Source organism: Corallococcus sp. AB030 (assembly GCF_003668965.1).
GTDB classification, from domain to species: Bacteria; Myxococcota; Myxococcia; order Myxococcales; family Myxococcaceae; genus Corallococcus; species Corallococcus exiguus.
Genome location: NZ_RAWQ01000024.1, coordinates 1 through 57,671 on the forward strand (window position 1 = coordinate 1; position 57,671 = coordinate 57,671).

46 protein-coding genes (1 of these 46 running past the window's edge) are annotated in these 57,671 nt (G+C 69.9%); 26 read left to right on the plus strand and 20 right to left on the minus strand.

The annotated features are described in order from the left end of the window. Positions 1 to 122: 122 nt before the first annotated feature. From D7Y15_RS08780 to ligA, 6 genes are all read right to left on the minus strand, one after another. A complete protein-coding gene (locus tag D7Y15_RS08780; RefSeq protein WP_043321998.1) occupies positions 123 to 473 on the minus strand; it encodes an HU family DNA-binding protein in 351 nt (116 codons plus the stop codon). Between the two features lie 125 nt (positions 474 to 598). Next, positions 599 to 1,987 (minus strand): YhjD/YihY/BrkB family envelope integrity protein, encoded by a 1,389-nt coding sequence (locus D7Y15_RS08785; protein ID WP_121752287.1) that lies wholly within the window; start codon positions 1,985 to 1,987, stop codon positions 599 to 601. 365 nt (positions 1,988 to 2,352) lie between these two features. Next, positions 2,353 to 5,052, minus strand: coding sequence for an Rne/Rng family ribonuclease (locus D7Y15_RS08790; protein WP_121752271.1), 2,700 nt, complete (start codon positions 5,050 to 5,052; stop codon positions 2,353 to 2,355). Between the two features lie 575 nt (positions 5,053 to 5,627). Then, the gene (locus tag D7Y15_RS08795) at positions 5,628 to 6,071 is read right to left on the minus strand and encodes a DUF3052 family protein (RefSeq protein WP_014398919.1); all 444 of its coding nucleotides are present in this window, start codon (positions 6,069 to 6,071) and stop codon (positions 5,628 to 5,630) included. Continuing rightward, positions 6,068 to 6,355 carry an acylphosphatase gene (locus tag D7Y15_RS08800; protein ID WP_121752272.1) on the minus strand — a complete coding sequence of 96 codons (288 nt, stop codon included), beginning with the start codon at positions 6,353 to 6,355 and terminating at the stop codon, positions 6,068 to 6,070. The genes D7Y15_RS08795 and D7Y15_RS08800 overlap by 4 nt, the downstream gene beginning before the upstream one ends. Positions 6,356 to 6,365: 10 nt before the next feature. Then, positions 6,366 to 8,390, minus strand: coding sequence for an NAD-dependent DNA ligase LigA (ligA, locus tag D7Y15_RS08805; protein ID WP_121752273.1), 2,025 nt, complete (start codon positions 8,388 to 8,390; stop codon positions 6,366 to 6,368). Between the two features lie 497 nt (positions 8,391 to 8,887). On the opposite strand from ligA, the gene rho reads away from it, so the two are divergent. Then, complete coding sequence (gene rho, locus D7Y15_RS08810) at positions 8,888 to 10,501, plus strand: transcription termination factor Rho (RefSeq protein WP_120575452.1); 1,614 nt, start codon at positions 8,888 to 8,890, stop codon at positions 10,499 to 10,501. 26 nt (positions 10,502 to 10,527) lie between these two features. Beyond that, a complete protein-coding gene (locus D7Y15_RS08815) occupies positions 10,528 to 10,848 on the plus strand; it encodes a hypothetical protein (RefSeq protein ID WP_120575451.1) in 321 nt (106 codons plus the stop codon). Positions 10,849 to 10,870: 22 nt separating this feature from the next. Here the strand turns inward: D7Y15_RS08815 and D7Y15_RS08820 are convergent, their stop codons facing one another. The 5 genes from D7Y15_RS08820 to D7Y15_RS08840 all read right to left on the minus strand — a co-directional run bounded on the left by D7Y15_RS08820 (position 10,871) and on the right by D7Y15_RS08840 (position 17,066). Then, positions 10,871 to 13,438, minus strand: coding sequence for an ATP-binding protein (locus tag D7Y15_RS08820; protein WP_121752274.1), 2,568 nt, complete (start codon positions 13,436 to 13,438; stop codon positions 10,871 to 10,873). Between the two features lie 120 nt (positions 13,439 to 13,558). Next, positions 13,559 to 14,779 (minus strand): AI-2E family transporter, encoded by a 1,221-nt coding sequence (locus tag D7Y15_RS08825; RefSeq protein WP_120575449.1) that lies wholly within the window; start codon positions 14,777 to 14,779, stop codon positions 13,559 to 13,561. Positions 14,780 to 14,933: 154 nt separating this feature from the next. After that, a complete protein-coding gene (locus tag D7Y15_RS08830; RefSeq protein WP_120575448.1) occupies positions 14,934 to 15,395 on the minus strand; it encodes a hypothetical protein in 462 nt (153 codons plus the stop codon). Positions 15,396 to 15,398: 3 nt separating this feature from the next. Beyond that, complete coding sequence (locus D7Y15_RS08835; protein WP_120575447.1) at positions 15,399 to 16,229, minus strand: triacylglycerol lipase; 831 nt, start codon at positions 16,227 to 16,229, stop codon at positions 15,399 to 15,401. A gap of 78 nt (positions 16,230 to 16,307) precedes the next feature. Next, positions 16,308 to 17,066: a glutamine amidotransferase gene (locus D7Y15_RS08840; protein WP_172808344.1), complete on the minus strand. Its 759-nt coding sequence runs from the start codon at positions 17,064 to 17,066 to the stop codon at positions 16,308 to 16,310. A gap of 88 nt (positions 17,067 to 17,154) precedes the next feature. Here D7Y15_RS08840 and D7Y15_RS08845 point away from each other — a divergent pair, with 88 nt between their 5' ends. From D7Y15_RS08845 to D7Y15_RS08860, 4 genes are all read left to right on the plus strand, one after another. After that, positions 17,155 to 18,642, plus strand: a complete 1,488-nt coding sequence (locus D7Y15_RS08845; protein WP_120575445.1) for an aldehyde dehydrogenase family protein — start codon at positions 17,155 to 17,157, stop codon at positions 18,640 to 18,642. A gap of 67 nt (positions 18,643 to 18,709) precedes the next feature. Then, positions 18,710 to 20,173 (plus strand): glutamine synthetase family protein, encoded by a 1,464-nt coding sequence (locus tag D7Y15_RS08850; protein WP_169824918.1) that lies wholly within the window; start codon positions 18,710 to 18,712, stop codon positions 20,171 to 20,173. 13 nt (positions 20,174 to 20,186) lie between these two features. Then, positions 20,187 to 21,371 (plus strand): iron-containing alcohol dehydrogenase, encoded by a 1,185-nt coding sequence (locus D7Y15_RS08855; protein ID WP_121752275.1) that lies wholly within the window; start codon positions 20,187 to 20,189, stop codon positions 21,369 to 21,371. Between the two features lie 160 nt (positions 21,372 to 21,531). After that, positions 21,532 to 21,951 carry an ATP-dependent DNA helicase gene (locus D7Y15_RS08860; RefSeq protein ID WP_121752276.1) on the plus strand — a complete coding sequence of 140 codons (420 nt, stop codon included), beginning with the start codon at positions 21,532 to 21,534 and terminating at the stop codon, positions 21,949 to 21,951. A gap of 80 nt (positions 21,952 to 22,031) precedes the next feature. Here the strand turns inward: D7Y15_RS08860 and D7Y15_RS08865 are convergent, their stop codons facing one another. Then, positions 22,032 to 22,514 carry a hypothetical protein gene (locus tag D7Y15_RS08865; RefSeq protein WP_233604865.1) on the minus strand — a complete coding sequence of 161 codons (483 nt, stop codon included), beginning with the start codon at positions 22,512 to 22,514 and terminating at the stop codon, positions 22,032 to 22,034. A 188-nt stretch (positions 22,515 to 22,702) separates the two neighbouring features. Here D7Y15_RS08865 and D7Y15_RS08870 point away from each other — a divergent pair, with 188 nt between their 5' ends. Further along, positions 22,703 to 23,053, plus strand: a complete 351-nt coding sequence (locus D7Y15_RS08870; protein WP_121752277.1) for an ATP-dependent DNA helicase — start codon at positions 22,703 to 22,705, stop codon at positions 23,051 to 23,053. Positions 23,054 to 23,133: 80 nt separating this feature from the next. Here D7Y15_RS08870 and D7Y15_RS08875 read toward each other — a convergent pair whose 3' ends face one another. From D7Y15_RS08875 to D7Y15_RS08905, 7 genes are all read right to left on the minus strand, one after another. After that, positions 23,134 to 23,700, minus strand: a complete 567-nt coding sequence (locus D7Y15_RS08875) for a hypothetical protein (RefSeq protein WP_121752278.1) — start codon at positions 23,698 to 23,700, stop codon at positions 23,134 to 23,136. 148 nt (positions 23,701 to 23,848) lie between these two features. After that, a complete protein-coding gene (locus tag D7Y15_RS08880; protein WP_121752290.1) occupies positions 23,849 to 25,687 on the minus strand; it encodes a glycosyltransferase family 39 protein in 1,839 nt (612 codons plus the stop codon). A gap of 20 nt (positions 25,688 to 25,707) precedes the next feature. After that, positions 25,708 to 26,658, minus strand: a complete 951-nt coding sequence (locus tag D7Y15_RS08885; protein WP_120575439.1) for a hypothetical protein — start codon at positions 26,656 to 26,658, stop codon at positions 25,708 to 25,710. Beyond that, complete coding sequence (locus D7Y15_RS08890; protein ID WP_121752279.1) at positions 26,645 to 27,157, minus strand: hypothetical protein; 513 nt, start codon at positions 27,155 to 27,157, stop codon at positions 26,645 to 26,647. The genes D7Y15_RS08885 and D7Y15_RS08890 overlap by 14 nt, the downstream gene beginning before the upstream one ends. Before the next feature lie 83 nt (positions 27,158 to 27,240). Then, entirely contained in the window at positions 27,241 to 28,200 is a 960-nt protein-coding gene (locus D7Y15_RS08895; protein WP_121752280.1) for a CarD family transcriptional regulator, read from the minus strand. Positions 28,201 to 28,278: 78 nt separating this feature from the next. Continuing rightward, entirely contained in the window at positions 28,279 to 28,494 is a 216-nt protein-coding gene (locus D7Y15_RS08900; RefSeq protein WP_120575436.1) for a hypothetical protein, read from the minus strand. A gap of 95 nt (positions 28,495 to 28,589) precedes the next feature. Then, positions 28,590 to 30,803: a serine/threonine-protein kinase gene (locus D7Y15_RS08905; protein WP_120575435.1), complete on the minus strand. Its 2,214-nt coding sequence runs from the start codon at positions 30,801 to 30,803 to the stop codon at positions 28,590 to 28,592. 223 nt (positions 30,804 to 31,026) lie between these two features. Between D7Y15_RS08905 and D7Y15_RS08910 the strand changes: the two genes are divergently transcribed. Both D7Y15_RS08910 and D7Y15_RS08915 read left to right on the plus strand, forming a co-directional pair. Beyond that, positions 31,027 to 31,749, plus strand: coding sequence for a hypothetical protein (locus D7Y15_RS08910; RefSeq protein WP_120575434.1), 723 nt, complete (start codon positions 31,027 to 31,029; stop codon positions 31,747 to 31,749). A gap of 181 nt (positions 31,750 to 31,930) precedes the next feature. After that, positions 31,931 to 33,739: an acyl-CoA dehydrogenase family protein gene (locus D7Y15_RS08915; protein WP_120575433.1), complete on the plus strand. Its 1,809-nt coding sequence runs from the start codon at positions 31,931 to 31,933 to the stop codon at positions 33,737 to 33,739. Between the two features lie 33 nt (positions 33,740 to 33,772). On the opposite strand, the gene D7Y15_RS08920 is transcribed toward D7Y15_RS08915, so the two are convergent. Beyond that, on the minus strand, positions 33,773 to 34,483 hold the full coding sequence (locus D7Y15_RS08920; RefSeq protein WP_120575432.1) for a PilZ domain-containing protein: 711 nt from the start codon (positions 34,481 to 34,483) through the stop codon (positions 33,773 to 33,775). Between the two features lie 238 nt (positions 34,484 to 34,721). Between D7Y15_RS08920 and mraZ the strand changes: the two genes are divergently transcribed. The 17 genes from mraZ to D7Y15_RS09005 form a co-directional block, all read left to right on the plus strand. Further along, complete coding sequence (gene mraZ, locus D7Y15_RS08925; RefSeq protein WP_120566798.1) at positions 34,722 to 35,174, plus strand: division/cell wall cluster transcriptional repressor MraZ; 453 nt, start codon at positions 34,722 to 34,724, stop codon at positions 35,172 to 35,174. A 48-nt stretch (positions 35,175 to 35,222) separates the two neighbouring features. Then, on the plus strand, positions 35,223 to 35,606 hold the full coding sequence (locus tag D7Y15_RS08930) for an STAS domain-containing protein (RefSeq protein WP_120575456.1): 384 nt from the start codon (positions 35,223 to 35,225) through the stop codon (positions 35,604 to 35,606). A 23-nt stretch (positions 35,607 to 35,629) separates the two neighbouring features. Then, a complete protein-coding gene (gene rsmH / locus D7Y15_RS08935; protein WP_120594391.1) occupies positions 35,630 to 36,535 on the plus strand; it encodes a 16S rRNA (cytosine(1402)-N(4))-methyltransferase RsmH in 906 nt (301 codons plus the stop codon). Beyond that, a complete protein-coding gene (locus tag D7Y15_RS08940) occupies positions 36,532 to 36,924 on the plus strand; it encodes a cell division protein FtsL (RefSeq protein ID WP_120575430.1) in 393 nt (130 codons plus the stop codon). The genes rsmH and D7Y15_RS08940 overlap by 4 nt, the downstream gene beginning before the upstream one ends. Continuing rightward, positions 36,921 to 38,942: a penicillin-binding protein gene (locus tag D7Y15_RS08945; RefSeq protein ID WP_120575429.1), complete on the plus strand. Its 2,022-nt coding sequence runs from the start codon at positions 36,921 to 36,923 to the stop codon at positions 38,940 to 38,942. Before D7Y15_RS08940 ends, D7Y15_RS08945 begins: the two co-directional genes overlap by 4 nt. 49 nt (positions 38,943 to 38,991) lie before the next feature. Continuing rightward, positions 38,992 to 40,530: a UDP-N-acetylmuramoyl-L-alanyl-D-glutamate--2,6-diaminopimelate ligase gene (locus tag D7Y15_RS08950; protein ID WP_120575428.1), complete on the plus strand. Its 1,539-nt coding sequence runs from the start codon at positions 38,992 to 38,994 to the stop codon at positions 40,528 to 40,530. Between the two features lie 25 nt (positions 40,531 to 40,555). Then, positions 40,556 to 41,956, plus strand: coding sequence for a UDP-N-acetylmuramoyl-tripeptide--D-alanyl-D-alanine ligase (murF, locus tag D7Y15_RS08955; protein ID WP_121752281.1), 1,401 nt, complete (start codon positions 40,556 to 40,558; stop codon positions 41,954 to 41,956). Next, a complete protein-coding gene (gene mraY / locus D7Y15_RS08960; RefSeq protein ID WP_120575426.1) occupies positions 41,956 to 43,134 on the plus strand; it encodes a phospho-N-acetylmuramoyl-pentapeptide-transferase in 1,179 nt (392 codons plus the stop codon). The genes murF and mraY overlap by 1 nt, the downstream gene beginning before the upstream one ends. Positions 43,135 to 43,166: 32 nt before the next feature. After that, positions 43,167 to 44,537, plus strand: coding sequence for a UDP-N-acetylmuramoyl-L-alanine--D-glutamate ligase (gene murD / locus D7Y15_RS08965; protein ID WP_120575425.1), 1,371 nt, complete (start codon positions 43,167 to 43,169; stop codon positions 44,535 to 44,537). Between the two features lie 5 nt (positions 44,538 to 44,542). Beyond that, the gene (gene ftsW / locus D7Y15_RS08970) at positions 44,543 to 45,706 is read left to right on the plus strand and encodes a putative lipid II flippase FtsW (protein WP_120575424.1); all 1,164 of its coding nucleotides are present in this window, start codon (positions 44,543 to 44,545) and stop codon (positions 45,704 to 45,706) included. Continuing rightward, entirely contained in the window at positions 45,703 to 46,854 is a 1,152-nt protein-coding gene (gene murG / locus D7Y15_RS08975) for an undecaprenyldiphospho-muramoylpentapeptide beta-N-acetylglucosaminyltransferase (RefSeq protein WP_120575423.1), read from the plus strand. Before ftsW ends, murG begins: the two co-directional genes overlap by 4 nt. Then, positions 46,851 to 48,275, plus strand: coding sequence for a UDP-N-acetylmuramate--L-alanine ligase (gene murC, locus D7Y15_RS08980; protein WP_120575422.1), 1,425 nt, complete (start codon positions 46,851 to 46,853; stop codon positions 48,273 to 48,275). The genes murG and murC overlap by 4 nt, the downstream gene beginning before the upstream one ends. 3 nt (positions 48,276 to 48,278) lie before the next feature. Beyond that, positions 48,279 to 49,211, plus strand: coding sequence for a UDP-N-acetylmuramate dehydrogenase (gene murB / locus D7Y15_RS08985; protein ID WP_121752282.1), 933 nt, complete (start codon positions 48,279 to 48,281; stop codon positions 49,209 to 49,211). Continuing rightward, the gene (locus tag D7Y15_RS08990) at positions 49,208 to 50,164 is read left to right on the plus strand and encodes a D-alanine--D-alanine ligase (RefSeq protein ID WP_121752283.1); all 957 of its coding nucleotides are present in this window, start codon (positions 49,208 to 49,210) and stop codon (positions 50,162 to 50,164) included. The genes murB and D7Y15_RS08990 overlap by 4 nt, the downstream gene beginning before the upstream one ends. A 134-nt stretch (positions 50,165 to 50,298) precedes the next feature. Beyond that, a complete protein-coding gene (locus tag D7Y15_RS08995) occupies positions 50,299 to 51,156 on the plus strand; it encodes a cell division protein FtsQ/DivIB (protein WP_120575419.1) in 858 nt (285 codons plus the stop codon). Positions 51,157 to 51,197: 41 nt separating this feature from the next. Beyond that, on the plus strand, positions 51,198 to 52,433 hold the full coding sequence (gene ftsA / locus D7Y15_RS09000; protein WP_120566811.1) for a cell division protein FtsA: 1,236 nt from the start codon (positions 51,198 to 51,200) through the stop codon (positions 52,431 to 52,433). Positions 52,434 to 52,773: 340 nt separating this feature from the next. Beyond that, on the plus strand, positions 52,774 to 57,671 hold the 5' portion of the coding sequence (locus tag D7Y15_RS09005) for an Ig-like domain-containing protein (RefSeq protein ID WP_368667328.1). The gene runs 2,473 nt beyond the window's last position; the window shows 4,898 of its 7,371 coding nt (coding positions 1–4,898); the start codon lies at positions 52,774 to 52,776; the stop codon falls past the right edge of the window.

The window sequence follows — 57,671 nt, forward strand, 5'->3', positions numbered from 1 at the left end:
CCCGCTCCAGCTTCCGCATGTCGTATGCTGTCAGCCCCAGCTCGGCAGGGCTCCTTGCCGGTCGCATGCTCCAGAAACTGCGCATGCGACCCGGATTTGTCTCGGAACTTCTGGCGACCTACTTAGAGGGTGCCGGTGCCGCTGCTGCCCTTGAACTCGGAGGAGGGCGGCAGGTCCGACTGGGCCTGCAGCGGCGCGGGGCGGTTGACCCGGTCGCGCAGCTCCTTGCCCGTGCGGAAGAGCAGGCCGCGCTTGGGCTTCACCGGGATGACCTGGCCCGTCTTCGGGTTGCGGCCCTGGTAGCCCTGGTAGTTCTTCACGTGGAAGGCGCCAAGCCCGCGGATCTCGATGTTCTCCCCGCGGCAGAGGGCGTCCTTCATCGACTCGAAGATCGTCTCGATGGTCGCCTCCGCCTGCTTCTGGGTCACGCCTCGTTTGGCAACGAGGATGTTGATCAGATCAGACTTGAGCATCGGACGCTCCCGCAAACCCCGTGACCCCTTGGTGACAGGGCTCTCTGGCCCGTTGTCGAGACCTGAATACATAACAGAACACCTCCTCCTTGCAAGCCGGGTGGGCTTCCAACCCTCTAAAAACGTTACGGATTTCCGCCGCTGGCCGCTGCCTTGGGGGCCTCGGGGGCGGGCGGGGCGACCAGCCCCGGGCGCAGCGGCGTGACCAGGTCCAGCCACCGGGTGCGGCGCAGCAGGTCGACCCCGGCACAGTCGGCCGCTTGAAACAGGGGTTCGAACTGTTCGAAGCCGGGGGCCTTGGGGCTCGTCCAGGTATCGGGGCCGCCGTTGATCATCACTCCGTGCACTGCGAGCGTGGTGTCGGCGAGCGTGATTTCCGCGGGGTCCCGCGTGGGGCGCAGGCCACCCCGCCGGCCCCGCTCCAGCAGGCGGGCATCCACCATGCGGTCCACCACCTCATGCACCAGTGACTCCGGCACGCGCAGCCGCGTGGCCAGCTCCCGGGGCAGGGGCGGGGTGGCGCCATCCACCCAGCACAGGGTGACGTCCTGGGCGACGCGCGCGGCCACCAGCTCGTGCGCGCGCGGGTGGGTGCCGAAGGCGAAGAGCGAGTCGCGGAAGGCGACGTGCTCCACCGCGTAGGACAGCCGGGCGCCGAACAGCATCACCAGCCAGCTGACGTACACCCAGGCGAGGAACAGGGGCAGGGCGCCCAGCGACGCGTAGAGGGGGTTGTAGAGGAAGCTGCGCGCGGCGAACTCGGCGTACACCTGCTTCGCCAGCATCCAGCCCAGGCCCGAAACCAGCCCGCCCGCAAGCGCCGAGCGCACGCGCACGTGGGCGTAGGGCGTCCACAGGTACAGCAGCGTCAGGCTGCCCATGGCGATGAGCATGGTGCCCACCCCGATGAAGAACGGCGCGGAGGGGGCGTAGGTCTGCAGCAGCACGCGGACCCGGCCGGTGCCGGAGAACGAGATGGCCATGAAGATGGGGCCCAGGAGCAGCAGGCCCGCGTAGATGGACAGGCGCGTCAGCCACGGGCGCTGGCGCCGGATCCCCCACAGCTCGTTCACCGCGCCGTCGATGTGGCGCAGCAGCGAGCCCGCAGACAAAAGCACCGCGAGGAAGCCCACGCTGCCCACCGCGATGGAGTCGCCCGGGTGCAGGAACCGGTCGAGCAGGGTGGCGGACTCCTCGCTGACCCCCGGCGCGAGCACCTCGGAGATGACGAAGCGCAGCTTCCGCTGGAACTGGTCCTGGTGGAGCGTGCGCAACAGCACGATGCCCACGGTCAGCAGCGGCACCAGCGAGAACATGCTGATGTACGTGAGCGCGGCGGCGCGCAGGCGCAGGTTCTCGCCCATGAAGCCGCGCGCCACGGTGCGCCCCGCGAAGAAGATGTCCGCCGCGAAGCGGCCCGCTGACGTGGCCCCGATGGGTGCCCACACGCGGGCCGCTGTCTGGACCGCCCAGGCCCGTGCACGCACCAGCGCGCGCCGCGCGCGCCAGGACAGCTTCCGGAGCCTCACGACTCCCTCCCGGTGTGCTTCCAGCCCGGTGCGGCCGGGGCGCGGGAGTCCAGGAGCGTGCGAAGGCGCGAAGGCGAGCGGTTCATCCCAGGCGATTCAGATGGGCCAGGGACTCGACGACACCCCCGGCGTGGAAGTGCCACCGTAGCCAAACCCCGCCCCGCTGAACCAGCCCTCCCACCCCAACAGAGCGGACGTTGTCAGCACCTGCACGGGCCTCGGCCGCCTGGTCGGTCACCATGAGGGAGGCCGTATTCCAGCTCCAATGCAGAAGGCCCGGTGGGATGTACCCACCGGGCCTTCGCGGTCACTTACGGTCCGGACTCAAGGGTCCGGCGTCACTCGAGCGCTCAGCCTTCGCTGCTCCCACTGGACGGATCGGACGAGCCCCCGCCGGACGCCGCGGGAGGCGCGCCGCCGCCATTGCCACCGTTGTGGCCTCCGCCGGAGCCGCCTCCGGACCGCTCGCCGCGCTCCCCGCCACGGCCCTCGCCACCGCCGCGACGCTCACGGTCGCCACCCCGGTTGCGGTCACCGCCGCGCTCGCCGCGCTCGGGACGGCGGCCCTCGCGACGGTCACCGCCGCCGCGCTCGCCTCCGCGTTCCCCGCCACGGCTCTCTGTGCCACGGCTCTCTGCGCCACGGCTCTCTGCGCCGCCACGGCTCTCTCCGCCGCCGCGCTCACCACGGTCGCGGTCCCGGCCACCGCCACGGCGGCCCTGGTCCTGACGGCCGCCGCCGTAGTTGCCCTCCGGACGGCGCTGCTGCATCGCCAGCTCGCCGTCACCGGAGCCCGGCGACGAGGCCACCTTGTGCTCGGGGCCCGTGGCCGACCGGCCGTAGATGTCGTACTGCTCGCGGTGGTAGTTCTGCTGCGCCTTCACCTGGATGGACTTGTTGTAGCGGTCCATCAGGTGCCGCAGCTCGTTGCGCTCCTCGCCCTGCAGCAGCCGCGCGACCTCCGCGTTGCAGTTGATGACGAGCGTGGAGTCCTTGTAGCCCGGCGCCTCGCGACGGATCTCCCGGAAGATTTCGTACGCGACCGTGGTGGCCGTCTTCACGAAGCCCTTGCCGTCGCAGTACGGGCAGTCCTCGTGCAGCACGCGGCCAATGGACTCGCGCACGCGCTTGCGCGTCATCTCCACCAGGCCCAGCTCGGAGATGCGCAGCACGTTCGTCTTGGCCTTGTCCCGGCCCAGCGCCTCCTGCAGCGACTTGAAGACCTTGTCGCGGTTCTGCGCCTTCTCCATGTCGATGAAGTCGCAGATGATGATGCCGCCGATGTTGCGCAGCCGGAGCTGGTAGACGATCTCCTTGGCCGCCTCGACGTTGATCTTGGTGATGGTCTCCTCGAGGCTCTTCTTGCCGACGTAGCGTCCCGAGTTGACGTCGATGGCGGTGAGCGCCTCCGCCTGGTCGATGATCAGGTAGCCGCCGCTCTTCAGCCACACCTTGCGCTGGGTGGCGCGCTGCAGCTCCTGCTCGATGCCGTAGGCGTCGAAGACGGGCTCGTCCGTCTCGTGCAGCACCACGCGGTCGCGCAGCGCCGGGTCCTGCGCGGTGACGAAGCCCTGGATGCGCTCGTACTCCTCCGCGTCGTCCACGACCAGCTTCTCCACGTCGTGGGCGAACAGGTCGCGCGTGGCGCGCAGGATGAGGTCCAGGTCCGGGTGCAGCAGGCCCGGTCCGCCGCGCTTCTCGTTGCGGCGCACCACCTGGTTCCACACCTCGATGAGGAACCGGATGTCGCTCTCCAGCTTCTCCTGGGGAACGTTCTCCGCCACGGTGCGCACGATGAAGCCCGTGCCGGGCGGCCGCAGCCGGTCCACGATTTCACGCAGCCGGCGGCGCTCCTTCTCGTTGGAGATGCGGCGGCTGATGCCCACGTGGTCCACCGTGGGCATGAACACCAGGTGACGGCCGGGGATGGAGATGTGCGAGGTGAGCCGCGCGCCCTTCGTGCCGATGGGGTCCTTGGAAATCTGGACCACCACCTCCTGGCCCACCTTCAGCAGGTCTTCAATCTTGTCCGTCTTGCGCTGCTTGGGCTTCTCCTTCTCCTCGTCGCGCTTCTCGCGGCGGGGCGGCTCCTGGCGGCGCTTGTCCTTGTCCTTGTCCTTGTCCTTCTCGCGGCCTTCCCGGTTGCGCGGCTCACGGGCCTCGCGCGCCTCACGCGGCGTGCGGCGCTCGCCGGAGACCTCGGCGGGACGGGCGTCGGCGGCGGGGATGAGCTCGCCCAGGACGGCCGCGTGCGGCGGCGGCTCGGCGGCGCTGCCTTCCGTCGCGGGCGCCACGCCGGACTCGGCGACGGCGGCGACGGCGGCGCTCTCCGCGGGCGTCTCCTGCACCACCGCGGGGGCTTCCACCGAAGGCGTGCTGTTCTCCGTCAGCGGCACCGCCACGGCGGCGGTGGACACCTCGACCGGGGACTCCTGCGTGGCACCTTCGGCCGGGGTCTCCACGATGACGGCCACGGATGACGCGGGCTCGGCCGGCTCGGACGAAGCCTGGGCCTCCACCGGGGCAGGAGTGGCCTCCGGCGCCGGATTCACGGCCTCGGGCGTCGCGTCATGCGACGCTTCAGGGGACTCCACCTGGGGGGCGGCCTGGGTCTGGACGTCCAGCGCCAGCGCGCCGTCGTGCGCCAGCACCGGCTCCGGAGCGCCCGTGGGGGCTTCCGTGCCAGCGGGCAGCGCGTGCGTGGCGTCCGGGACGTTGGCGGCCGCGAACTCCACGGCGTCGGCCTCGGACTCGGTGGGGACGTCCGGGGCGTCCTCGTGCTCGCCCTCGGTCAACTCGAACTGCGCGCGAGCGAAGTCCGGGTCGTAGACGACGTCGCTGACGTACAGGAAGGCGGCCTTCTCCAACCCGATGTCCACGAAGGCCGCCTGCATGCCCGGGAGCACCCGGACGACGCGACCCTTGTAGATGTTTCCGACGACGCCCTTGTCCTTCTTACGCTCGAGGTAGAACTCCGCGATATGGCCGCCCTCGACGAGGGCGACCCGGGTCTCCCGACCCGCGGCATTGATGACGAGCACACTGCTCATGGATGAATCCTGGTAGCGCGCGCGGTAGGGGGGACCTCACCGGACGGGAGGCGGCGAGACGCCACACCTCCGAGCACGCCGCGAGGGGAGAGGCGGCCAGCAGCCCCCCGGCGTGTGGACGCCTTCCGGTAGACCCGGAGGGAGAACGCAACACCTGGGTGGGGGCCGAGGACATCGCCGCCTGCTCCTCCGAGTTCATGTCGCCCCGCATTGCGACCGGCACCGTGCCGGGCGGGGCTGCTTCTCTTCACGCGCTCGAGGCTTCCACCACGCCCGTGCCGTCCGCCCCCTCTTCCGCACCCGGTCGGTGCCCGTCATGTGGGCCACCTTGGGGGGGTGTCTGGGGGCCCCGGAGCAGCAGGGGCATCCGGAGGAAACCGGAAGCGCAACCCGTCGAAATTCCTGCCTGGGCCTGATGTCCCGCCAACGCGGGGCGTCACACAACCACCCAGAAACACGGAGAGTTTTCCACGCCCCTCCAGGTGTGTAAAGGCCCGATGCACCCGTTCATCCACTGTCGGGCAGATGGAGGGCGGGCCCGCCCGCCGGGTGCACGGGCGCTCGGAAACGGACGTTCAGGCCTGGGCGGGGGCCTGCTTGCGCCCTTCCGGCTTGTCCAGCTTCCCTCGCGGACGCCGCACCAGCCGCAGGCCGGTCCAGGTCTCGTCGATGATGCAGATCTTGTTGTCGACGAGGCCGATGTCGAGCGCCGCCTGGCGCACGAAGTCCTCGGACAGGCGCGTCTTCACGCCCTCTCCGGCGGGCCAGCAGACCCAGATGCCGCCGTTGAGGGTGGTGGCGCGCGACAGCGCGGGCAGCCGCTGCACCAGCTCCGTGGCGTCGGAGGTGAAGAAGAGGATGACGTCCAGCCCCGTCTGGGCCGTGACGAGGAACTCCACCCCGTCCGGCAGCGGGTTGAGCTTCTGCACGAAGCCCCGCGGGGGGTTGATGACGGAAACCTTGGTGCCGGACCGGATGCCCAGCATGGCCGGCAGGGAAGCCAGCGCGTAGGGCGTCATGATGTGCGCTCCACGGTGAAGGTGCGGAATTCGCCAGAGGCCTGACCGTCCGTGCGCGCCACGTCCGTGACGCGCGCCATGCGGGGACCCGAGTGACACCAGCGGATGAAGTCTTCCAGCGCGCCCGGTTCGCCTTCCACCGTGGCCTCCACGGAGCTGTCGCTCCGGTTTCGCACCCAGCCAGACAGGCCGAGGCGCAGCGCCTCCTGGCGGGCGCTCTCCCGATAGGAGACGCCCTGGACCGTGCCCTGGATGCGCAGGGTCACCCGGCGCTGCGTGCTCATGCCTCTGGCCTCATGCTCTGGCATCCCCTTCTAGCAGCTTCAGGAACGCCTGCTCATCCAGGATTCTTACGCCCAATTCCTGCGCCTTCTTCAGCTTGGTACCCGCGTCCTCGCCGGCGACGACGAAATCGGTCTTGCGCGAGACACTTCCGGAGACCTTACCGCCGCGCCGTTCGATTTCCTCCTTGGCCTGCTCGCGCGCAAGCCGCTCCATGGTGCCGGTGAGCACCACCGTCTTGCCCACGAAGGGGCCGCCCGTGGCGACCGCCGGGGGGGCAGGGTGGACTCCCGCGTCCAGGAGGGCCTGGATGGCGGCCTGGTTCTGGGGCTCCTGGAAGAAGGTGTGGATGACCTGCGCCATCACCGGGCCCACGTCCTTCACCCGGCTGATGTCCTCCAGGCTGGCCGTGAAGAGCGACCTCACCTCCGGGAAGGACTCCGCCAGGGCGCGCGCCGTGGAGTCGCCCACGTGGCGGATGCCCAGCGAATACAGGAAGCGGCGCTGGGTGGTGTCCTTGCTGCCCGCGATGGAGGCCAGCAGGTTGTCCGCGCTCTTTTCCCCCATGCGCTCCAGCTTGAGCAGCGAGTCCCGGGTGAGCGCGAACAGGTCCGCGAACGCCTTCACCTGCCCGGACGTCACCAACTGCATGGCCAGCTTGTCCCCCAGGCCTTCAATGTCCAGGGCGAGGCGGCTGGCGAAGTGGCGCACCTTCTCCACCAGCTGCGCGGGGCAGGACGCTCCCGTGCAGCGGATGATGGCGCCGTCCTCGTCCTTGGCCGCCACCGCGCCGCACACGGGGCAGTGGGTGGGGAAGGTGAAGGGCTGGGAGTCCTCCGGGCGCTTGGACAGCACCACGGAGACGATCTCCGGAATCACGTCACCCGCGCGGCGCACGAAGACGGTGTCGCCCTTGCGCACGTTCTTGCGGCGCAGCTCGTCCTCGTTGTGCAGCGTGGCGCGCGACACCGTCACGCCGCCCACCTTCACCGGCTTCAGGTGCGCCACCGGCGTGAGCGCGCCCGTGCGGCCCACCTGGATGCCGATGTCCTCCACCGTGGTGGACTCCTCCTCCGGCGGGAACTTGTAGGCCACCGCCCAGCGCGGGCTCTTGGACACCTGGCCCAGGCGGCGGCGCAGGTCCTCGTCGTCCACCTTCACCACCATGCCGTCGACTTCGAAGGGCAGGGCGTGGCGGCCCTTCAGGGACTCGTCGTAGCGCTGGCGCACGCCGTCCGCCCCGTCCGCGTGCTGGTAGCGGTTGATGGGCAGGCCCAGCGTCTTCAGGTACTCCAGCTTCTCCGTGTGCGTCTTGAAGGCGGGCACGCCGTCGCCGGGCACGCATTCGTACAGGTAGACGGACAGGGGCCGGGCGGCGGTCTCCTTGGGGTCCAGCTGGCGCAGGCTGCCCGCGGCGGCGTTGCGCGGGTTGGCGAAGAGCGACTCGCCCGCCTCTTCGCGCTTCTCGTTGAGCTTGCGGAAGTCCTCCTTGCGGATGAAGACCTCGCCGCGGACCTCCAACCGCCTGGGCACCTTCACGCCGTCCTGGGGGAACAGCTCCAGGGGCAGGCTCTTGATGGTGCGCAGGTTGCCCGTGACGTCCTCGCCGGTGGTGCCGTCGCCGCGCGTGGCACCCTGCACGAAGAGGCCGTCCTCGAAGCGCAGGGAGATGGCCAGGCCGTCCAGCTTGGGCTCGCACACGTAGCCCACCTGCGACAGGCCCGTCAGCTTGCGGATGCGGTCGTCGAACTCCGTCAGCCCGGCGTCATCGAAGATGTTCGCCAGCGACAGCATCTGCGTGGTGTGCACCACCTGCCCGAAGTCGTCCACCGCCGCGCCGCCCACGCGCTGGGTGGGCGAGTCCGGCGTCATCAGCTGGGGGTACTGCTCCTCCAGCCCCTGGAGCTCACGCATCAGCGTGTCGTATTGGGCGTCGCTGATTTCCGGCGCGTCCAGCACGTAGTAGCGGTGGTTGTGGTGGGCCAGCTCCTGACGGAGCGCTCGGGCGCGGGCTTCGGCTTTCGGGAAGGTGTCCACGGGGTGTGTCCTTACCCCAATTCAGGGGCGCGGCCAGTTGCGCACGCCCCGCGTTGGAGGAGGAGCACTCTACCGGCACCACCTGACAGGGCCGCCTCACGCACTCGGGAAGGGGAACCCGGGGACGCGTGTTCACGGCAAGAGAGCGCATCCGCCGCCCCAGTAGGCCCGAATTTCAGCTACATAGCGGATTCCCTGTTCGCAATACCCCCACCCTCCAGTGCAACCCCCTGAAAAACGGGACAGAGCCAGGCACGGATGCCTTGACAGCTCTGGAGTCGGTCAATAGTTTCCAGCGCGGTTCCTGGCGCAGGGGTTCCCCCGGCGCCGTCTCTTCCCAACCACAGGCCCACGCGCCCTCCGGTCCGCTCCCAGGACTTGGGTGGTGCTGCCCCCTGGAAGGTGCTTCCGAGCGCCGCGCGGACGGATCGCCGTCCCGCGTACAGCCTGCCCGAGCCTTCGGGCGCTTCCCCCCCTACTTCCGTACGCAGACCGTCATGGCCAAAGCCCGTTCCCCCCGAGAGAAGGTAGTCCAGCCGGTGTTCACCGAGGAGAAGCCCCGGCGCAAGCGCGCGGCGGCGAAGGAGGCGGAGAAGCCCGCTCCCCGGACGCGTCGTGCGCCGGCTCGTCGTGAAGAGGCTCCCGCCGAGGAGGCCGAGGCCCCCGAGGTCGCCGCGGAAGCGCCCCGTCCGGTGCTCACTCCCATCTCCCGTCCCGTGCGCGACGACGAGCTCCAGGAGCTGCGCGGCACGGAGGAGGAGACGCCCGCCGAGGAGGCCGCTCCGGCCGCCCCGCAGGAGTCCGCGGAAGGCCCCGCCATCACGGAGGTCGAGCGCGACGGCACCCCGATGCAGGTCATCAAGCTCAATGACCTGAAGCGGATGAAGATCGTCGACCTGGCGAAGATGGCCCACGACACGGGCATCGAGGGCTACCAGGGTCTGAAGAAGCAGGACCTCATCTTCGCGCTGCTGGGCGGCATCGCCGACAAGCGCTTCGAGGTCCACGCGGAAGGCGTGCTGGAGCTCTTGAGCGACGGCTTCGGCTTCCTGCGCAGCGCGGACAGCGACTACCAGCCGTCCCCGGACGACATCTACGTGTCGCCGTCGCAGGTGCGCCGCTTCAACCTGCGGCCCGGCGATACCGTGACGGGCCCCATCCGCCAGCCCCGCGAGGGCGAGCGCTTCTTCGCGCTGCAGAAGGTGGACAAGGTCAACTTCGCGGACCCCATGTCGGACGCGGCGCGCGAGCGCATCCTGTTCGACAACCTCACGCCGCTCTATCCGACGCGCAAGCTCAAGCTGGAGCACGAGTCGTCGGAGATGACCACGCGCATCATCGACATGTTCTGCCCCATTGGCCTGGGCCAGCGCTGTCTCATCGTGGCGCCTCCGAAGGCCGGCAAGACGGTGCTGCTGCAGAACATCGCGCACGCCATCAGCCGCAACCACCCGGACGTCTACCTCATCGTGCTGCTCGTGGACGAGCGCCCGGAGGAAGTGACGGACATGGAGCGCAGCGTGCGCGGCGAGGTGGTGTCCTCCACCTTCGACGAGCCCGCCACGCGCCACGTGCAGGTGGCGGAGATGGTCATCGACAAGGCCAAGCGCCTGGTCGAGCAGAAGTACGACGTCTGCATCCTGCTGGACTCCATCACCCGTCTGGCGCGCGCCTACAACACGGTGGTGCCCGCGTCCGGCAAGATCCTCTCCGGCGGCGTGGACGCCAACGCGCTCCACAAGCCCAAGCGCTTCTTCGGCGCGGCCCGCAACATCGAAGAGGGCGGCAGCCTCACCATCATCGGCACGGCGCTCATCGACACCGGCAGCCGCATGGACGAGGTGATTTTCGAGGAGTTCAAGGGCACGGGTAACTCCGAAATCGTCCTGGACCGGAAGTTGATGGAGAAGCGCATCTTCCCAACGCTCGACATCAACAAATCCGGCACCCGCAAGGAGGAGCTCCTCTTGTCTCAGGCGGACCTGGTGCGCATTACGGCGTTGCGCCAGGTGCTCCACCCCTTCACCCCCATCGACGCGATGGAGTTCGTGCTCAAGCACATGCGTCCGACGGCGGCGAACGCGGAGTTCCTGGGCTCGATGAACCGGTAGTTCCCTTCCGGCCCAAGGAGCCCCCCATGCGTCGTGCCCGCCTCCCTCTTCTTGTCGCCCGCGCTGTCGCGGGCCTCACCCTGGGGCTGTTGGCGGGCTGCGACCTGGGGGTAGAGGACCTGCCCATTGGAGACACCCCACCGGTGCTCTCCAGCCAGGTCTGCTACGACGACTCGGACTGCGTCGCGAACGCGTGCTGCGGTGAGGGCACCGCCATCACCCACCGCGACGTGGGACCGGACTGCACGAACGTGCGGTGCGACGGGACGTGTACTCCCAACAGCGTGGACTGCGGCCGGTGCATCCCCACGTGCCGCAACGCGCGCTGCGCCGCCGCCTGCCAGTAGCGGGCGGCCGCACGTCCGGATTTCAGCTGGCCAGCCCGGTGGCCACGTCCACCGGCGGGTCCCTCAAGGGCAGCGTCACGCGGAAGGTGGTGCCGCCGCCCGGCGTGTCCTCCACGTCGATGCGGCCCTGGTGCGCTTCCACCACCTGACGCGACACCCAGAGCCCCAGGCCCAGGCCGCCGTAGTGGTGCGTGGACACGGCGCGCTCGAAGCGGTCGAAGATGCGCTCGCGGTCCTCCGGCTTGATGCCGATGCCGTGGTCCACCACGGACAGGCGCACGACCTCTCCATCCGGCTGCAGCGTCACGTCCACCGGACGGCCCCGGCCGAACTTCAGCGCGTTGGCGACCAGGTTGTGCACCACCTGCGAGATGCGTGACGGGTCGAAGGTTCCCATCACCGGGCCCTTCACGTCCACGGTGAGCGGCGTGCCGTCACGGCGCGCTTCTTCTTCCGCGAAGCGCGTCACCTCCACCAGCAGGTCACCCAGGTCCACGTCCGTGCGGGTGATTTTCAGCCGGCCGCTGGTGATGAGCGACACGTCCATCAGCACGTCCACGAGCATCGCCAGCCGGCGGATGAAGGACCGCGCCTGCTTCAGGCGCTCCAGCGCCTTGGGCGGAGCGTCCTTGCCCAGGCCGCGCTCCACCAGCTCCAGGTGCAGCTGGAAGGCCGCCAGCGGCGTGCGCAGCTCGTGCGCCGCCACGGAGAGGAAGTCGTCGCGGGCGCGCAGGGCTTCCGTCAGGTTCTCCGCGCGGACGCGCTCGTTGGCCATCTCTCCGCGCATCCTCGCGAGCTTCAGGTTGGAGGCGATGCGCGCGAGCAGCTCACCCGCGGAGAAGGGCTTCACCAGGTAGTCGTCCGCGCCGGACGTCAGGCCCTGCACCGTGGCCTCTTCTCCGGCCTTCGCGGACAACAGCAGGATGGGCAGCTCGCGGGTGGTGGGCGCGGCGCGCAGGGCCCTCAACAGGCCCATGCCGTCCAGCTTCGGCATCATCACGTCCGACAGCACCAGGTCCGGTGGCCGGATCAGCGCGGCCTCCAGGCCTCTCTCGCCGTCCGTCGCCACCTCCACGTCGTACTCGGCGGACAGCACGCGCTGGATGTAGTCGCGCATGTCCCGGTTGTCGTCCACCAGCAGGATGCGCGCGCGAGGCGCGGGGGCCACCGCGTGGCCGTCCGCGGACGCCGGGTGCTGGTGGTGCGAGGACTGCGTGCGGTCCTTGGGCTTCGCGCTGCCCCACAGCAGCGCCTCCTCGACGTAGGCGGACGTGGCCTCGCGCGCCGCGGAGCGCTGCCGGGCGGTGGTGCGGATGCGCTCCTGCGGCAGGTGCGCATGGCCCAGGGGCAGCTCCACGCGGAAGGTGCTGCCTTCGCCCTCCGTGCTGCTCGCGGACACGGTGCCGCCGTGCAGCCTGGCGAACTCCTGCACCAACGCGAGCCCGATGCCGCTGCCCTCCACCGTGCGCGACGGCGAGCCCGTCACGCGGTGGAAGCGCTCGAAGAGGCGGGGCAGCTCGTGCGTGGGGATGCCCGAGCCGGTGTCCTCCACCTCCAGCGACACCCGCTGCCCGTGCTCGCGCAGGCGCAGCGTGACGCCGCCCTGGAGCGTGAACTTGAACGCGTTGGAGACCAGGTTGAGGACGATCTGCTCCCACAGGTCCGGCGCCACGTAGACGGGCTGGGACAGGGGAGGGCAGTCCACCGTGAGCTTGAGGCCCGCGCGCTCCATGGCGGAGCGGAAGCTGGACGCCGCGTCCTTCGTCAGCGCGGCCAGGTCCGTGGGCGCGAAGCGCTCCTCCTTTGGGCCCGCCTCCAGCTTCGACAGGTCCAGCAGCGCGTTCACCAGCTTGAGCAGGCGCCCGGCGTTGCGGTGCACCCGCTCCATCTCCTTGCGGACCTCGTCCGACAGCGGGCCCGCACGCCCGGCGAGCAGGTCCTCCGTGGGGCCCAGCATCAGCGTCAGCGGCGTGCGGAACTCGTGGCTGACGTTGGCGAAGAACTCCGACTTGAGCCGGTCCAGCTCGCCCAGCTGCTCGTTCGCCACGCGCAGCTGCTGGTTGGCCTCTTGAATCTGCTGGGCGCGCCGGAAGATTTCGCCCTCCATCTCGTCCGCGCGGGCGCGGAGCTCGGCGTGCTGGCGGCTCTGCTCCTCGTCCAGGTGCTTCAGGCGGATGAAGTCGGTGACGTCCTCCACGCGGTGGATGACGTAGCGCACCGCGCCATCCTCGCCGCACACCGGGGTGTTCAGCGGGCTCCAGTAGCGCAGCTCGAACCCACCGCCTGCCTGCTCGGGCCGGGGAATGTCGTACTTCTGGACCGCCATCGCGTCCGGAGTGCGCGTCTTCACCGCGCGCTCCAGCGACGCGCGCAGGTTGGTCACCCCGCTGGCCCGTGGGTCCCGCGGGTTGTCCGGGAAGACATCGAAGATGTTGCGGCCCAGGATGTCCTCGCGCCGCGTCCGCGTGGCGCGCAGGTACGTGTCCGTCACCGCGATGATGACGAACTCCGGTGTCAGCACCAGGTACGGGTTGGGTGCGGCTTCGAACAGGCTCCGGTAGTCCGGGGCCGGTGAGGGGCTCGGGGGCATCACACGTCCTCAGAGGCGGAGGCGTGCCTGGAATTAGTCATTCGCCCCTGGGATGACCAGGGGGGAAGTGGGAGACAGCCCCAGGTTTTCCACCGGTGGACGCTTGGGGACGCCCGTCGTTCAAGCCGCGGGGGCGGCGTCCGTGGAGGCGACCGCCTGCTGGGTCGTCGCGGCCACCAGCGGAGGCGGCTGCGCCTTGAGGCGCGCGTAGTCGAAGCAGGCCACCGCGATGGAGGCCACCGGCACCGCGAACAGCGCTCCCCAGAGGCCGAAGAGCTTCTCGCCCGCGATGAGGGAGAAGGCCACCACCACGGGGTGGATGCGCGCGGCCTCGCCCATGATTTTCGGGTTGAGGAAGTACGCCTCCAGCGCGTGGATGCCGATGATCCACAGCAGGAGCGCGACGCCCTTCTGGAAGCCGTCCGCCAGCGCGATGAGGACGATGGGCACCGAGCTGATGATGGTGCCGAAGATGGGGATGAGGCTGAAGAGCGTGGCGATGGTGGCCAGCAGGAACGCGAACTTCACGCCGAACAGGAGCAGGCCCACCAGCGTGAGGCCGCCGTTCACCAGGCAGATGGTGACCTGCCCGCGCACCACGCCGGACAGCGACTTGTCGATGCGGGCCACCAGCGTCTTCGCGTCCGGCAGGAACTCCGCGGGGACGAGCGTGCCGAAGTAGCGGCGGATGGCCTGCGCGTCGATGGAGAAGAACGCGGCGACCATCAGGATGAAGAACAGCATGAAGACGCCGGTCAGCACCTCCGTGACGATGTGGCGCGACACGTTGACGATGTCCGCCAGGTTCTCCTTCGCGAGCGACGTCACGCGCGCCACCGTGTCCGTGAGCATCTGCTCCAGGTCCAGCGCCAGGCTGAAGCCGCCGGACGAGCCCGCCGCCGCGCCCTCCATGGCCCGGTCCGACAGGGCCACGGGGATGCCGTAGGTGTTGAGCCACTCCTCCGCGCGCTGCGCGAGCCCCTGCACGTGCTCCGGCGTGAGCGCGCTGGCGAAGGTGGCCATCTCGCGGCTGATGCGCGCCACCTCGCGGTAGAGCTGCGGCACCAGCGCGACGAAGAAGAGATACACCGCGAGGAAGAACCCCGCGTAGATGAGCAGGATGGCCACCCAGCGCGGCACGTAGCGGCCGGCCACCTTCAGCCGGGTGATGCGCGCCACCAGCGGCTGCACCAGGTACGCGATGAGCGCCGCGCCCGCGAAGGGCATCACCACCGAGCGCAGGGCGAAGAGCGTCACCGCGATGGCCACCCACAACCCGGCGAGGAGGAGCAGGCGCTTGCGGCGTTCGTCGGGGGCGGTGGCTTCCACGGGCTGCGACATGCACCCGGGCTTAAGGCAGCGGCCTCCCTCCTGACAAGTTCCCGGCGGAAAGCTTCCGGCGGGCCCGGGCTCCTATGCCCCCCAAGGGTCCGGAACCCCTCTCCGGAACCCCTCTGGGGAAAGGCAGCCAGCCGGCCCGGGGCATGCCCGGGCTTCAGGCCTGGGGCATCCGGGACCGGTCGCCCAGCCGGGGCTCCAGGCGCTCCAAGCACTCGCGCATCAGGGGGCGCTTGATGCGGCCCTGGGTGGCCTCTCCCAGGCCCAGCATCTGTTCGGTGAGCCAGCGGGTGAGGAAGAGCAGGGGGACGCGGTCCTCGGGGACCAGGCCCCGCTCCAGGTAGCGCTTGTTGCGCACGTAGTCGTCGAAGGCGTCGAACTCGCGGGCCAGGTCCCACTTCGCCAGCCGCAGGGCCTCCGTGTAGACGGCCGGGTCGGGGCGCCGGGTGGCCTCCTGGAACAGCGGGGCGAACTCGCCCAGGGTGGCGGGGTCCAGGTCCTGGACGGGTGGGGGCCAGGACTCCAGGTCCTTGGCGAGCAGCCGCGCCACCTCGTTCAGCAGGTGGTCCATGAGGGCGACGGGCTTGAGGTCGAAGAGGTGGTCCCAGCGCGAGGGCATGTGTCAGGGGCTGGCGGCGGCGGGCAGGGCCACCGGAAGGGGAGGGAGCGGAAGCGCGGCGACGGGTGCTGCCACGGGTCTGTCAGCATAGCCCAGGGCCAGCTCGCGCTGGATGACCTCCCACACGGCCCGGCGCGTGAGCAGCTCGCCGTGGGGTACCACGCCCGACAGCTCCACGTTGAAGACGTTGGGCTGGCCGTCCACGTCCAGCACGGAGGACGGGTAGGGCGCGATGACGTCGTCGCGCGAGTAGATGGAGGTGAGCCGCACGTGGCGTGGGAAGGCGCCCACGCCCAGGCCCTTGATGAATCGCGACGTCGGCGTGAGCTGCCACATGCTGCGGCTGAACCAGCCGAGCGTCGCGCAGCCCAGGTAGGCCATGCGCGTGCCCCGGTGCGGCGTGCCCAGGGTGATGAGGCTCTTCACGCGCGTGTCCCCGCCCAGCCGCTTCACGTAGTACGTGCCGATGAGGCCGCCCTTGGAGTGGCCGATGATGGTGAGCGGCCCCATGCCCGGGTGGCGCTCGTAGAGCCGGTCCACCTTGCCCTGGACCTTGCGCGCCAGCTCGTCGATGCGGTGCGTATTGAAGCGGTCCATGGTGCCGCCCAGGTGGATGGACCAGACGCAGTAGCCCTCGCGGCGCAGGCGGTGCTCCAGCACCTCCAGGACGCGGCGCGTGCTGAAGAAGCCGTGCAGCAGGAGCACCGGCCTCTGGCAGCGCTTGAAATCCGTGCGGCGCACGACCTGGTTGCCGCGTGGATCCAGATCCACGTAGCTGGCCAGGTACTTCAGCTGGCACTTCAGCTTCCGGTACTGCATCACGAACGGATTCATCCCAGCGCCCCCGTCCCTCCTGAACGGGAGAAAGCTAGGGAGCGCGTCAGCGCGCGGCCCGGATCAGCGCCCGTCCGGTCAGGTGAAGTGTTCGAGGAAGTTCATCAGCACCCGGTGCGCGTGCGGCGTCGGGGTGATGCCGGACAACAGCCGGGGAACGTACTCGCCCTCGGGAATGCCCTTCTCCCGCCCGAGCGACTCCAGCGTGTCCTCACGAGCGAGGATGACCGCGCGCATGGCGTCCGTGGGCATCTCCGGGTGGAACTGCACGCCGCGCACGTTGGGCCGGAACGCGAGCGCCTGGTTCGCGGTGTTGGCGTTGCCCGCGAGCACCATGGCGCCTTCCGGCAGGCGGGAGACGATGTCCTCGTGGGTCTGCTGCACGGTGAAGCGCTCCGGCAGGCCGGTGAACAGCGGATCCGCGCGGCCCTCGGGTGAGAGCGTCACCTCCACGGTGCCCGTCTCGCGGCCGTTGGGGTTGCGCGACACCTTGCCGCCGTAGGCCTCCGCGAGCAGCTGTTGACCAAAGCACACGCCGAGCACGGGGATGCCCTGCTCGCCCGCTTCCACCATGAAGGCGCCCGCGCGCTCCATCCACGGCTCGCGCTGCGTCACCGACAGGGGCGAGCCCGTCATCATCACCGCGTCGTAGCCCTTCGCGTCCTTGGGCAGGGGGGCGCCCTTGTGCACGGGAAGGATGTCGAAGCGCTGACCGGACAGTCCAATGGTTTGCAGAAACCACCGCTCATAGTCGCCCACGGAGAGCTGGACGGAGGTCGCCGCGTCGCCGGCTTTCAGCAGGAGGACGTTCTTCATGGGGGCAGGTTGCCGCGTCATGTCCTCATTCCTACCGTGTCCAGCCGTCCGTGTCCGGTGCCCGCCACTCCCAGGTCGCTCGCGCGCCGTGCTCACCCGAGGCCTCGCCATGACCGACGCTCGTTCGCTCACTCCCAAGCTCCCTGTGCTCAAGCTGCTCATCGACGGGCAGCAGGTGGACCCCATCGAAGGGGGCACCTTCGCGGTGGTGAATCCCGCCACCGGCCAGAAGATCGCGGACGTGCCCGCGGGCACCGCCGCGGACGTGGACCGCGCGGTGAAGGCCGCGCGCCGCGCCTTCGAATCCGGGCCGTGGGGGAAGATGACTGGCCGCGAGCGCGGCAAGCTCATCCGCAAGCTGGCGGACCTGCTCTACGAGCGCCGCGAGGAGTTCGCGCTCGTCGAGTCGCTGAACAACGGCAAGACGTTCAAGGACGCCATCCGGGGTGACGTGGCGCCGGCCTCCGCGACGCTCGCGAACTTCGCGGACATGGCCAGCACCATCACGGGCGAGGTGCTGCCCGTGGACGGCCCCTTCCACACCTACGCGCTCAAGGAGCCGGTGGGCGTGGTGGGCGCCATCGTGCCGTGGAACTACCCCACGTGCATGCTGGGCTGGAAGCTGGGGCCCGCGCTGGCCGCCGGCTGCACGGTGGTGGTGAAACCGTCCGAGTACACGCCGCTCACCGCGCTGAAGCTGGGCGCGCTGGCGCTGGAGGCGGGCTTCCCGCCCGGCGTCATCAACATCGTCACCGGCCTGGGTGACCCCGCGGGTGAAGCCATCGCCCGGCACCCGGACGTGGACAAGATTTCGTTCACCGGCTCTGGCCGCACCGCGCGCCGGCTGCTCCAGGCGTCCGCCGCGAGCAACCTGAAGAAGCTGACGCTGGAGCTGGGCGGCAAGAGCCCGCAGATCATCTTCCCGGACGCGGACTTCGACCGCGCGGTGGAGGCGTGCTTCTGGGGCATCTTCGGCAACAAGGGGGAGACGTGCAACGCAGGCAGCCGCGTGCTGGTGCACCAGGACGCCTACGAGTCCTTCGTCGCGAAGCTCGCGGAGAAGGCGCGCACGATGAAGGTGGGCGACCCGCTGGACGTGTCCACGGAGATGGGCGCGCTGGTGAGCCAGAAGCAGATGGACGTGGTGCTGGGCTACATCGAGAGCGGCAAGCAGCAGGGCGCGAAGCTGCTCGCGGGCGGTGGCCGCGACACGGAGGGCTTCAAGGCGAAGGGCTGCTTCGTGAAGCCCACCATCTTCGGTGACGTGAAGCCGGACATGAAGATTGCCCAGGAGGAGATTTTCGGCCCGGTGCTCAGTTGCCTGCGCTTCCGCGACGACGCGGAGGCCATCGCGATGGCGAACAGCACGCAGTACGGCCTGGCCGCGTCCATCTGGACGGGCGATGTCGCGAAGGCCCACGCGCTGGCGAAGCAGGTGAAGAGCGGCGTGGTGTGGATCAACTGCTTCAACGAGTTCGACGACGCGGCGCCCTTCGGTGGCTACAAGGAATCCGGTTGGGGCAAGGACCTGGGCCACCACGCGCTGGATGGTTACCTCCAGACCAAGGCCGTGTGGACGAAGTTGCCGTCTCCCTGACTCACCCCGCGCGCTCCACTCCATTCCATCGCTTCACCGCCGCATGACGAAGAAAAGGAAGGTCCGCATGGCGTCGCGTCCCAAGGCCAAGGTGCTCACCCATCCGGCGATGGCCCGCCGGGCTCGCGCGAAGGAGCGGAGCGAGGGAGGGCCGCGAGCGGTGCCCGGACAGCAGGGGGACATGGACTCCCTGCGCCGGTGGATGGACGAGAAGGGCGTCCGCAAGGTGAAGGTGGGCGCCATCGACATGGATGGCGTCTGGCGCGGCAAGTACATCTCGCTGGAGAAGTTCTACAGCGCCGCGAAGAGTGGCCTGGGCTTCTGCGACGTCGTCTTCGGCTGGGACCTGGGCGACGAGCTGTTGGACAACACGAAGGTGACGGGCTGGCACACGGGCTACCCGGACACGCCCGCGAAGGTGGACCTGTCCACCGCGCGCATCATCCCGTGGGAGCCGGACACCGCGGCGTTCCTGCTGGACTTCGTGAACCCGGACGGCACGCCCTTCGAGGCGAGCCCGCGCCAGTTGCTCCAGAAGATGGGCCAGCGCGCGCGCAAGCTGGGCTTCCTGCCCAAGTTCGGCGCGGAGTACGAGTTCTTCCTCTTCAAGGAGGGCCCGCAGAGCCTGCATGAGAAGGGCTTCAAGAACCTCACGCCGCTGACGCCGGGCATGTTCGGCTACTCGTGGCTGCGCACGTCCATGAACGCGCCGCTGGTGCACGCGCTCATCGACGGGTGCAACGCGTACGGGCTCAACATCGAGGGCTTCCACACGGAGACGGGCCCCGGCGTCTTCGAGGCCGCCATCCGCTACGACACGCTGGAGCTGGCGGCGGACCGCGCGGCGCTCTTCAAGACGGTGGTGAAGGAGATCTGCGCGAAGCACGGCGTGTCCGCGTGCTTCATGGCGAAGGTGGATCCGAAGCTGCCGGGCTGCTCCGGCCACGTGCACCAGTCGCTGTGGAACCTGAAGGAGGAGGAGAACCTCTTCCACGACCCGTCGCAGAAGCACGGGATGAGCAAGCTGATGCGGCACTACATCGGCGGGCAGGTGGCGCTGATGCCGGAGCTGACGGCGCTCTACTGGCCCACCATCAACAGCTACAAGCGCAGCGTGGAGAACACCTGGGCGCCCACCACCGCGACGTGGGGCCTGGAGAACCGCACCTGCGCCATCCGCGTCATCGGTGACAGCGGCAAGTCCATGCGCATCGAGTACCGCCAGCTGGGCGCGGACATGAACGCGTACATCGGCATGGCGGTGAGCCTGGCCGCGGGCCTGTGGGGCATCGAGAACGAAATCGAGCCGCCCGCGCCCGTGCTGTCCAATGCCTACGAGGCGAAGAACACGAAGCCGCTGCCCCGCACCCTGAAGGACGCGGTGGCCCTCTTGAAGAACAGCGAGCGAGCCCACGAAATCCTGGGCGAGGGCTTCGTGGATCATTTCGTGCGCACCCGCGAGTGGGAGGTGCGCCAGTACGAGCGGGCGGTCACCTCCTGGGAACTGGAGCGCTACCTTGAGCTCATCTGAAGGAGGACCTTCCATGAAACCTTTCGACATTCCCTCCGAGCCGCGTGTCACGGAGATGGCGTGGCCCACGCGCATCGTGTTCGGCGCGGGCGCGCTCCAGAAGCTGCCCGCGCACGCGGCGCGCTTGAACATGAAGCGCCCGTTGCTGGTGACGGACGCGGGTGTGGTGAAGGCGGGCCTCGCCGCGCGCGTGGCGGACGTGCTCAAGGGCGCGGGCCTGGAGTGCGCGGTGTTCGACCGCGTGGAGCCCAACCCCACGGAGCGCGACGTGTTCGCGGGCCTGGAGGCGTACCGCGCGCACAAGGCGGATGGCATCGTCGCCCTGGGCGGTGGCAGCGCGCTGGACGCGGGCAAGCTGGTGCAACTGCTCACCACGCACGAGCCGCCGCTCAGCCGCTACGACGACGCGAAGGGCGGCGACCAGTACGTGCGCGACGACCTGCCTCCGCTCATCGCCATTCCGACGACGGCGGGCACGGGCTCTGAGGTCGGGCGCTCCGGCGTGGTGACGCTGGCGGACACGGGCCGCAAGACGGTCATCTTCAGCCCGCACCTGCTGCCGAAGGCCGCGGTCATCGACCCGGAGCTGACGCTGGGCCTGCCCCCGTCCGTCACGGCGGCCACGGGCATGGATGCGCTCACCCACTGCATCGAGGCGTATGTCGCCAATGGCTTCCATCCGCTCGCGGACGCGGTGGCCATCGACGGGGTGATGCGCGTGGGGCGCTCGCTGGTGACGGCGGTGAAGGAGGGCCGCGACCTGGCGGCGCGCACGGACATGATGGTGGCGGCGATGGAGGGCGCCATGGCCTTCCAGAAGGGCCTGGGCGCGAGCCACGCGCTGGCGCACGCGCTCACGCCCATCTCCAACGTGCCGCACGGCCTGGCGAACGCCATCGTCCTGCCCGCGGTGATGGAGTTCAACCGCGCGGCCTGCACGGCGCGGCTGGCGCGCATCGCCACGGCGCTGGGGGACACGTCCAACGCGCGCGAGGAGGTGCTCGCGGCGAACGCCATCGACCGCGTGCGCAAGCTGGCGGCGTCCGTGGGGATTCCGACGCGGCTGCGCGAAGCGGGCGTGCAGGAGAAGGACCTGGAGCACATCGCGCAGAAGGCCTTCCAGGACGCGTCCCACCAGGGGAATCCGCGCACCGTGACGGAGGCGGATCTGCTGGCCATGGCCCGCGAGGCGTACTGAAAAGCGGCTTCACTCCGACTTGATTTCAGAGTGTTTCAGCGGGGCCTCTTCCGAGGGAAACGGGAGGGGCCCCGTGCCTTTGGTGCGCTTGAATCAAGCAGGGCCTCCCCCGTCAGAAGGTTCAGAACGCAGCAACAACGCGGCTCAACGGAGGCAGGTCATGAAGGCGATGCTCAAGAAGATGGTGGTGGCTGTGGCGCTGGTCGCGAGCTCCCCGGTGATGGCGGCGGACTACCACGGCGCCTCCCCCCTCGTGAGCCGTCAGGACCAGGCTCGCATGGAGCGCGAACGGCACGAGCGGGAGCGGACGGCGCGGCTGGAGCGCGAACGGCAGGAGCGGGCGCGGATGGAGCGCGAGCGTCAGGCCCGGCTGGAGCGTGAGCGCAAGGAGCGGGCGCGGATGGAGCGCGAGCGTCAGGCCCGGTTGGAGCGCGAGCGGTTGGAGCGGGAACGGCAGGCTCGGATGGAGCGGGAGCGCAGGGAGCACGAGCGTCTGGCCCGGCTGGAGCGCGAGCGGCAGGAGCGGGAGCGGTTGGCCCGGCTGGAGCGCAGCCGCTACCGGGGCAGCTGGGTGAACTAAGCCGCGATGGTGCCACAGCCTGAAGCAGCACGGAGGCCCGGGGGCGGATGACCACCCTCGGGCTTCTTCGCGTCTGGAGGTCAGTGGGCGGTGCTGCCCGCGTCCACGACGGCGCCTGTCTCCGGCGTGAACTCCAGCGTCTCCACGAAGATGCGCCCCGGCAGCCGCAGGTCCATGGCGGTGATGTGCTCGCGGTCGCGCAACTCATAGAGTTGCCGTGCCACCCAGTTCGCCTGCACGGGTTCGTCGGAGAAGAAGACGTAGACGCGCACCTTCCCCTCCTGCACCGGCACACGGAAGCGGGTGTTGGCAACAGGCCGGTTCGCCTCGCAGCGGATGGAGCGGTTCTCCCGAGTGAGCGTGAGCTGCCGGATGATGCCCTTCTCGGACGTCGTGAAGAGCATGCAGTAGGGGAGTTGGTCCCCGACGGGGATGATCTCCATCGTCGCGGGGCCCGTCCGCTTCACCTGGGCACGCGTCACCTTCGCGGGCTTCGCGTCGTCGCAGCGCACGGAGCTCGCGCTCAACGCCATCACCGTCAACAAGCCCGTCCAGCGCGTCACGTGTTCTTCCCAGGGAAGGATGCCGACCGCGAGACTACCCCTCCTGTCCGCGTGAGAAGCGGCTTCACTCCGACTTGATTTCAGAGTGTTTCAACAGGGCCATCTTCCGATGGCGCGGTTGAATCAAGCAGGGCCTCCCCCGTCAGTAGGTTCAGAACGCAGGACAACGCGGCTCACGGAGGCAGGTCATGAAGGCGATGCGCAAGAAGATGGTGGTGGCTGTGGCGCTCGTCGCGAGCTCCCCGGTGATGGCGGCCGACTTCCACGCCGCCACCCCCCTCGTGAGCCGCCAGGACCAGACCCGCATGGAGCGCGAGCGGCAGGAGCGGGAACGGCAGGCCCGGTTGGAGCGCGAGCGGCAGGAGCGCGAGCGTCAGGCGCGGGTGGCGCGCGAGCGGCAGGAGCGGGAGCGGCAGGCGCGGCTGGAGCGGGAACGGCAGGAGCGCGAGCGTCAGGCGCGGGTGGAGCGCGAGCGGCAGGAGCGGGAGCGCCTGGCCCGGCTGGAGCGCAGCCGCTACGGCGGTGGGTGGCTGAACTAGGCGGCCACGATGTCACGGCTTGAAGCAGCACGGAGGCCCGGGGGCGGATGACCACCCTCGGGCTTCTTCGCGTCTGGCGCTCAGTTGGCCAGCGGCTCCACGGCCAGCTCGCGGGTACCGGCGTCCGGGGCCGTGCCTCCGTCGGACGTCACCACGCCGCCCGCGCCCACGATGCCGCCCGTCGCTTCCGGCTCGCCCGTCTCCGGCGTGAACTCCAGCGTCTCCACGAAGATGCGCCCCGGCAGCCGCAGGTCCATGGCGGTGACGCGCTCGCGGTCGCGCAAGTCGTAGAGCTGCTGCGCCACGGAGCCCGCCGGCACGCGCTCGTCGGAGAAGAAGATGTAGACGCGCACCTTCCCCTCCTGCACCGGCACGCGGAAGCTGGTGTTCGCGACGGGGCGGCCCGGGTCGCAGCGGATGGAGCGGTTCTCGCGCGTGAGCGTGAGCTGCCGGATGACGCCCTTCTCGGACATCGTGAAGAGCATGCAGTAGGGGAGCTGTCCCTCGACGGGGATGATCTCCATCGTCGCGGGGCCCGTGCGCTTCACCTGCGCGCGCGTCACCTTCGCGGGCGGCTTCGCGTCGTCGCAACTCATGATGCCCGCGCCCAGCACCATCACCGTCAACAAGCCCGTCCAGCGCGTCATGTGTTCCTCCTCGGGAAGGTGGAATGGCCGACACCGCCAGCCTACCCCGGCCCCATGCCTTCCGGTCCTGTCCGCTTTTCGTGGACGCCCGTGAGGCCGCCGAGTGCACGGTCGTGCACATGGCTTCCTGCGTCATCCGGGCCCGGACCTACTCCGGGCGTTGGTAGACGATGACCTGCGGCGTTTCGTCCAGGTACAGCCCGGTGACCGGCGTGCGCGTGCCGAAGGCCTGCCACGTGAGGAACTCGTGCTCGCGGAACTCCTGGTGGTACTGGTACGCGACGATGTCCGCGTCGAACGGGCTGTTCACCGCTCGCACGTCCGCGCGCAGCATGCCGTTGCGCTGGTAGTCGCGGAACGAGAAGCCGTTCACCTCATGCAGGTAGACGCGCGCGCCCTGCTTCGCGTGTTCGTTGATCCACGGCAGCACGCCGGTGACGTGGCTGGACCAGAACTGCCGCTGCATCCCCAGCGTCGCCGAGCCCGGCAGCCCGCCTGCCAGCTCCGAGTACGCCGCCGTGCCGTACGGGAACACCCGCACCAGCCCCAGCAGCGCGGGCGCCATGAGCAGCGCGAACACCGGCACCGTCACCGCCAGCGGTGACACCGAAGGCCGCCGCGCCTTCAGCACCTCCCACAGCGCGAAGCACCCGCGCGCCACCGCCGCGCCCGCGAGGATGCCCAGGAAGGGCATGGACGGGAACCAGTGCTTCACGCCGCCGAAGTGCGGCACCTGCGGGTGGCTGATGATGAGGATGGACGTCACCGCGTTGACGCCCACCAGCGCCTCCGCCGCCGTGGGCATCCGCACCCAATCGCGCGTGCGTTCACTCACGCTGAGCAGCGCGCGGCCCACGAGCGCCACGAAGCCCGTCACCATGGGCGCGAAGAGGCTGGTGGGCACCGTCAGCGCCGTCTTCACCAGCACGTAGCTGAGCGGGAAGGGCGGCCCTCGCATCAACGTGCCCAGGTAGAACCAGGCGTAGTGGTTGTGCGTCGCGTGGAAGGCCAGGTACCACGCGGTGCGGTCCACCGGCGCGTGCCAGAGGTAGGGCCAGTGCAGGTAGAAGAGGACGGGGCCCAGCACCGCCATGGCCGCCAGCGGAACCAGCGCCTGCGTCACCGGCAGGCTGACGCGCCGCAGCTCCCTCAGCAGCACCGCGCAGCCCACCGCGAGCCCCACGAAGAACAGCGTGTGCGGGCTCAGGAGCAGGAACTTCTTCTGGAACCCGGCGGGCCCGCCCAGGAACACCACCAGCAGGCCGTACAGCACCGCCACCGCGGCGAAGAGCCCCACGAAGCGGAAGAGCCGCACGCGGGCCTCGGGGTTGCCTTCGCTTGCCTGCCAAGCGCGCCACAGCGCGAACGGCGACAGCACGAACGGCAGGAAGAGGGCGTTGTGCTTCGTGGCGAGGGCCAGGCCGAACGCCACGCCGCACGCGACGCCCCAGCGGGTGCTCTCCAGCGCGCGCCAGAAGCAGTACACGACGAGCAGCCACATCGCGGCCACCGGCATGTCGAAGCACGCCAGCTCCGCGTTGAAGTACTGGCGCGGCACCAGCAGGAAGGAAAGGGCGGCGAACCACCCCGCGGTGCGGCCGTACAGCGCGCTGCCCAGGAGGAAGCACAGCGCGGGCACCAGCGCCGCCATCGCGAACGCGGGCAGCCGGTAGGCCGTCGCGTCGCGCATCACGCCCAGCGTGTCGTGGAAGAGCAGGTGGCTCAACCCGAACAGCGTCTTCATCAGCGCCGGGTGCTCGTGGTTGTAGTCCCACGAGCGCACGATGGCGCTGTCCGTGAATGCCTGCGCGGGCGAGTGCAGCAGCAGCCGGAACCACTGCGAATAGCCCTCCGCCGCGGCGAAGTAGACGCTCTCGTCGCGCGTGAAGCCCACGGCGGCTTCCGTGCTCCACAGCGCCGCGAACGCCAGCACCCACAGCGCCAGGGCCGTGAACTTCTCCTCGCGCGTGGCGGGGCGTCCGGTCATCTGAAACGTCACCGGAGCTGTCATGGCTTCACCCCCACCGCGGGCTCCAGCGCCATCACGTCCAGGCACACCTGCCGCGACTCCGCGTTGTCCGCCTGCACCCAGACCTTCACCGTGCGCGGCGGCCCGGGCGGCAGCACCACCTCCGCCTTCTGCACGCCCTCGCGGCCCGGGGGAATGGGCACGTCCAACAGCCGCTCGCCCGAGGCCGCGTCATCCACGCCCAGGTACGAGGTGGACAGGCGCGGGTCCTTCGGGTGCGCGAACTCGAAGATGATGCCGCCCTCCAGCCGCAGGCCCATGCCGGACGGCACGTTGGCGAACTCCGCCACCAGCCGCTGCGCGCCTCCGGGCGCGTGCATCCACAGGCAGTGCCGGGGCTCGTAGAGGATTTCGTGCCACTCCGGCGCCACGTACAGGTGCGGCGGGCCAGGGCAGCGGTGCACACGCCCGTCGAAGGGGCAGTCCCGGCGCGAGCCGTCCGGCTGCTCCAGGTACACGTGCGCCGCGTTCGCGGACTCGCTCGCCACCCAGTGGCGCGGGCGGTAGCGGCCGTTCTCGTAGAGGCGCAGCGACAGCGGGCCCATGCGCGACTCGGGCCCCAGCGCCTTGCGGCCGGGGAGGAAGGCCGCGTCGAACGCGCCCACGTCGGAGCGGGGCAGCTCCGGCTGGCCCAGCACCCAGATGCGCGGGTGCGCGCTCAGGTCCGCGCCGTCCGACTCCAGCCACCCGTACACGGGCACGGAGGACGGCACGAACAGACGGGCGCGCTCGGTCCACCAGGGGAACAGCAGCACCGCGTCCCCGGGGCGCGCATCGCGGGCCAGCACGTCCGCCATGGCGCGCTCGTCCGCGTCCGTGGGCAGCCGGCCCGGAAGCCTCAGCTGGAAGACCAGGCACAAGAGCGCGACGAGCAACAAGGCCCCCAGCTCCACCAGGGGCAGGGCGCGCAGGGCCTTAGGACTTGGCAAGACGGATCTTCTGCTCGCTCTTTTCGCGGCAGAAGGTGCAGAAGATGTGGTCGCCCTGATTGAAGGACGGCGTCCAGGGCGGGTACATTGAGCAGCGCGGATCCAGGCAGTGGTGCAGCTCCCAGAGCGTGCCCAGCTGGTGCAGCGCGTGGCGCGCGATGGGCTTGAAGTCCTTCTCCAGGTCCTTGAACGGCGCGATGGAGAGGATTGCCCGGTCCTTGCCGTATCTGGCGAAGCCCGACGTGGGCGCCTTGCCGCTGGGCAGGTCCCGGTCCTTCAGCTTGCGCGAGGTGAGCAGCAGCACCTTGTCGTCCTTGTAGGCCCGGATGCCCTTCACCTCATCGAGCAGCTTCTCCGCGTCCAGGGGCTCGGACATGCCCGCGGGGACTTCCGCGGAGCCGCTGTGCTCGCTGCCCACGCCAAAGGCCGTGTAGAGCGTGCGGTTGAACTTGGCGAGCTGCTTGTCGTCGAAGGGGTCCAGCGTCACGACGCGAATCACGGGGCGTCACCTCGGCGGGAAGGCCCTCGCGGTGCCGGGCGCGCGCTTGCGGCGCGACGCGGGCGGCCGGAGGGCCGTGGGGTTCACTCGTCCTCGGGCGGCTTCGCCTTGGGAGGACGGCCACGCTTCTTGGGCGCGGCGGGCTCCGCGGGTGCGGCGCCCTCGGGTGGTTTGGCCTTGGGCGGACGGCCGCGCTTCTTCGGGGCGGCGGGCTCGGCGCCCTCCGCCACCTCGGGCTTCGGCTTGGGCGGACGGCCGCGCTTCTTCGGAGCGGCGGCCTCCTCGCCTTCGGCCGGCTTGGCCTTGGGCGGACGGCCGCGCTTCTTGGGAGCATCCTCGCCCCCCTCCTCGCCGCCTTCCTCCTCGCCGCCTTCTTCCTCGGAGGACTCCGCTTCGGACTCGGACTGCGGCTCCTCGTCCGAGGGCAGGTCCAGCTCCCCGCCCTCCAGACCCATGAGGTCGCCGTCCAGGTCCATGTCGTCCTCGTCGCCACCGGGCCGCGCGAACTCCGCGGCGGTGCGCTTGGGACGCTCCTTCCCGGGCGGGAAGAGGACGATGTCGATGGAGTCCTCGGCGTTGGCCTCGGCGGTGCCCAGCGCGGCGGCGACCTCCGAGACCAGCAGGTGCCGGGCGTTGTCGTAGAGCTCGCGCTCCTTGGTGGGCAGCGGCCGCAGCTCGCTGAGGACCTGGAGGCCCTTGACGACCTCCGCCAGACCCAGGATGCCGCCCTGGGTCATTCGGTCCAGGTTGGTGCGCGCGCGTTGCTTCCAGTCCAGGTCGGCCTTGTCACTGTCCGAGCGGAGGAACGCGTAGATCTCCTCCACGTCGGTGGGACTGGCCACCTTGCGCACGCCGATGGAGAGGATCTTCCCCTGCGGCACCATCACGACCGCGCCGTCTTCCTCCCGGCGCATGGTGACGAAGGTGAGGCTCTGGCCCGCCACCTCCTTCACGTCGATGGCGGCAACGCGGCAGACCCCCTGGTTGGGGTAGACGACCCGGTCTCCAACCTGGAGCTGGAGTGCAGCGGACCCTTCTGGCATGGCCCCCTCGTGGGCGGGTGGGATGATCACCGAAGCGAGCGCCGGTCGTAGCACCGAGCCTCGCCGGATGCCACGAGATTACCGGGGAAGCATTGTCATCCGGTTGGCATTGCGCTGCGCTTCCAACAGCTTGGCCATGACCTCGTGCGCCTGCGAGTCCAGGACAGCGTCGATTTGGGCGTCGGTCGGCCCCTCGTCCGCCGTGCTTCCGGGCCGTGCGTCCACGCGGGTGGAAAGTCCCACCGTCGCCATCACCGCGATCCCCAGGGCCAGCACCGCCAGCAGCTTCTTCATGAGCGTCCTCCGTGGCGGCCCAGGGTAGGGGCGGCGCCCGGATGATCAATTTTTCGGCTACAGGCTGGCGGTGTCCTGTAGCGGCCCGTCGCTCGCTACTGGTGCAGCGGCGCCACCGGCGTCACCTCCAGCGTGAGGCCGCCGGAGTTGTCCTGGACGTCGTCATCCGGGAACGCGAGCCGCAGCCAGCTCGCGCCGCGCATCACCGTGGGCTGGTTGACCTCCAGCACCTCCAGCGTGCCCGGGGCCACGGCCGGGGACGGTCCCGCGCCGTGCAGCGCGAGCACGCCGCCCACCTCGCCGCCGCCGAAGCCGCGCGTGCGCGCCGGTTCCCCGGCCGAACGCACGACGACGCGGTAGGTGGTGGACGGATCCAGCTCCCGGAGCGTGAAGCCGTCGTGGGGTGACAGCGAGACGGCGTGCCGGCGCGCGTCCAGGAGCAGGGTGGTGATGGCGCCGCTCGCCTGTTCGCGCACGTGCACCTGGAGGGCGCCGCGGTTGTCGTCGGGCCGGTCGTCCCAGAGGAACACGTAGAGGACGGAGGCGTCGCGCACCAGCACCTCGTCGGCGCCCACCAGTCCGAAGCTGTCGCGCGCCGTCAGCGCCGTGCCGCCCTCCAGGAAGTACACGGCCTGGGCCACCGGCAGCGGGCCGCCCACCGACACGCGGCCCTCCACGCGCAGGCCGTAGGCGCGGGAGGGATCCAACCGCATGCGCGCCGCCTGGGACGGGGGCACGCGCAGGGCATGCGCGACCGCGCTGAGCGCGAACGGGCCTCCGGAGGAGTAGCGGGCGAAGGATGCGGGCGTGTCGCCCGGACCCGCGCGGGGCAGGGCGCGCGCCGCGACTGCTTGCTTCGGCGCGAGCCGCGCATGGACCGCCAGCGTGGTGCCGCGCTCGGCGTGCACGCGCTGGCTGAAGGGCACCATGCCCGGCATCAGCACCTCCAGCACATGGTCGCGGTCCGACGGCAGCTGGGTGATGAGCGTGGGCGTCGTCTCCGCCAGCGTCCGGCCGTCCACGCGGATGACGGCGCCCGCGGGAGAGGAGCTGAGCTCCACCGCGAACGTGTTGGAGCCGCCCATCACCAGGCCCAGCCACATGGCCACGAGCGCCGCCACCGCCACCGGCGCGCCGCGCACCGCCCAGCCGCGCAGGGAGCGGTGCCACGCGGGCGGCGGCTCCGGAGGCATCGCTTGCGGGGGCAGGGGCTGCGTCGTCAAATCGCCTCGGGGCTCACCCCCGGGCTCGGAGTCGTGGAGGGGGACCTCCGGAGGCGTGGCGATGGGCGGCGGTTCGGCGACGCCGCTCCAGCGGCCCACCCGTGCGACGAACTCGCGCGGCAGCTGCACCGGGCGGCCGGACTCCACGAGCTCCGGCTCGAAGAGGTAGCCCATGAAGTGGCCCAGGTCGCTGGCGGACACGTCCGGCGCGGTGACGTGGAGCTGTCGCGCCAGCGCCTCCGCGAAGGCCTGAGCGGTGGGGTAGCGCTGCTCCGGGCTGGTGGCCATCGCGGTGAGCAGGATGCGCTCCAGCGCGGCCGGGATGTTCGGCGTCCACTCGCGCGGGCGGGGGAAGTCGCCCTGGGAAATCTTGCGCAGCACGTCCTGGAGCGAGCCCTCGAAGGGGCGCCGTCCGCAGAGCATCTCGTAGAGGACCGTGCCCGCGGCGAACACGTCCGTGCGCGCGTCCAGCGCCTCGCCGCGCGCCTGCTCCGGCGCGAAGTAGACGTACTTGCCCTTCGCGGGGTCCGCCTTCGTGTCGGAGCGCCCGGCGAGCCGCGCCCGCGCGATGCCGAAGTCCACCAGCTTCACCTGCCCCTCGAAGGAGAGGAGCACGTTCTGCGGGCTCACGTCCCGGTGGACGATGTGCAGCGGGCGGCCGTTGTCATCCAGCCGCGTGTGCGCGTACGCCAGCCCCCGCAGCATGTCGATGGCCACCAGCACCGCCAGCGGCGGCGGCAGCGCGGGCAGCCCCTTCTCCCGCGCCCGGCGAAGCACGTGCGAGAGCGGATGGCCGTCCACCCACTCCATCGCGAGGAAGTACTCGCCCTCCACCTCGCCGAAGTCGAAGATCTGCGCGATGTTGCCGTGCGACAGCCCCAGCGCGATGCGCGCCTCGTTGATGAACATGGACACGAACGCGCTGTCGTCCGCGTAGCCCGGGAGGATCTTCTTGATGACCACCGGCTTCGTCACGCCCGCCACCGCCGTCATCCGGGCGCGGTAGATCTCCGCCATGCCGCCCGTCGCGATGCGCTCGAGCAGTTTGTACTTGCCGAACTGGAAGCCGGCGGAAGGCGGCGGCACGTTCGAATCGGCTCCGGTGGAGGGGAGTCCTTCGCAAAAACCGCGAGAAGCTATCATGAGGCCATTCAGACGCTCCGGGTGGAATATTCCGCTACGCTCGCCAGCCTGTTCCCGTAACCGTGCATTCTTCCTCCTGGTGTGGAGCACCCTCACATGGGGTGGCTGCCGGGAGTCACCTCCCGCCGAACCGGCACGCACGGTAGCCCCGGAGCCAGCACTCCGTGTGGATCCGGGAGCCCCTCCACCCGCTCCCGCGGACGCGGGCACCTGGGCGGATGCGACCGTCACGCCCGTGTCCGCGCCCGTCTGGGGCGAGCCTCTCCCGGAGGACGTCCTCCGGCTGGAGCTGTCGGGAGATCAGGTGCGCCTGGGCGCGGAGACCTTCACGCCAGCCCGCGCCCGGGACGCGGCCAGCCTGGCGGAGCGGGTTCGGGGCAAGGACGTGCTCGTCGCCGTGGAGGACTCGGACACGTTCCTCGCGCAGGTGTCGGACGCGCTGGCGGTCTTGCGCGCGCAGGCGGCGGAGGTGTGGCTCCAGCACCCGGACGCGCCGGTGGCCTACCGGTTGGTGCTGCGCGACGAGCAGGGCTTCCGGGCGTGGCTGGAGGAGGTGGCGCCCGGCAAGCTGCGCATCATCCAGCGCGCGGACGGCTTCGAGCTGAGCACCAGCGTGGGCAAGCTGCCGGGGCCGGACCGCAACGGACCCTCCGTGCCGGTGCGCGGCGGGCGCCAGGACATCGCGACGCTGCGGCGGGAGCTGGCCCGGCTGAAGACGCGCTTCACCACATCGGACGACCTGTGCCTCGTGCCGTCGTTCGGTACGGAGGTGGGGCAGGTGGCGCGGGCGCTCGGCGGCACGTACGTCGCGCCGGAGGAGGGGCTCTTCGACACGCTCTGCCTCGTGTACCCCACGCCCCGGTCCGCTCCGGACGCGGGTTCCCCGTAACACAGGGACCAGGAAGCCTGCCGCCTGCAGGCCGGGCACGCACCCCGGGTGGAGTCCCACGTCGCCTTGAGGTGGTGGGGCCGCGCCGCTACTACCCGTGACAGTCCGCGCGCCCTAATGTCCCGCGCGCCTTTTCCCCTGAAGGCTTCGGAGGGCAATGCTCCCTCCCCGGAGGTCGTTGATGGTCGCCGCAACCGAGCCCGCTTCCCGTCCCCAGGATGTTCTCGCCGGGGCCACCTTCCTCTTCCAGGAGGTGGGCTCCACCCGCATCCTCACGCCGGAGGGGTTCTCCGAGGAGCAGCGGCTCTTCTTCAAGACGGCGCTCCAGTTCTGCCGTGAGCAGGTGCTGCCCCAGGCCGCGCGCATCGAGGGCAAGGACAACGCTCTGCTGCGCGACCTCCTGCGCCGCGCGGGCGAGCTGGGCCTCTTGAGCGTGGACATCGCGGAGACCTACGGCGGCACGGGTCTGGACAAGACGACGTCGCTGCTGCTCGCGGAGGCCATGAGCCTGTTGGGCTCGTGGTCGGTGACGTCCAGCGCGCACACCGGCATCGGGTCGCTGCCCATCGTGTGGTTCGGCAACGAGGCGCAGAAGGCGAAGTACCTGCCCAAGCTCGCCACGGGTGAGTGGGTGGCGGCGTACGCGCTGACGGAGCAGGGCAGCGGCAGCGACGCGCGCGGGGCGAAGACGAAGGCGGTGAAGTCCGCGGACGGCAAGCACTACGTCCTCAACGGCTCCAAGCTCTACATCACCAACGCGGCCTTCGCGGACGTGTTCGTCGTCTTCGCGCAGGTGGACGGCGACAAGTTCACCGGCTTCATCGTGGAGAAGGACACCCCGGGCCTCACCGTGGGCCCGGAGGAGCACAAGATGGGCATCCGCGGCTCGTCCACGTGCCCGCTCTACTTCGAGGACGCGCAGGTGCCCGTGGAGAACCTGCTGGGCGAGTTGGGCAAGGGCCACCGCATCGCCTTCAACATCCTCAACTACGGCCGCCTGAAGCTGGGCGCGGGCGTCATCGGGAGCATGAAGCTGCAGCTGCGGAGCGCGCTGAAGTTCGCGCAGGAGCGCAAGCAGTTCAAGGCGCCCATCGCCACGTTCCCGCTCATCCGCGAGAAGCTCGCGCGCATGGCCACGCTCGTCTACGCGGTGGAGAGCATGACGTACCGCACGGCGGGCCTGGTGGACGGGCGGCTCGCGTCCAAGGAGCGCTCGGACGCGGACTACGACGCGCACGTCATCGCCGCGATGGAGGAGTTCGCCACCGAGGCCTCCATCATGAAGGTCTTCGGCTCGGAGGCCCTCGGCTTCCTGGTGGACGACGCGGTGCAGGTGCACGGCGGCGCCGGCTACATCGAGGAGTACCCGGTGGAGCGCGCCTACCGCGACGCGCGCATCAACCGCATCTTCGAGGGCACCAATGAAATCAACCGGATGCTCATCACCGGCATGCTGCTCAAGCGCGCCGTGAAGGGCGACCTGCCGCTGTTCGCGCAGGCGCGCTCCGTGGCGGAGGAGCTGAGCCGCGGCGAGCGTCCCCGCGCCGGCCGTCATGACGCGCTCGCCAACGAGGAGATCGCCGCCGAGTGCGCCAAGCACCTGGCCATCCACGGCATGCGCCTGGCCGCGGAGACCTTCGGCACGGAGCTGGACAAGCACCAGGAGGTCATGGCCGCGCTGGCGGACGTGGTGATGGACGCGTACGCGCTGGACTCCATGGTGACGCGCACCCGTCAGGCGGCCACCGGTGGCGTGCAGGACCCCGTGCGCGTGGCGCTGGTGCGGCTGTACGCGATGGAGTCCACCACGCGCGCCTTCGAGCGCACCCGCCGCGCGCTCTGCGCCACGCTCAAGGGTGACGCGCTCACGCTGGAGTTGAAGCGCCTGTCCGCGCTGGACGCCTTCACGCCGTACGACCCGGCGGAGCTGCGCGAGACCATCGTCGCGGGCCTGGAGGAGGCCGACGGCTACCCGTACAACCCGCTGTAACAGATGAAGCGCGCGGGTGCCCTGGACGCAGCGTCAGGGCATCCGCGACACGGCATCCAGGCCGAAGCTGACCCGGGCCCGCCAGGGCGCGGGCGGCAGGTGCTCCAGCGCCATCAGGGCCTCCAGCCGCTGGAGCATGTCCGGCCGCAGCCGGCCGAACGTCGCGCCGAAGCCCGGCGTCACCGCCTGCGCCACGCCCTTGCGCGGCACGGATGACGTCCACGCCACCTCGCCGTGGAGCAGCAGCGGCCCCTCCTTCATGTCCATCTCCATGAAGAAGGGCGTGCCCACCTGCACCTCGCGGGGCAGGGCGGGGGCGTCCACCTCCAGGCCCACGCCGCCGCGGGAGATGTCGCGCACGTAGAAGAAGGGCGCCCGGGGGTCGGCCTCCCGCGCGCGCAGGTGCAGCGGCAGGCGCGGGAAGCGGCGCAGGCCGTTCTGCTCCTCCTGGGCGAAGATGAACTGGAGCACCGCGTCCAGCGCGCTGCGATCCTCCGCGCCGTCGTAGCGCACGGTGAGCATGAAGCGCTCGCCGGGGCGCGGCTCCACCTTGACGACCTCGCCCAGCACCTCCACCGGACGCGGCATGCCGCCCGCGTGCAGTTCAAAGGTGAAGCGGGTGCCCAGGGGCAGGGCCTTGCGCGTCTCCAGGGTGACGCCGCCCTGACCCACGCTGCGGGTGTACTCACCGACCAGCGACTGCGGCGTTTTGTAGGCCACCTTCAGTCGAACGTTCGTGTTCACGCGCCCGCCAGTCTCAGCCTGGGAGCGAAAGAACTCAAGTTTACCCCACCCCCAAGGGTAGGCCGTCCGGCATGTGCCCTGGGGGATGTCCGGCGCCGGGCGAGCGGTGTTCCAGCCTGTTGCGCGCTTTCTTGACCCCCCTGGGGGGGGCGCGTATGTATGCCGGCCGCAGAGGGGTAAGAAGTGGGAAGGAGTGGTGGTCCGTCCCGTGCTGGGCTGAAAAGGTGGATCGTCCCGCGTGTTCCGAGGCGTCTATGAGCACCAGATCGACGCGAAGGGGCGCACCAGCCTCCCGGCGAAGCTTCGGGAGACGTTGGTGGGCGCCTACGACGAGCGGCTCATCGTCACCACGGCCCTGGACCCCTGCCTCCACGCCTATCCGGTGCGGGAGTGGGAGGCGTTGGAGACCGCGCTCGCCCGGCGCAACCCCATGGAGCCGGGGGTCAAGACGTTGATGCGGCTGTACGTGGCCAGCGCGCAGGAGTGCCCGCTGGACAAGCTGGGCCGGTTGCTCATCCCGCCGTCGCTCAGGGCGTACGCGAAGTTGGAGAAGGAAGTGGTGTGGGCGGGGATGGTGAAGGTGATTGAGCTTTGGAGCCAGGAAGGCTGGGCGAAGGCGCAGGAGGACGCGCGCCAGGAAGCCACCTCCCCGGACGTGTTGCGGGTGCTGGGCGAGCTGCGCCAGCCGTAGCCAGGAAGTCGACAGCCTTAGTTTCGCGAGAGAAGGGTGGGCAGGCGCATGGACCAGGTTCAGGAGGTTCGTCGGACCAGGGCGGTGGTGGCGGCGTCCGAGCGCGTGGAGACGCTGATGCTGGAGGGCGAGCTGGAGGAGGCGGACCTGCTCAAGCTGTGCGAGGACCTGATGCACCGGCTGCACCGGGGCACCCGTCAGGTCGTCCTCGACTTCGCGGACGTGTCGCACCTGAACTACCGCGGCGTGCGCCCGCTGATGGCCCGCACGGACGCGTTCCGCCGCTCCGGTGGAGACGTGAAGCTGTCCGGGCTGTCGCCGTACCTGGCCGCCATCTTCCGCGCGGCCGGCGCCCATGACGCCTTCGAGCTGTACCCGCACATGAACGATGCCCGGGCTGCCTTCCAGCTCGCGCGCGCTCCCTTCGTCTGACCCTGCACCCAAGGCCCCCTCCCGTGGACTTCCAGCACCAGACCGTCCTGCTCCACGAGACGGTGGAGCTGCTGAACCCGGCGGAGGGCAAGGTCATCCTTGACGGCACGCTCGGTGGCGGAGGCCACACGCAGGCGCTGCTCGCCCGGGGCGCCACGGTGGTGGGCGTGGACCGGGACCCCGTGGCGCTGGCCGCGGCCACCGCCCGCATGGGCGTCAACGCGCGCTTCCAGGCCCGGCAGGGCAACTTCGCGGACCTTCTCAGCGTCGCGCAGGACCTGCTGCCCGTGGACGGCGTGCTGGTGGACCTGGGCGTGTCCTCGCCCCAACTGGACGTGGCCGAGCGCGGGTTCTCCTTCATGAAGGAGGGCCCGCTGGACATGCGCATGGGCGACAGCGGCATCACCGCCGCGGAGCTCATCGCCGAAACGGACGAGCGCGACCTGGCGAAGCTGCTCAAGGACTACGGGGAAGAGCCCTTCGCGCGGCCCATCGCGCGGGAGCTGAAGAAGGCGCTGCCCCAGCGCACGCTGGAGGCCGCGGAGGTGGTGAAGCGCGCCGTGCCTCGCAAGGCGTGGCCGGACCGCATCCACGTGGCCACCCGCACCTTCCAGGCGCTGCGCATGGCGGTGAACGGGGAGCTGGAGGCGCTGGACTCGCTGCTCGCCGCGCTGCCCTCGCTGCTCAAGGTGGGCGGCCGCGCCGCGGTCATCTCCTTCCACTCCCTGGAGGACCGGAAGGTGAAGGAAGCCTTCCGCGCCCTGGTGGGCGGGTGCACCTGTCCGCCGGGCTTCCCGGTGTGCGTGTGCAACAGCCAGGGTGACTTCGTCCTCGTGTCCAAGAAGGCCGTCGCGGCTTCCGAAGCGGAAGTCGAGGCCAACCCCCGCTCTCGCAGCGCGCACCTGCGCGCGGTGGAGAAAATCCGATGAGCAAGGCCCTCTCGCGTCCCTCCGTGTCCGTGGCCGGCGTGCTGATGCACCTGCTGCCCGCCGTCATGCTCTTCACCCTGTTCGCGGCCGTGGGCATCCTCCACGTCACCAGCCGCGTCCTGGTGGTGGACATGGGCTACCGCCTGTCCAACGCGGAGGGCGAGAGCCGCTCGCTCACCCGGGAGAACGACCGGCTCAAGCTGGAGCTGGCCACGCTCAAGGCGCCGGGCCGGTTGGAGCGCGTGGCCCGTGAGCAGCTGGGCATGGCCATGCCCAAGGGCGGCGCGGTGGTGTCCCTGGCGGACGAGCGCGTGAAGGGCTCCGGCACCGCGCAGGCCCGTTCCGCGGCCCCGGCCGTCCGCGTGGCGGAGCGGGGGACCCAGCGGTGAGGGACCTGAAGAGCGCGCGGATTCCGGAGTCGAACACGAAAGGGCTCAGGCTGCGGGTCCAGCTCTTGTTCGGGCTGTTCCTCGCGCTCCTGGGCACGGCGTTCGGCCGCGCGGTCTACCTCCAGGTCTTCCAGCAGGAGAAGCTGCGGGGCCTCGCGCAGGACCAGTACGTCCGGCAGATCGACATCCCCGCCCGGCGCGGAGACATCTTCGACCGGCGCGGCACGCCGCTGGCGCAGAGCGTGGAGGTGGACTCCATCTGGGTGGACCCGTCCCTGCTCCCCGACGTGCCGCAGGCGGCCCGTCAGCTCGCCCGCGCCGTGCACCTGGACAGCGGCGACCTGACCGCGCGCCTGTCGCGCGCCAGGCGCTTCGCGTGGGTGAAGCGCCAGGCGAAGCCCCAGGAGGTGGAGGCGGTCAAGGCGCTGGGCCTGCCCGGCCTGGGCTTCACCAAGGAGCCCAAGCGCTTCTATCCCCAGCGTGAGCTGGGCGCGCACATCGTGGGCATGGTGGGCACCGACGGCCACGGCCTGGAGGGCCTGGAGCTGGCCTTCGAGGACGAGCTGTCCGGGCAGAACTCGCGCACCTCCGGCTTCCGCGACGCCAAGGGTCGCAAGCTGATGGTCCAGGGCGCCATGGATCCGCTGGAGCGCCAGGGCGCCGCCGTCACGCTCACGCTGGACCGCCACCTCCAGTACGTGGCGGAGAAGGCGCTGGCCAAGGCCGTGGACGACGCCAAGGCGGCGGCGGGCATGGCGGTGGTGTTGGATCCGCGCACCGGGGAGATTCTCGCGCTGGCGAACAACCCGCGCTTCAACCCCAACACGCCGGAAGACGGCGTGAAGAACGCCATCCGCAACCGCGCCGCGCTGGACTCCTTCGAGCCCGGCTCCACGATGAAGGCCTTCGTGGTGGCCGCCGCGCTGGAGCAGAAGGCCATCACCGCGGACCAGCTGTTCTTCTGTGAGAACGGCTCCCTGCGCATCGGCCGTCACACCATCCGGGACACCCACCCGCACGGCTGGCTCAACGCGCAGGGCATCCTCCAGGTGTCCTCCAACATCTGCGCCGCGAAGGTCGCCGAGGCCCTGGGCCGCGAGAAGTTCGTCGCCGGCTACCACGCCTTCGGCTTCGCGGAGCGCACCGGTCTGGCGCTCACCGGCGAGAGCCGCGGCGTCATCCCGTTTCCGAAATCGGACATCTCCCTGGCCACCCAATCCTTCGGCCAGGGGATGACCTCCACCGCCGTCCAGCTGACGGCGGCCTACGGCGCGCTGGCCAACGACGGCGTGCTGATGCGCCCGTTCCTGGTCTCCAAGGTGGTGGACCCGGACGGCGTGGTACTGCTGGAGAACCAGCCCACGGAGCTGCGGCGGGTGGTTTCCCAGAGGGTGGCGCGCCAGGTCGTGGGCATGCTCGAGAGCGTGGTGGTCAAGGGAGGAACCGCGCCCAAGGCCGCCATGGACGACTACCGGGTGGCCGGCAAGACGGGTACCGCACAGAAGGCGGACCCCGTGGCACGGGGGTATTCCGACAAACGCATCGCGTCGTTCGCGGGCATGGTACCGGCCGAGGCCCCGCGCGCCGTGATTCTCGTGGTGGTGGACGAACCCAAGACAGACGTATACGGGGGGAACGTGGCTGCCCCTGCCTTCAAGGAAATCGCTACCGCTGCCATGGCCCACCTGGCCGTGCCCCCGTCCCGGACGGTGGCACCCGCCGAGGTGGCCGCGGCCGCCGCGCCCGTGGTGCCCCCTCCGGCACCGAAGGCGTTGGCGAAGGTCGTGCCCGTTCGGGCCGGCCTGGAGGATGCGGTGACCGAGACTCCGGAGCCCGGCACGGTGCGTGTGCCGGACGTCCAGGGTCAGGCGGGACGGGAAGCCGTGGTGAAGTTGCTCGCCGCGGCGTTGGAGCCACAGCTGCAAGGAAGTGGACGAGTCGTATCTCAGACCCCCCCCGCCGGTGCGCTGGTGGAGAAGGGGGCCCGGGTGACGCTGGAACTGGCGACGCGGCAATGAGGCCGTGTCCTTTCCAGGCCCCGCAAGCAATGCGTGTGAAGGGGAAGAGATGAAGCTGACGGATGTCCTCGCAGGGTGTGGAGCCGAGCAGACCTCGGGCGGCCGTTCCGCGGTCGACGTCACGGGAGTGACGCAGGATTCGCGGCGCGTGAAGCCGGGGGATCTCTTCATTGCCGTGCCGGGCCTGAAGGAAGACGGGGCCCAGTTCATTGGTGAAGCCGTGTCGCGCGGCGCTGTGGCCGTGGTGTCGGAGAAGCAGGGCCAGTCGTCGCAGGTGCCGTTCTTCAAGGTGAGCAGCGCGCGCAAGGCGCTGGCCCTCATCGCGGCCAACTTCCACGGCCGTCCCGCGGACAAGCTGACGCTCCTGGGCGTCACCGGCACCAACGGGAAGACGACCACCACGTACCTGCTGGAGGCCATCCTCGCCACGGCCGCCATGTACACCGGCTCTCCGGCGCCGGGCGTCATCGGCACGCTGGGCTACAAGTTCGGTGGCAAGACGACGGAGCTGGCCAACACCACGCCGGACCCGCTGGAGCTGCACCGCATCTTCCGAGAGATGGTGGATGCGGGCGTGGAGACGGTGGTGATGGAGGTCTCCAGCCACGCGCTCGCGCAGGAGCGCGTGCACGGGCTCACCTTCAAGGCCGCCGGCTTCAGCAACCTGTCGCGCGACCACCTAGACTACCACAAGGACCTGGAGGAGTACTTCCAGGTGAAGCGCAAGCTCTTCCTGGAGAACCTGGGCGCTTCCGGCACCGCGGTCGTCAACGCGGACGACGCCTTCGCCAGCCGCCTCTACACGGAGCTGCGCAACCAGAAGCGCATGGCGTGGAAGTTCAGCCGCACGGGCGCGGGTGAAATCTCCGCCGCGGATGCCGCCTATTCGCTCAAGGGCATCGAGGCCACCCTGAAGACGCCCGCGGGCGACATCAAGGTGAAGAGCAAGCTCCTGGGGCCCCACAACCTGGAGAACATCATGCTCGCCGCCGGCATCGCGCTGGGCGCGGGCATCAGCCGCTCGGACGTGAAGAGCGGCATCGAACTCGTCACGGGCGTGGCTGGCCGCATGGACCGCGCGGAGAACCACCGCGGCGGCCCGGCGCCGGCGGTGCTGGTGGACTACGCGCACACGGATGACGCGCTCAAGCGCTCCCTCGAAGCGGCGCGCGCGTTGGCCAAGGGCCGCGTCATCGTCGTCTTCGGCTGCGGCGGCGACCGCGACAAGGGCAAGCGCCCGCTGATGGGCGCGGTGGCCGCGGAGGGCGCGGACCTGGTGATGGTGACCAGCGACAACCCGCGCACGGAGGATCCGGAGACCATCATCTCCGAGGTGACGCCGGGCCTGGAGAAGGGCGGCCTGCGCCGCATCTCCGAGGGCAAGGCGAAGGTCGGGGAGAAGGGCTACCTGGTGGACGCGGACCGCCGCGCCGCCATCGAGCAGGTCATCAACCTGGCCAAGGACGACGACGTCGTCCTCATCGCCGGCAAGGGCCACGAGACCTATCAGACGGTAGGCACCGAGAAGCTCGCCTTCGACGACCGCGAGGTCGCCGCGCGCGCGCTGGCCAACCGCATCCCGGGCTGAACCTTCTCAAGGCCACCCCCCCTCCATGGCCGTTCGATTCTCCGATGACGAGGTGGTGCAGGCGACGGGTGCGACCCGGCGCGGGGGGCCCGTGGAAGCGGGCTTTCCCGCCGTCTGCACCGACACGCGGTCGCTCACCCCCGGGTGCCTCTTCGTGGCGCTGCAGGGCGAGCGCTTCGACGCCCACGACTTCGTGGACGGTGCCCAGCGCCAGGGAGCGGCCGGGGCGGTGGTGAAGCGGGGGAGGGCGCTGCCGGCCCTGCCCCCGGGCTTCGCGTTGTACGAAGTGGATGACACCCTGGCCGCGCTGGGCGGCCTGGGCGCGCTGCACCGCCGCCGCTTCCAGATTCCGGTGGCGGCGGTGGGGGGCTCCAACGGGAAGACGACCACCAAGGAGATGGTGGGCGCCATCCTGGCCACGCGGGGCCCGGCGCTGAAGACGGAGGGCAACTTCAACAACGAGGTGGGCGTCCCGCTCACGCTCTTCCGGCTGGAGCCGTCCCACGTGGCGGCCGTCATCGAAGTGGGGATGAACCAGCCGGGCGAAATCGAACGGCTCACCCGAAAGGTCCAGCCGGACGCCGGTGTCATCACCGTCGTCCAGCCGGAGCACCTGGAGGGGCTGGGCAGCCTGGAGGGCGTGGCGGAGGCGGAAGGGGAGATGTTCCGCGAACTGCTGCCCCAGGCCACTGCTGTCGTGAACGTGGACGACGCGCTCATCGTGCGCCAGGCCGCGCGCAGCGGCGCGAAGCACCTGACGTTCGGCCGGGCGGAAGGGGCGGACGTGCGCCTCACGGCGGTCCACACGCTGGGCCGCGACGGCATGGTGGCCACCGTGCGCTACCAGGGGAAGGACTGGCCGGTGCGCCTGCACTTCGTGGGGCCGCACAACGCGCAGAACGCGACGGCGGCGTTCGCGACGGCGCTGGCCCTGGGCTACTCCCCGGAGGAGTGCGTGAAGGGCCTGGAGTCCGCGCGTCCGTACGCGCGCAGGCTCAACATCGTGGATGGCAGGAACGGCATCACGGTGGTGGACGACTGCTACAACGCCAACCCGGCCTCCATGGAGGCCGCGCTCGTCACGCTGGGCACGCTGGTGCCGGAAGGCGGCCGGGCGGTGGCGGTGCTGGGCGACATGCTGGAGCTGGGCGCGGGCGAGGCGGAGGAGCATGCCCGGCTGGGCGAGCTCGTCGCGCGGCACGCGAAGCTGGTCGCGTTCTTCGGCCCCCGGTCCTCGGGCGGTCTGGGCAGCGCGGACATGGGAGATTCCGCCGCCCATTTCACCGAAGTGGAGCCATTGGTGGCGTGGTTGACGCCCCGGCTTTCGCCCGGTGACGTGGTGCTGGTGAAGGCCAGTCGCGGCATGCGATTGGAGCGCGTGGTGGCGGCCCTGACGGGCGCGGCACCCCCCGGAGGGAGTCACTAGTGCTGTACCTTCTGTACGAGCTCATCCAGAACACCGAGGCCGGGCGCGTCCTCAACTTCCTGCGCTACCCGACCTTCCGCATCATCGCCGCGGGCGTCTTCGCCCTGCTCCTGGGGATGCTCATCGGCCCGCGCCTCATCGCGCGGCTGCGCTTGAAGCAGCACGGGCAGAGCAACGTGCGCGAGGACACCCCGGACAGCCACCAGAAGAAGAAGGGCACGCCCACCATGGGTGGCGCGCTCATCCTCATCAGCATCGCGGCGGGCACGCTGTTGTTCGCGGACCTGAAGTCCCGCGGCGTCTGGGTGATGATCCTCCTCACCTTCAGCTACGGCTTCATCGGCTTCCTGGACGACTGGCTCAAGCTGTCCAAGCGCAACTCCAAGGGTCTGGCCGGGCGCAAGAAGATGGCGCTGCAGACGCTCTTCTTCCTCATCGCCATCTTCGGCCTGATGTGCACGTGGACGAAGGCGGACGGCTCCTTCGGGCCCACGCTGCTCATCGACACGCGGCTGACGCTGCCGTTCGTGCCGTCCCATTGGTTCAACCCGGACCTGGGCTGGTTCTACGTGGTGTTCGCGTGGGTCGTCATCGTGGGCACGTCCAACGCGGTGAACCTCACGGACGGCCTGGACGGCCTGGCCATCGTGCCCACCATCGTGTCGGCGGTGACCTTCTGCGTGCTCTGCTACGTGGCGGGCACCACGCTGCACATCGCGGACACGGAGACGGTGAACGGCGTCACGAGGCTGACCGCCACGCCGCTGTACCGCTACCTGGGCATCCTCCAGGTGCCGGGCGGCGCGGAGCTGGCCGTCTTCTGCGCGAGCATCGTGGGCGCGGGCATCTCCTTCCTCTGGTTCAACACCTACCCGGCGTCCGTGTTCATGGGCGACATCGGCTCGCTGGCCCTGGGCGGCGCGCTGGGCGGGCTGGCCGTGTTCTCCAAGAACGAAGTGGTGTCCGCCATCATCCACGGCATCTTCTTCGCGGAGGCGCTCTCCGTGATGATCCAGGTGACGTCCTTCAAGATGACGGGCAAGCGCGTCTTCAAGATGGCGCCCGTGCACCACCACTTCGAGCTCAAGGGCATGGCCGAGCCGAAGATCATCGTGCGTTTCTGGATTGTCGCCATCCTCTGTGGTGGCGTGGCCCTGCTGTCCCTGAAACTGCGCTAGTCGCTTTGCCCCCATCGAGGTCGGCCCACCCCATGAATCCCTCGCTGTCCGGTCGGAATGTCGCGGTGTTCGGGCTGGCCAAGAGCGGCGTCGCGGCGCTGCGGCTTTTGGTCCAGCAAGGCGCGAAGGTGACGGCGCTGGATGCGCGCTCCGAGGACGCGCTCGGCGACGTCGCGAAGGAGCTGCACGCGAAGGGCGTGACGCTCGTCACCGGCGCCACGCCCCCGGGGCTGCTCACCCGCCAGGACCTGGTGGTGGTGAGCCCGGGCGTGCCGCTGTCCCTGCCGGAGCTGGAGGCCGCGCGCACGTCGGGCGTCCCGGTGTGGGGCGAGGTTGAGCTCGCGGGCCGCCTCCTCACGGGCACCCGCTTCCTGGGCATCACCGGCACCAACGGCAAGAGCACCACCACGGCACTCACCGGCGAGCTGTACGCGAAGGCGGGCCTGCGCACCTTCGTGGGCGGCAACCTGGGGCGCCCGCTGGCCGAGGCCGCCATGTCCCCCGGGGACTGGGACGCGCTGGTGGTGGAGCTGTCCAGCTTCCAGCTGGAGGGCATCCACCAGCTCAAGCCCACGGGCTCGGCCATCCTCAACCTCACGCCGGACCACCTGGACCGCTACGCCAACCACGCCGTGTACGGCGCGGCCAAGGCGCGCATCTTCATGAACCAGGACGGCGCCAGCGACTTCGCCGTGGTGAACGCGGACGACGCGGCGGTGATGGGGCTGGCCGCTTCCGCGCGCGTGCCCGTGTACGGCTTCAGCCTCACGGGCCGCCCGGTGGTGGACGCGCCGAAGCTGGCGGGGCTGGCCATCGCGCGGCCCGGCGGCTTCGAGCTGGAGTTCGCGGGCGAGTCCTACACCCTCACCAACCGCTCGCTCCGGGGCGCGCACAACGCGCAGAACGCGATGGCGGCGGCGCTGCTGGCCCGGCTGGGCGGCGTGGCGAAGGACGCGGTGCAGGCGGGGCTGGACAGCTACCCGGGCCTGGCGCACCGGCTGGAGAGCGTGCGCGTGCTGGACGGCGTGGAGTGGGTGAACGACTCCAAGGCCACCAACGTGGACTCCGTGCTGGTGGCGCTCAAGGCCTTCGCTGGCGACGTGTGGCTCATCGCGGGCGGCAAGGGCAAGGGCGCGCCGTACGCGCCCATGGTGGAGGCGGGGCAGGGCAAGGTGAAGGGCGTGCTCACCATTGGCCAGGACGCGGACGCGCTGGCGCGGGCGTACGCGAACGACGCGCCGGTGCACGCGTGCGGCACCTTGGACGCGGCGGTGGCGAAGGCGCGTGAGGTGGCCAGGGCGGGGGACACGGTCCTGCTGTCCCCGGCGTGCGCGTCGTACGACCAGTTCAAGAACTTCGAGGACCGGGGCGACACGTTCAAGCGCCTCGTCGGGGCGCTCTGACCGTGATGAAGACCTCTCCTCCGACCGCCCCCGTGCGGTTCGATCCGATTCTTCTCTGCGCGGTGCTGGCGCTCGTGACGCTGGGCCTGGTGATGACGTACTCGGCGAGCGCCGTGCTCGCGCAGGACAAGCTGGGCGACAGCCTCTACTTCCTCAAGCGCCAGCTGTCCGCGGCGGGCCTGGGGCTGGTGGGCATGGCGGTGGCCATGAAGCTGGGGTGGCGGAAGCTGGCGCGGCTGGCGTACCCGCTGCTGCTCGTCGCCATCGTGCTGCTCATCGCGGTGGCCATCCCCGGCATCGGCACCACGGCAGGCGGCGCGCGGCGGTGGATCCGCCTGCCGGGCTTCAGCCTGCAGCCGGCCGAAATCGCCAAGTTCGCGTGGCTCGTCTACCTGTCCTATTCGCTGGCGAAGAAGCGGGAGAAGGTGGCCACGTTCTCCATCGGCTTCCTCCCGCACCTGGCCCTGTGCGGCATCCTGGTGTTCTTGTGCATGCTCCAGCCGGACTTCGGCAGCAGCGTGCTGCTGGTGTTCATGCTCTTCGTGCTGCTGTTCGCGGCGGGCACGAAGTTGTCGTACCTGGTGGGCTCCATCCTGCTCGCGCTGCCGCTGGCCTTCGTCGCCATCGCGACCAGCCCCTACCGCATGAAGCGCATCCTCGCGTTCCTGGACCCGTGGGCCCACCGGCACGACGTGGGCTACCAGGTGGCGGAGTCGCTGATGTCCATCGGTTCTGGCGGCATCACCGGCCTGGGCCTGGGGGACGGCCGGCAGAAGCTGTTCTTCCTGCCGGAGGCGCACACGGACTTCATCTTCTCCATCCTGGGTGAGGAGCTGGGGCTCATCGGCGTGGGGCTGCTGGTGGTGCTGTACGCCATCGTCCTGTGGCGCGGCATCCGCGCGGCCCTGGCGGCGGGGGAGACCTTCGGCACGTACCTGGGCCTGGGCATCAGCTCCATCATCGCGTTCCAGGCCACGGTGAACATGTGCGTGGCCATGGGCCTGTTGCCCACGAAGGGCCTGACGCTGCCGTTCGTGTCCTACGGCGGCACGTCGCTGGTGGTGCTGATGGGCTCCGCGGGCGTGCTGCTGTCGCTCAGCGCGAACACGCAGGGCGCGTCGCGGCCGGTGCGCGCGGGCACGACGGACCTGCGGGAGGTGACGGCGTGAAGGTGCTCATCGCGGGCGGCGGCACCGGTGGCCATCTGTTCCCGGGCATCGCGCTGGCGGAGGAGGTCGTCACTCGCCACCCCGCCAACGAAGTGGTGTTCGTGGGCACGGAGAAGGGCCTGGAGGCGCGCGTGGTGCCCAAGGAGGGCTACCCGCTGGAGCTGGTGAAGGTGCAGGGGCTCAAGGGCAAGGGATTCATCGGCCTGCTCAAGGGGCTCATCGCGCTGCCCATGGCGTTCCTCGCGTCGTTCCGCATCCTGTCGCGCCACAAGCCGGACGTGGTGGTGGGCGTGGGCGGCTACGCGAGCGGCCCGGTGGTGCTGGCCGCGTGGCTGATGGGCATCCCCACCGCCATCCAGGAGCAGAACGCGCTGCCCGGGTTCACCAACAAGGTGCTGGGCCGCATCGTGAAGGTCGTCTTCACCTCCTTCGAGGAAGCGCGCAACCACTTCCCGGAAGCCAAGGTGCAGATGATTGGCAACCCCATCCGCAAGAAGCTGATGGACAACTACCTGCGCAGCAGCTCCGCGCACGAGAAGTTCTCCGTCCTCATCTTCGGCGGCAGCCTGGGCGCGCGCGGCCTCAACAACCGCGTGCTGGAGGCGCTGGACTCGCTGGGCGACGTGAAGGGGCAGCTCGACATCGTCCACCAGACGGGGAAGCTGGACCTGGAGAACGTGACGAAGGGCTACGCGGACAAGGGCTTCGCGGACGTGGCGCAGGTGGTGGAGTTCATCGACGACATGTCCTCCGCCTACGCGAAGGCGGACCTGGTCATCTGCCGGGCGGGCGCCACGTCCCTGGCGGAGCTGACGGTGTGCAAGAAGCCCAGCATCCTGGTGCCCTTCCCGCACGCCACGGACAACCACCAGGAAGTGAACGCCCGGGCGCTGGTGGACGCGGGCGCGGCCATCATGTTCCGCGAGTCGGAGCTCACCGGGCAGAAGCTGGCGGAAACGCTGCGCGGCCTGATGACAGACCCCGCGAAGCTCAAGCAGATGGCGAAGAAGGCGGGCATCTTCGGCCGCCCCGCCGCGGCGAAGGAGCTGGCGGACGTGTGCGTGGACCTGACCACCCAGGCCTGGGGCCCGGGCGGACGGGACCGCGGACAGAAGGACGTGAAGAAGGCACCCGGGAGCAAGGCATGAGCAGCAAGACCGTCAGCAACAAGCCCGGCAGCCTCTTCAAGACGCGCCACGCGGCACACGTGCACTTCGTGGGCGTGGGCGGCATCGGCATGAGCGGCATCGCGGAGGTGCTGCTCAACCTGGGCTACCGCGTCTCCGGTTCGGACCTGCGCGAGAGCGACATCACCCGCCGCCTGGCGAAGCTGGGCGCCACGCTCTACGAGGGCCACAAGGCGTCCAACCTGGTGCACGCGGACGTGGTGGTCATCTCCTCTGCGGTGCGCAAGGACAACCCGGAGGTGGTGACGGCGCGCCAGCGCAAGATTCCCGTCATCCCTCGCGCGGAGATGCTCGCGGAGCTGATGCGCCTGAAGTACGCGGTCGCCGTCGCCGGCAGCCACGGCAAGACGACGACGACGTCCATGGTGGCCACGGTGCTGTCCGCGGCGGGCCTGGACCCCACGGCGGTGGTGGGCGGCAAGGTGAACGTGCTCGACTCCAACGCCAAGCTGGGCAAGAGCGAGCTGATGGTGGTGGAGGCCGACGAGTCCGACGGCAGCTTCCTCAAGCTGCACCCGTCCATCGCGGTCGTCACCAACATCGACCCGGAGCACATGGACCACTACGGCGACCTGGAGACGCTCCAGTCCGCCTTCGTGGAGTTCTGCAACCGCGTTCCCTTCTACGGCCTCAACGTGCTGTGCCTGGACAACCCCAACGTCCAGGCCCTGCTGCCGCGCATCGAGAAGCGCTTCGTCACGTACGGCAGCTCGCACATGGCGGACTACCGGCTGGAGGGCATCTCCCTGGACGGCTTCACCACCACCTTCCGCGCCTTCCGCCGCGACGAGGACCTGGGCGAGTTCCGCGTGCGCATGGTGGGCGCGCACAACGCCTTCAACGCGCTGGCGGTGGTGGCCATCGCGGAGGAGATGGACATCCCGCTGGAGACGGTGCGCTCCGCGCTGGCGGAGTTCGGCGGCGTGCAGCGCCGCTTCACCGTGCGCGGCGAGGTGGGCGGCGTCACCGTGGTGGACGACTACGGGCACCACCCCACGGAAGTGATGGCCACGCTGTCCGGCGCGCGCCGCGCCTTCGGCCGCCGGGTGGTGGCCGCCTTCCAGCCGCACCGCTACACGCGAACGCACGACCTGATGAAGGAGTTCGCCACCGCGTTCAACGACGCGGACGTGCTCTTCGTCACCAGCGTCTACGCGGCGGGCGAGGAGCCGATTCCCGGCGCCACCGGCGACGCGCTGGCGGAGGCCATCCGCGCGCACGGCCACCGCGACGTGACGTTCGTGGAGAAGCGCGCGGACGTGGCGAAGGCGCTCCACGAGCGCGTGCTCGAGGGCGACCTGGTGCTCACGCTGGGCGCGGGCGACATCACCCAGGTGGGCCCCGACCTGCTCAACCTGATGGGCGCGGCGAAGGGCGGGTAGGGGATGCAGGCGGGCGAGGTGACACCTCTGGCGGCGCGCGTGGCGCGGCTGCCGGGCCTGGACGTGAAGCCGGGCGAGCCCCTGGCGCCGCTCATCAGCGTGCGCGTGGGCGGCCCCGCGGAGGCGCTGGTGCGTCCGCGCTCTCCGGACGCGCTGGTGGAGCTGCTGCGCCTGTCCCGCGACGAGGGCATCCCCGTGACGGTGCTGGGCGGCGGGGCCAACACGCTGGTGGGTGACGGCGGCGTGCCGGGGCTCACCGTGAAGCTGCCCCCGGATTTGTTCCCGGAAGGACTGGACGTGGGCCCGGACGACGGCCGGGTGACGCTGGGCACGGGCGCGGCCATTGCCCGGCTGGTCAACGTGATGCGCGCGCAGGGCCTGGTGGGCGCGGAGTTCCTCGCGGGCATCCCCGGCACCCTGGGCGGCGCGGTCACCATGAACGCCGGCACCAAGAACGGCGAGTGCTTCCGCGTGGTGGAGGCCATTGAAGTCGCCACCGCGGACGGGGTGGGGTGGCTGGACAAAGCGCAGGTGCCTCACACCTACCGTCACGCCACACTGCCCGCGGGAGGTATCGTCACCCGCGTGCGCTTCCATCTTCCCAAGGGCGATGTCGTGGCCAGCAAGGCGGCCATGGACGCGGACCTGGGCTACCGCAGGCGCACGCAGCCCTTGAGTCAGCCCAACTTCGGCAGCGTGTTCACCAACCCGCCGGGCGACCACGCCGGGCGGCTCATTGAACTCGTGGGCCTGAAGGGGCACACCCTGGGGCGCGCGCAGGTGTCCACCCTGCACGCGAACTGGATCGTCAACCTGGGCGGCGCGGCCGCTCGGGACGTGCGGGGCCTCATCACCCTGATGCAGGAGCGGGTGAAGGAAGCCACCGGCGTCGTCATGCACCCCGAAGTCAAATTCGTCGGAGTCTTCCTTCCATGAGCACCGGTCCCCGAGGCTTCACCCCCGCTGAGTTGAAGGCGAAGCGCGTCGGCGTGCTGTACGGCGGCCTCTCCAGCGAGCGCGAGGTGTCCCTGCGCACGGGCGCCGCGGTGACGGGCGCCCTCAAGGGGCTGGGCTACGACGTGGTGGAAATCGACGTGGGCAAGGACCTGCCCGCGCGCCTCATCGCGGAGAAGGTGGACGTCGCGTGGCTCGCGCTGCACGGCCGCTTCGGCGAGGACGGCTGCATCCAGGGCCTGCTGGAGGCCATGTTCATCCCCTACACCGGCAGCGGCGTGATGGCCTCCGCCGTGGGCATGGACAAGGTGTACGCGAAGGAGATCTTCGTCGCGCGCGGCATCCCCACGCCGCCCTACCGCGCCTTCGACTCGGCGGAAGCCGCGCTCGCGGAAGGGGACCGGCTGCCGTTCCCCTTCCCGGTGGTGGTGAAGCCCAGCCGCGAGGGCAGCAGCGTGGGCGTGCACATCTGCAAGACGCGCGAGGACTACACCGCCGCCGTCCAGGACGCCTCGAAGCACGCGGGCACGCTCCTGGTGGAGCAGTTCATCAAGGGCCGGGAAGTGCAGGGCGGGGTCCTGGACAACGAAGCGCTGGGCGTCATCGAAGTGAAGGCCGCCCGCGAGTTCTACGACTACGAAGCGAAGTACAAGGCCGGCAGCGGTACTCAGTATCTCTTCCCCGCGCCGCTGCCCCCGGACCTGTACGCCCGCGTCAACGAGGTCTCCCTGGGCGCGCACAAGGCGCTGGGGTGTTCCGGCGGCTCGCGCTCGGACGTCATCGTCACGGAAGGCGGCGACGTCTTCCTGCTGGAAATCAACACGCTGCCCGGAATGACGGCCTCCAGCCTCCTGCCCAAAATCGCGGCGGGGCGGGGCATCGACTTCCCGGCCCTCTGTGAGCGGCTGCTCCAGGGCGCTTCGCTCAAGGCTTGAGCCGCTCCGCGTTCTTTCCTGGAGTTCCGGTCTCTTGCAGGCCGGGGTGGTCCCCCCACGCCGCTACAGCGACGTGCCTGTAGCCAAAAACTGGCGTGGTTCGACGTCCGCACGCAGCATGCGCCTCCCTAGTCATGGCCTTCGGAAAATCCAAGAATCGCCGCCGCCTGGACGCCGCACCGCGCAATGACGCGGTGACGGGCGCGGTCCGTTCGCACGGGCCGTCGGTGGCGAAGGCGCTGGGGTTGGCGGTGGCGACGGCGGGGCTCATCTGGGGCGGCATCGAGCTGCGCGCCTGGGCGGTGGTGTCGCCGCGCTTCGCGCTGGAGTCGGTGAACTTCTCCGGCCTGGAGCGCGCGTCGCGCCCGGAGCTCCTGAAGCTGTCCGGGCTGACGGCGGGGCAGAACCTGTGGACGCTGGACCCGGCCGCGCTGGCGCGGTCCATGGGGCAGCACCCCTGGGTGCGCACGGTGGAGGTGACGCGGCGGTTTCCGCGCGGCGTGTCCGTGGAGGTGACGGAGCACGCACCCGCGGCGCTGGCGGTGCTGGGCGACCTGTACGTGCTGGACGAGGAGGGCGAGCCCTTCAAGCGCGTCACCCCGGGGGACGGGCTGGACTTGCCGCTCGTCACGGGCATGGAGCGCGACGCGTACGTGGCGGACCCGGACGCGGTGCGTTCGAAGTTCCGCGACGCGCTGGATGTAACCCGTGCTTATGCGCGGTTGTTGCCCGGGCGATCCGAGCGGCTTTCTGAAGTGCGCCTGGAGAACACCGGGCTTGCGCTGGTGACGGCGACGGGGCAGGAGGTGCGCCTCGGTGCTGGCGATACGGAAGTCAAGCTCCAGCGGCTGGCGCGCGTTCGACGCGAGCTCAGCACAAGGGGGCTTGCGGCCGCGATCATTCGCTTGGATAACCGTGCCCGACCGGGTTGGGTGGCGGTGAGGCTTTCGAGTGGGTCCGACTCCGTGCGGAGCGGGGACTCGACGCAGTGAGGATGCTTCCTTCACGAAAGTGAGGGAGCCTGGGAGGATTCATGGCGAAGCAGAAGTCGGGGGAGATCATCGTCGGCCTCGACATCGGCACGACGAAGATCTGCGCCATCGTCGGCGAGCTGACCGATAGCGGTATCGACATCATCGGTATCGGCACGCATCCGTCGAAGGGATTGCGCAAGGGCGTCGTGGTCAACATCGAGGCCACGGTGTCGTCCATCCGGCGCGCCGTGGAGGAAGCCGAGCTGATGGCCGGGGCGGAGATCTCCCACGTCTACACGGGGATCGCCGGCGGCCACATCAAGGGCTTCAACTCCCAGGGCATCGTCGCGGTGAAGGACAAGGAGGTCCGCGACGCGGACATCGCGCGCGTCATCGACGCGGCGAAGGCGGTGGCCATCCCGTTGGACCGGGAGGTCATCCACGTCCTGCCTCAGGAGTTCATCATCGACGACCAGGGCGGCATCAAGGAGCCCCTGGGCATGGCCGGCGTGCGCCTGGAGGCCAAGGTGCACATCGTCACGGGCGCCGTCTCCAGCGCGCAGAACATCGTCAAGTGCGCCAACCGCACGGGCCTGAACGTCTCCGACATCGTGCTCCAGCCGCTGGCCTCCGCCGAGGCGGTGCTGAGCGAGGACGAGAAGGAGCTGGGCGTGTGCCTCGTCGACATCGGCGGCGGCACCACGGACATCGCCATCTTCTCCGGCGGCGCCATCGTCCACACGGCCGTCATCGCCCTGGGCGGCAACAACCTGACGAGCGACATCGCCATCGGCCTGCGCACCCCCGCGCACGAGGCCGAGCGCATCAAGCAGAAGTACGGCTGCGCGCTCGCGTCCATGATCAACAAGGACGAGACGATTGAGGTCCCCAGCGTGGGCGGCCGTCAGCCGCGCGTCCTGGGCCGGCAGATCCTCTCGGAGATCCTGGAGCCGCGCGTGGAGGAGATCTTCCAGCTGGTGCACCGGGAGATCCAGAAGTGCGGCTACGAGGACCTGCTCGCGTCCGGCATCGTCATCACGGGCGGCAGCACGCTGCTCGCGGGCATGCCGGAGCTGGCGGAAGAGGTGCTGGGACTGCCGGTGCGCCGGGGCATGCCGCGCGGCATTGGCGGCCTGGTGGACGTGGTGAAGAGCCCCATGTACGCCACGGGCGTGGGCCTGGTCGTCTACGGCGCCAAGCACATGGACCGCCGCATGTTCCGCATCCGCGAGGACGGCAACGTCTACAAGAAGGTGAAGGGCCGGATGCGCGAGTGGCTGGAAGAGATTTTCTAGTCCGGTTTCCGGCGTCCACAATGCGCTGAGTCAAGGGGTCCCTTCGGGGGCCCTTTCGCGTTTCTGGAGCTGTGTCCGGGAACTGGATTGACGTGTCAGAGGGGAACGCTGACGCGTCCGTCCTGGACGCGGACATTTTCCAGATTCCGGAATCTGGATCCTGCTTCCGGACTCTCGCCCTAGGTACGGGCAGCCAATCGTGCAAGTTCCAGGATTTGGACGGTTTGGGAATTCGACAGAGGATGGCTTCCAGCTTGCTATGGGAGCCCGTGGCTCCCGGAACGGATTTCTCCGTTCCTGGTGAGCCTCTGACCTTATGACTCCACAAAAGACTTCGCGGTTGCTGACGCCCCTCACGGGACTTCGCCGCTCGGCCGCGGGCCTGTTGGCCCTGCTGTGTGCCGTGCTGATGGCGCCACCCGCGTTCGCTGAACCGGACACCTTCGGCAACGGTAACGGTTCGGATGGCCCGCTGGTTGTCGCTGCTGGCCAGACCGATACCGTCAACCGTTACACGCGCCTGACGGCGAACGCGAACGCGAACGCCACCGCCTTGACGGTGGATGACACGGCGGCCTTCCAGTTGGACGACCTGGTGATGGTGTACCAGTCCACCAACTTCACTGGCACGGTGACCTCTGGCGCTCAGGGGCCCTTCGACTTCTCGGCGTCAACTTCGGTTGGACGTTGGCACTTCGCACGCGTCACGCAGGTCACGGACGACACTCATCTTCGAATCGCTCCGGCCCTCACGATTGCCTTTACGGGGAACAACATCCGGACGGCCGCCCAAGTCATCCGCGTGCCCGAATACACCACGGTCGACATCGCGGCGACCGGCCGGATCATTGCCAGGCCATGGTCAAGTGACGAGGACAACAACGATAACGTGGGTGGCATCGTGGTGTTCCTCGCCACGGGGACGGTGACGAACAACGGCATCATCTCCGCTGACGGCGCAGGCTTCCGCGGCGGTGAGTACTTCAACGGCAGCGGCGATAATTGCACCCAGTTGGATGTGGGGACCCCTCGGGGGGCCATGAAGGGCGAGGGGCTTGTTCCGGGTCGCTACAAACTGCCCGGAGAGTACAGCGAGTCAGCGAACCTCGCGGGACGAGGCAACATCCTCAATGCAGGTGGCGGCGGTGTCTGCCACAACTCTGGCGGTGGCGGTGGCGGTAACGGTGGGTCGGGAGGCATTGGCGGGCGGACGTGGACAGGGGATGCCGCAGGCTCCCGCGCGGTGGGAGGACTCGGAGGGGCGCAGATGGTTTTCAGCCCCGCGACGCGCCTCTTTTTTGGCGGTGGTGGTGGCTCTGGCCACGGCAATGACTTCGCAGGCGGTGGTGGCGGCAACGCGGGCGGTATTGTGTTCGTGCGCGGAACTGCGCTCGCGGGCACGGGGAGCATCACCGCGAACGGTGCTGCGGGTCTCCAGTCCGACAACGATGCGGCGGGTGGCGGCGGCGCGGGTGGAACCCTCTTCCTGAACTTCACCAATGCACTGTCCTGCGGTGGGATTGGTACACTGTCTGCGCAGGGCGGCAACGGCGGCTTGAGCACCTTCGTGGCCTCACCGCACGGCACGGGCGGCGGCGGCGGCGGCGGCAACATCTTCCTGCTCGGAGGCCAGCTTTCGTGCCTCACGTCGGTCGTTGGCGGCGCGGCGGGCACCCAGCCCACGGCGAGCGCTCCGGATGGTCTGGCCTACGGCTCCGCGCCCGGTAACCCGGGCGTCATCAACCTGCCTCCCACGATCGTCACGCCGGCCAACTCCTCCTCCACGACGAACACCACGCCCACCATCACGGGCACGACGCCGAGCCCCAACCAGACGGTCCGGGTCTACGTGGATGGCCAATCCATTGGTACGGCGACCTCTGATGCGTCGGGCAACTTCACCATCACGCCCTCGACGGCGCTCAGCGTAATCACTCACACTGTTTACGCGGTCATTGAGGCATCCGGCGTCATCTCCAGTCCTCAGAGCAACACCAACACCTTTACGGTGACGGCCGCCACGCCCACGCCGACGGTGGCCGTCACCGCGCCGGCCAACGGCTCGACGGTGACGAACCCCACCAACGTGGTGGTGTCCGGCACGGCGGCGAACGCGACGTCCGTCACGTTCACGCTGGGCGGGCAGAGCTACGGCCCCGTCACGGTGACGGGCGGCAACTGGACGTTCACGGTGCCTGGCCCGCTGGCCAATGGCTCGCAGACGGTGTCGGCGGTGTCCACCAACGGCACCACGAACAGCACGGCCGCGACCAGCACCTTCACGGTGGCGGGTCCGACGGTGGCCATCACCACGCCGGCCAACGGCTCGACGGTGACGAGCCCCACCAATGTGGTGGTGTCCGGCACGGCGGCGAACGCGACGTCCGTCACGTTCACGCTGGATGGGCAGAGCTACGGCCCCGTCACGGTGACGGGTGGTAACTGGACGTCCACGGTGCCGGGCCCGCTGGCCAACGGTACGTACACCGTGACCGCGGTCTCCACGAACGGCACGACCAACAGCACCCAGGCCTCCTCCACCTTCACGGTATCGGTTGCGGCGCCGACGGTGGCCATCACCGCGCCGGCCAACGGCTCCACAGTGACGAACCCGAACGTGACGGTGACCGGTACGGCCGCGAACGCGACCACGGTGACCGTGACCTTCCAGGGCACGAACTACGGTCCCATCACGGTGACCGGCGGTAACTGGAGCCAGGCGCTGCCCGGCCCGCTGGCGGACGGCACGTACACCGTGACTGCCGTGTCCACGAACGCCCAGGGCACCAACAGCTCGACGGCGACCACCACCTTCACGGTGGACCAGACGCCTCCGGTGGTGGCCATCAGCACGCCGCTCGATGGCGCCGTCCTCAACACCCCCAACGTGACGGTGACCGGCACGTCCACGGACGCGGCGTTCGTGACGCTCACCTTCGACGGTGCCAGCTACGGCCCCATCAGCGTGGACGCCTCCGGCAACTGGAGCTTCGCGCTGCCCGGCCCCCTCGCCGAGGACACGTACACCGTGACCGCGACGGCCACGGACGCGGCGGGCAACACCAGTACGCCGGACAGCTCCACCTTCACGGTGGACCTGACCGCGCCGACGGTGGCCATCAGCTCGCCGGCCGACGGCGCCATCATCGGCACCAACACGGTGACGGTGACGGGTACGTCCACGGGCGCGACCTCCGTGACGCTGACCTACGGTGGCACCAACTACGGCCCCATCCCCGTGGATGCGTCCGGCAACTGGTCCTACGCGCTGCCCGTGACCCTGCCGGAAGGCCCGAACACCGTGACCGCGGTGTCCACGGATGCGGCGGGTAACACCAGCACGACCGCGACCTCCACCTTCACGGTGGACCTGACCGTCCCCACGGTCGCCATCAGCACGCCGGGCAACGGCACCTCGGTGAACACCGCCACGGTGACGGTCACCGGTACGACGACCAACGCGACCTCCGTGACGCTCACCTTCGAAGGCGCCAGCTACGGCCCCGTCACGGTGGACGCCTCCGGCAACTGGTCCTACGCGCTGCCCGGCCCCCTGGCCGAGGGCTCGTACACCGTGACCGCGGTGTCCACGAACGGCGCGGGAACCAACAGCGCGACCGCGACCTCCACCTTCACGGTGGACTTGACCCCGCCGACCGTCGCCATCAGCACCCCGGTGGACGGCTCGACGGTCAACACCCCCAACGTGACGGTGACCGGCACGTCCACGGGCGCGACGTCCGTGACGCTGACCTACAACGGCACGGACTACGGCCCCATCCCCGTGGATGGCTCGGGCAACTGGAGCTACCCGCTGCCGGTGACCCTGCCGGAAGGCCCCATCACCGTGACCGCCACGTCCACGGACGCGGCGGGCAACACCAGCACGCCGGACAGCTCCACCTTCACGGTGGACCTGACGGATCCGGAAGTCGAAATCACCGCGCCGGTGGACGGCACGACGGTGGCCTCCAGCACGGTGACCGTCACGGGTACCTCCGTGGGCGCCACCTCCGTGACGCTCACCTTCGAGGGCACGGACTACGGCCCCATCGCGGTCGACGCTTCCGGTAACTGGAGCTACGCGCTGCCCGGCCCGCTGGCGGACGGCACGTACACCGTGACCGCGGTGGCCACGGACGCGGCCGGCAACGAGAGCGCGCCCGACTCCGTCACCTTCACGGTGGACCAGACCGCGCCGACGGTGGCCATCACCACGCCGGCCAACGGCTCCACGGTGGGCGCCAACGTGACGGTCACCGGTACGACCACGGGCGGCGCGACGAGCGTGACCGTGACGTTCCAGGGCACGGACTACGGCCCCATCGCAGTGGATGCTTCCGGGAACTGGAGCCAGGCGCTGCCCGGCCCGTTGGCCAATGGCACCTACACGGTGACGGCGGTGGCGGTGGACGCGGCTGGCAACACCAGCACGACCGCGACCTCTACCTTCACGGTGAACACGGCCGCCCCGACGGTGGCCATCACCTCGCCGGTCAACGGCTCCACCGTCACCAACCCCAACGTGACGGTGTCGGGCACGTCCGCGAACGCCACGTCCGTGACGGTGACGTTCCAGGGCACCAGCTACGGTCCCATCACGGTGAACGCCTCCGGCAACTGGAGCCAGGCGCTGCCCGGCCCGCTGGCGGACGGCACGTACACTGTCACGGCGGTGTCCACGAACGGCGCGGGCACGAACAGCACCACCGCGACCACCACCTTCACCGTCAACCAGGCGGGGACGGTGGACTCGGACAACGACGGCCTGACGGACGCCGAGGAGATCCTCGCGGGCACCGACCCGAACAACCCGGACACCGACGGTGACGGCATCCCCGACGGCATCGAGGTCAAGGTGGGCGGAACGGATCCGCTCGACAGCGACTCGGATGACGACGGCATCCTCGACGGCAACGAGGACAAGGACCACGACGGCATCGTCGACGCCGACGAGACCGACCCGAACAACCCGGACACCGACGGCGACGGCCTGACCGACGGCGTGGAGCTGGGCCTCACCGAGCCCCAGGGCGACGACACCGACCCGTCCAAGTTCGTGGCGGACAAGGACCCGTCGACGAAGACCAACCCCCTGGACGACGACTCGGATGACGACGGCCTCACCGACGGCAACGAGGACGCCAACCACGACGGCAAGGTGGACCCGACCGAGACGGATCCGAACAAGAGCGACACGGATGGCGACGGCCTGACGGACGGCCTGGAGCTGGGCCT

Bases quoted from the DNA above. Each gene is read 5' to 3' on its own strand.
- D7Y15_RS08795 (WP_014398919.1), bottom strand. From the start codon at position 6,071: ATGACGCCCTACGCGCTGGCTTCCCTGCCGGCCATGCTGGGCATCCGG.
- D7Y15_RS08995 (WP_120575419.1), top strand. From the start codon at position 50,299: ATGGCCTTCGGAAAATCCAAGAATCGCCGCCGCCTGGACGCCGCACCG.
- D7Y15_RS08830 (WP_120575448.1), bottom strand. From the start codon at position 15,395: ATGCCCTCGCGCTGGGACCACCTCTTCGACCTCAAGCCCGTCGCCCTC.
- D7Y15_RS08940 (WP_120575430.1), top strand. From the start codon at position 36,532: ATGAGCAAGGCCCTCTCGCGTCCCTCCGTGTCCGTGGCCGGCGTGCTG.
- D7Y15_RS08855 (WP_121752275.1), top strand. From the start codon at position 20,187: ATGAAACCTTTCGACATTCCCTCCGAGCCGCGTGTCACGGAGATGGCG.
- D7Y15_RS08790 (WP_121752271.1), bottom strand. From the start codon at position 5,052: ATGAGCAGTGTGCTCGTCATCAATGCCGCGGGTCGGGAGACCCGGGTC.
- D7Y15_RS08880 (WP_121752290.1), bottom strand. From the start codon at position 25,687: ATGACCGGACGCCCCGCCACGCGCGAGGAGAAGTTCACGGCCCTGGCG.
- D7Y15_RS08875 (WP_121752278.1), bottom strand. From the start codon at position 23,700: ATGACGCGCTGGACGGGCTTGTTGACGGTGATGGTGCTGGGCGCGGGC.
- D7Y15_RS08845 (WP_120575445.1), top strand. From the start codon at position 17,155: ATGACCGACGCTCGTTCGCTCACTCCCAAGCTCCCTGTGCTCAAGCTG.
- D7Y15_RS08825 (WP_120575449.1), bottom strand. From the start codon at position 14,779: ATGTCGCAGCCCGTGGAAGCCACCGCCCCCGACGAACGCCGCAAGCGC.
- D7Y15_RS08930 (WP_120575456.1), top strand. From the start codon at position 35,223: ATGGACCAGGTTCAGGAGGTTCGTCGGACCAGGGCGGTGGTGGCGGCG.
- D7Y15_RS08840 (WP_172808344.1), bottom strand. From the start codon at position 17,066: ATGACGCGGCAACCTGCCCCCATGAAGAACGTCCTCCTGCTGAAAGCC.
- ftsA (WP_120566811.1), top strand. From the start codon at position 51,198: ATGGCGAAGCAGAAGTCGGGGGAGATCATCGTCGGCCTCGACATCGGC.
- D7Y15_RS08815 (WP_120575451.1), top strand. From the start codon at position 10,528: ATGCGTCGTGCCCGCCTCCCTCTTCTTGTCGCCCGCGCTGTCGCGGGC.
- D7Y15_RS08870 (WP_121752277.1), top strand. From the start codon at position 22,703: ATGAAGGCGATGCGCAAGAAGATGGTGGTGGCTGTGGCGCTCGTCGCG.
- ftsW (WP_120575424.1), top strand. From the start codon at position 44,543: ATGAAGACCTCTCCTCCGACCGCCCCCGTGCGGTTCGATCCGATTCTT.
- D7Y15_RS08860 (WP_121752276.1), top strand. From the start codon at position 21,532: ATGAAGGCGATGCTCAAGAAGATGGTGGTGGCTGTGGCGCTGGTCGCG.
- D7Y15_RS08895 (WP_121752280.1), bottom strand. From the start codon at position 28,200: ATGCCAGAAGGGTCCGCTGCACTCCAGCTCCAGGTTGGAGACCGGGTC.
- D7Y15_RS08780 (WP_043321998.1), bottom strand. From the start codon at position 473: ATGCTCAAGTCTGATCTGATCAACATCCTCGTTGCCAAACGAGGCGTG.
- D7Y15_RS08915 (WP_120575433.1), top strand. From the start codon at position 31,931: ATGGTCGCCGCAACCGAGCCCGCTTCCCGTCCCCAGGATGTTCTCGCC.
- D7Y15_RS08990 (WP_121752283.1), top strand. From the start codon at position 49,208: ATGAGCACCGGTCCCCGAGGCTTCACCCCCGCTGAGTTGAAGGCGAAG.
- D7Y15_RS08820 (WP_121752274.1), bottom strand. From the start codon at position 13,438: ATGCCCCCGAGCCCCTCACCGGCCCCGGACTACCGGAGCCTGTTCGAA.
- rho (WP_120575452.1), top strand. From the start codon at position 8,888: ATGGCCAAAGCCCGTTCCCCCCGAGAGAAGGTAGTCCAGCCGGTGTTC.
- murF (WP_121752281.1), top strand. From the start codon at position 40,556: ATGGCCGTTCGATTCTCCGATGACGAGGTGGTGCAGGCGACGGGTGCG.
- murC (WP_120575422.1), top strand. From the start codon at position 46,851: ATGAGCAGCAAGACCGTCAGCAACAAGCCCGGCAGCCTCTTCAAGACG.
- murD (WP_120575425.1), top strand. From the start codon at position 43,167: ATGAATCCCTCGCTGTCCGGTCGGAATGTCGCGGTGTTCGGGCTGGCC.
- D7Y15_RS08835 (WP_120575447.1), bottom strand. From the start codon at position 16,229: ATGAATCCGTTCGTGATGCAGTACCGGAAGCTGAAGTGCCAGCTGAAG.
- D7Y15_RS08950 (WP_120575428.1), top strand. From the start codon at position 38,992: ATGAAGCTGACGGATGTCCTCGCAGGGTGTGGAGCCGAGCAGACCTCG.
- D7Y15_RS08800 (WP_121752272.1), bottom strand. From the start codon at position 6,355: ATGAGCACGCAGCGCCGGGTGACCCTGCGCATCCAGGGCACGGTCCAG.
- murB (WP_121752282.1), top strand. From the start codon at position 48,279: ATGCAGGCGGGCGAGGTGACACCTCTGGCGGCGCGCGTGGCGCGGCTG.
- D7Y15_RS08850 (WP_169824918.1), top strand. From the start codon at position 18,710: ATGGCGTCGCGTCCCAAGGCCAAGGTGCTCACCCATCCGGCGATGGCC.
- D7Y15_RS08900 (WP_120575436.1), bottom strand. From the start codon at position 28,494: ATGAAGAAGCTGCTGGCGGTGCTGGCCCTGGGGATCGCGGTGATGGCG.